32 protein-coding genes, 1 tRNA gene and 2 pseudogenes (2 of these 35 cut by a window edge) are annotated in these 57,671 nt (G+C 68.0%); 21 read left to right on the forward strand and 14 right to left on the reverse strand.

Annotation, left to right across the window (positions count from 1 at the left end; all coding sequences use genetic code 11):
- The 7 genes from ENSA5_RS38325 to ENSA5_RS26880 all read left to right on the forward strand — a co-directional run.
- Nucleotides 1-2,364, forward strand: the 3' portion of a protein-coding gene (locus ENSA5_RS38325) for an HTTM domain-containing protein (RefSeq protein WP_181198181.1). The gene continues 678 nt to the left of window position 1, outside the view; 2,364 of the gene's 3,042 nt are visible here — the last part of the coding sequence; its start codon lies beyond the left edge, outside the window; the stop codon is at nucleotides 2,362-2,364.
- Nucleotides 2,365-2,431: 67 nt separating this feature from the next.
- The gene (locus ENSA5_RS36430; protein ID WP_146156161.1) at nucleotides 2,432-4,387 is read left to right on the forward strand and encodes an HTTM domain-containing protein; all 1,956 of its coding nucleotides are present in this window, start codon (nucleotides 2,432-2,434) and stop codon (nucleotides 4,385-4,387) included.
- Between the two features lie 9 nt (nucleotides 4,388-4,396).
- A complete protein-coding gene (locus ENSA5_RS26860) occupies nucleotides 4,397-4,936 on the forward strand; it encodes a hypothetical protein (protein ID WP_106394542.1) in 540 nt (179 codons plus the stop codon).
- Entirely contained in the window at nucleotides 4,933-5,916 is a 984-nt protein-coding gene (locus tag ENSA5_RS26865) for an HTTM domain-containing protein (RefSeq protein ID WP_106394543.1), read from the forward strand. The genes ENSA5_RS26860 and ENSA5_RS26865 overlap by 4 nt, the downstream gene beginning before the upstream one ends.
- A gap of 103 nt (nucleotides 5,917-6,019) precedes the next feature.
- On the forward strand, nucleotides 6,020-6,532 hold the full coding sequence (locus ENSA5_RS26870) for an RNA-binding protein (RefSeq protein ID WP_106394544.1): 513 nt from the start codon (nucleotides 6,020-6,022) through the stop codon (nucleotides 6,530-6,532).
- Nucleotides 6,533-6,596: 64 nt separating this feature from the next.
- A complete protein-coding gene (locus tag ENSA5_RS26875) occupies nucleotides 6,597-9,032 on the forward strand; it encodes a serine/threonine-protein kinase (RefSeq protein WP_106394545.1) in 2,436 nt (811 codons plus the stop codon).
- A gap of 14 nt (nucleotides 9,033-9,046) precedes the next feature.
- Nucleotides 9,047-10,108 (forward strand): fibro-slime domain-containing protein, encoded by a 1,062-nt coding sequence (locus ENSA5_RS26880; RefSeq protein ID WP_146156162.1) that lies wholly within the window; start codon nucleotides 9,047-9,049, stop codon nucleotides 10,106-10,108.
- 236 nt (nucleotides 10,109-10,344) lie between these two features.
- Here ENSA5_RS26880 and ENSA5_RS26885 read toward each other — a convergent pair whose 3' ends face one another.
- The 8 genes from ENSA5_RS26885 to ENSA5_RS26920 form a co-directional block, all read right to left on the reverse strand.
- Entirely contained in the window at nucleotides 10,345-10,974 is a 630-nt protein-coding gene (locus tag ENSA5_RS26885; protein WP_181198182.1) for an RNA polymerase sigma factor, read from the reverse strand.
- A 55-nt stretch (nucleotides 10,975-11,029) separates the two neighbouring features.
- Nucleotides 11,030-12,520, reverse strand: a complete 1,491-nt coding sequence (omp85, locus tag ENSA5_RS26890) for an Omp85 family outer membrane protein (protein ID WP_106394548.1) — start codon at nucleotides 12,518-12,520, stop codon at nucleotides 11,030-11,032.
- A gap of 16 nt (nucleotides 12,521-12,536) precedes the next feature.
- A complete protein-coding gene (locus tag ENSA5_RS26895; protein ID WP_219906869.1) occupies nucleotides 12,537-14,006 on the reverse strand; it encodes a pyridoxal phosphate-dependent decarboxylase family protein in 1,470 nt (489 codons plus the stop codon).
- A 46-nt stretch (nucleotides 14,007-14,052) separates the two neighbouring features.
- The gene (locus ENSA5_RS26900; RefSeq protein WP_219906870.1) at nucleotides 14,053-14,751 is read right to left on the reverse strand and encodes a TetR family transcriptional regulator; all 699 of its coding nucleotides are present in this window, start codon (nucleotides 14,749-14,751) and stop codon (nucleotides 14,053-14,055) included.
- A gap of 246 nt (nucleotides 14,752-14,997) precedes the next feature.
- Complete coding sequence (locus tag ENSA5_RS26905; protein ID WP_258183035.1) at nucleotides 14,998-17,301, reverse strand: sodium-translocating pyrophosphatase; 2,304 nt, start codon at nucleotides 17,299-17,301, stop codon at nucleotides 14,998-15,000.
- Nucleotides 17,302-17,354: 53 nt separating this feature from the next.
- Nucleotides 17,355-17,975 (reverse strand): aminoacyl-tRNA hydrolase, encoded by a 621-nt coding sequence (gene pth / locus ENSA5_RS26910; RefSeq protein ID WP_106394551.1) that lies wholly within the window; start codon nucleotides 17,973-17,975, stop codon nucleotides 17,355-17,357.
- Nucleotides 17,976-18,030: 55 nt separating this feature from the next.
- Entirely contained in the window at nucleotides 18,031-18,642 is a 612-nt protein-coding gene (locus ENSA5_RS26915) for a 50S ribosomal protein L25 (RefSeq protein WP_106394552.1), read from the reverse strand.
- 235 nt (nucleotides 18,643-18,877) lie between these two features.
- Nucleotides 18,878-20,668 carry a cytochrome c family protein gene (locus ENSA5_RS26920; protein WP_106394553.1) on the reverse strand — a complete coding sequence of 597 codons (1,791 nt, stop codon included), beginning with the start codon at nucleotides 20,666-20,668 and terminating at the stop codon, nucleotides 18,878-18,880.
- 145 nt (nucleotides 20,669-20,813) lie between these two features.
- Between ENSA5_RS26920 and rpsP the strand changes: the two are divergent.
- The 5 genes and pseudogenes from rpsP to rplS all read left to right on the forward strand — a co-directional run.
- Nucleotides 20,814-21,035, forward strand: a pseudogene (gene rpsP / locus ENSA5_RS26925) (30S ribosomal protein S16); the annotation flags it as partial.
- Between the two features lie 294 nt (nucleotides 21,036-21,329).
- Entirely contained in the window at nucleotides 21,330-21,578 is a 249-nt protein-coding gene (locus ENSA5_RS26930; RefSeq protein WP_106394555.1) for a KH domain-containing protein, read from the forward strand.
- A gap of 3 nt (nucleotides 21,579-21,581) precedes the next feature.
- Nucleotides 21,582-22,190 (forward strand): ribosome maturation factor RimM, encoded by a 609-nt coding sequence (gene rimM, locus ENSA5_RS26935; RefSeq protein ID WP_106394556.1) that lies wholly within the window; start codon nucleotides 21,582-21,584, stop codon nucleotides 22,188-22,190.
- A gap of 6 nt (nucleotides 22,191-22,196) precedes the next feature.
- Nucleotides 22,197-23,465, forward strand: a complete 1,269-nt coding sequence (trmD, locus tag ENSA5_RS39935; protein WP_258183036.1) for a tRNA (guanosine(37)-N1)-methyltransferase TrmD — start codon at nucleotides 22,197-22,199, stop codon at nucleotides 23,463-23,465.
- 29 nt (nucleotides 23,466-23,494) lie between these two features.
- Nucleotides 23,495-23,956 (forward strand): 50S ribosomal protein L19, encoded by a 462-nt coding sequence (rplS, locus tag ENSA5_RS26945; protein ID WP_106394557.1) that lies wholly within the window; start codon nucleotides 23,495-23,497, stop codon nucleotides 23,954-23,956.
- A gap of 43 nt (nucleotides 23,957-23,999) precedes the next feature.
- Here rplS and ENSA5_RS26950 read toward each other — a convergent pair whose 3' ends face one another.
- Nucleotides 24,000-24,353: a YraN family protein gene (locus ENSA5_RS26950; protein WP_106394558.1), complete on the reverse strand. Its 354-nt coding sequence runs from the start codon at nucleotides 24,351-24,353 to the stop codon at nucleotides 24,000-24,002.
- Nucleotides 24,354-24,368: 15 nt separating this feature from the next.
- Nucleotides 24,369-24,980 (reverse strand): hypothetical protein, encoded by a 612-nt coding sequence (locus ENSA5_RS26955; protein ID WP_146156163.1) that lies wholly within the window; start codon nucleotides 24,978-24,980, stop codon nucleotides 24,369-24,371.
- Between the two features lie 768 nt (nucleotides 24,981-25,748).
- Here ENSA5_RS26955 and ENSA5_RS26960 point away from each other — a divergent pair.
- From ENSA5_RS26960 to ENSA5_RS26990, 7 genes are all read left to right on the forward strand, one after another.
- On the forward strand, nucleotides 25,749-27,326 hold the full coding sequence (locus ENSA5_RS26960) for a tetratricopeptide repeat protein (RefSeq protein ID WP_181198183.1): 1,578 nt from the start codon (nucleotides 25,749-25,751) through the stop codon (nucleotides 27,324-27,326).
- Between the two features lie 141 nt (nucleotides 27,327-27,467).
- A complete protein-coding gene (locus ENSA5_RS26965; protein ID WP_106394561.1) occupies nucleotides 27,468-31,292 on the forward strand; it encodes a tetratricopeptide repeat protein in 3,825 nt (1,274 codons plus the stop codon).
- Nucleotides 31,293-31,310: 18 nt separating this feature from the next.
- Entirely contained in the window at nucleotides 31,311-32,774 is a 1,464-nt protein-coding gene (locus ENSA5_RS26970; RefSeq protein ID WP_106394562.1) for a tetratricopeptide repeat protein, read from the forward strand.
- 355 nt (nucleotides 32,775-33,129) lie between these two features.
- Nucleotides 33,130-33,405: a hypothetical protein gene (locus tag ENSA5_RS26975; RefSeq protein ID WP_106394563.1), complete on the forward strand. Its 276-nt coding sequence runs from the start codon at nucleotides 33,130-33,132 to the stop codon at nucleotides 33,403-33,405.
- A 280-nt stretch (nucleotides 33,406-33,685) separates the two neighbouring features.
- Nucleotides 33,686-35,785 carry an AgmX/PglI C-terminal domain-containing protein gene (locus ENSA5_RS26980; protein ID WP_106394564.1) on the forward strand — a complete coding sequence of 700 codons (2,100 nt, stop codon included), beginning with the start codon at nucleotides 33,686-33,688 and terminating at the stop codon, nucleotides 35,783-35,785.
- A 292-nt stretch (nucleotides 35,786-36,077) separates the two neighbouring features.
- Nucleotides 36,078-36,977: a tetratricopeptide repeat protein gene (locus tag ENSA5_RS26985; protein WP_106394565.1), complete on the forward strand. Its 900-nt coding sequence runs from the start codon at nucleotides 36,078-36,080 to the stop codon at nucleotides 36,975-36,977.
- 399 nt (nucleotides 36,978-37,376) lie between these two features.
- Nucleotides 37,377-49,487, forward strand: a complete 12,111-nt coding sequence (locus ENSA5_RS26990) for a tetratricopeptide repeat protein (protein ID WP_106394566.1) — start codon at nucleotides 37,377-37,379, stop codon at nucleotides 49,485-49,487.
- Nucleotides 49,488-50,029: 542 nt separating this feature from the next.
- On the opposite strand, the gene ENSA5_RS26995 is transcribed toward ENSA5_RS26990, so the two are convergent.
- Both ENSA5_RS26995 and ENSA5_RS27000 read right to left on the reverse strand, forming a co-directional pair.
- Complete coding sequence (locus ENSA5_RS26995; RefSeq protein WP_106394567.1) at nucleotides 50,030-51,679, reverse strand: adenylate/guanylate cyclase domain-containing protein; 1,650 nt, start codon at nucleotides 51,677-51,679, stop codon at nucleotides 50,030-50,032.
- A 153-nt stretch (nucleotides 51,680-51,832) separates the two neighbouring features.
- The gene (locus ENSA5_RS27000) at nucleotides 51,833-52,321 is read right to left on the reverse strand and encodes a hypothetical protein (RefSeq protein ID WP_106394568.1); all 489 of its coding nucleotides are present in this window, start codon (nucleotides 52,319-52,321) and stop codon (nucleotides 51,833-51,835) included.
- Nucleotides 52,322-53,039: 718 nt separating this feature from the next.
- On the opposite strand from ENSA5_RS27000, the gene ENSA5_RS27005 reads away from it, so the two are divergent.
- Entirely contained in the window at nucleotides 53,040-56,375 is a 3,336-nt protein-coding gene (locus tag ENSA5_RS27005) for a methyltransferase domain-containing protein (RefSeq protein ID WP_146156164.1), read from the forward strand.
- Between the two features lie 57 nt (nucleotides 56,376-56,432).
- On the opposite strand, the gene ENSA5_RS27010 is transcribed toward ENSA5_RS27005, so the two are convergent.
- Nucleotides 56,433-56,515, reverse strand: a tRNA-Leu gene (locus tag ENSA5_RS27010).
- A 79-nt stretch (nucleotides 56,516-56,594) separates the two neighbouring features.
- On the reverse strand, nucleotides 56,595-56,807 hold the full coding sequence (locus ENSA5_RS27015; RefSeq protein ID WP_106394570.1) for a DUF5818 domain-containing protein: 213 nt from the start codon (nucleotides 56,805-56,807) through the stop codon (nucleotides 56,595-56,597).
- A 72-nt stretch (nucleotides 56,808-56,879) separates the two neighbouring features.
- Here ENSA5_RS27015 and ENSA5_RS27020 point away from each other — a divergent pair.
- Nucleotides 56,880-57,671: pseudogene (locus ENSA5_RS27020) on the forward strand (hypothetical protein); its annotated part runs 1,030 nt beyond the window's last position; the annotation flags it as partial.

Genomic DNA, 57,671 nt, shown 5'->3' on the forward strand with positions numbered 1-57,671 from the left:
GCCGCGGTGCCCTTCGACTGGCGCCACTTCTTCGACCGCGCGGGCCACTGGCTGTGGGGCGGGCTGTGGGCCTGGCTGTTTTGCGTCAAGGTCGAGTTCAACCCGCAGACCGTCTACATGGTCGTGATCGGCGGGATCTCGGTCTGCGCGATCGTCGGGCTCGTCGAGCGTGAGCGTCGCCGCGCCGCGGCCGGGCAGGGCAAGCTCACGCTCGAGCTCTCGCGCTTCCAGCTGGTCGCGGCCTGGCCCCGCTACCTCTACGTCGCCCAGCTGGTCTGCATCTACTCGGCCACGGGCCTGTACAAGACCGGCAGCGTGTGGAAGCGCGGCGACGCGCTCTACTACGCGCTCAACATGGATCATTTTTATCGCTTCGAGGTCGTGACCCAGTGGGTCAGCGTGTACCTGGCGACGAACATGTTCCGGCTCATGACCTGGGTCACGCTGTACTGGGAGAAGCTCTTCGCGCTCGTCGTGATCGGGCTGATCCTGCGCTGGCGTCACCTCCACCGCGACACCGACTGGTATCGGGCGATGGAGGCAAAGCGGTGGCGAGTCTGGCTCGGGCGCGCCGCGCTGCTCGGCGCCTACGCGGTCGTGTATCGGACGATCACGCTCGCCTACCCGTGGTGCCTCGCGCTGCAAAAGGACAAGTCGCCGACCCCCGCCGGGCCGGGGCTGGCCAACCTCAACCTCTTCTTTGCGGTCGTCATCCCGGTCCTCGTCGTCGCGTGGTTCGTGCTCGGGCGCTGGCCGATCCCGATCGGGAGGCTGCTCGCGCGGGTGTCTCGCGGGCGCTTTGCGAGCGCGAAGATCGACCAGGAGTTCGTGCGCAGCTGGGTGTTCGGCCGGCGGATCTGGCTCGGCCTCGGCTGTGTGTTCCACGGCATCCTGCTCGTGACCATGAACATCGGCATGTTCCCGGTGATCATGATGTGGATGTACGTGGTCTTCTTCGAGGCCAAGCCCTTCCTGATCGCGGGTCGCTGGCTCAAAGACAAGCTGCGCCAGCGCAAGTTCACGAGCCTGTTCGCGCCGAAGCTGCTCGACCGCGCCCTGAGCGAAGAGCCCGGCGTGCTCGAGACCACCGCGCAGTCGCTGCGCCGGGATCCGACCGGGCCGTGGTGGCTCGACCCCTGGCGCCTGGTCATGGGGCCGATCGAGCTCCTGCGCACGCGCAAGCGCGACGCGCTGGTCACCACGGTCGAGCGCGGCCGTGATCGCGGCGGGCGGATCCCAGACGCGCTCGTGCTCGGCCTCGGCCTCGCCGCGGTCGGGCTCGTGGTCCTGCGCGGGCTCGAAGCCAAGACCGACGACCCGGGCGAGGGCGCGACCAAGGCCGAGTTCGTCGCCGACGTGCGCGACCGCGACGGCGACCGTGACCAACAGCGGGCCGAGGTCGAGGCTCGCAAGGCCCGGATCGAGCGCCTCGGCGACGCCGGACACTGGTGGGTCTACGCCGGCCTGGCGATCGCCGCCGCCTCGCACTTTCGCCGCCGGCCGGCCTTCGATCGCCTGCCCGACGGCGCCGAGCCCGAGCCGACCGAAGCCGCGACGACCGAAGCCGCGACGACCGAGCCCGAGGCGACCAAGCCCGAGGCGGCCACGCCCGCCGTGACCCTGGCCGAGCCCCAGCTCATCGGCGGCACGCTCATGCGCACGATCGTGTTCGGCTTCATGCTCTATCACTGCGGCGCCGTCGGCACGACCTTCATCCCGCGCTTCTCGGTCACCCAGGCCTGGCGCAGCGAGGCCCGCAAGGTGTTCGGCGACTGGGTCCGCGGCACCAACCAGAGCCAGAGCTGGAAGATGTTCGCGCCCAACCCCCCGCGCGGCAACGGCTTCATGCGCACGGTCGTCATCGACGACGACGGCAAGCCCTACCAGGTCGGCAAGGACCACTACTCCGAGCGGCCCTACGTGTTTTGGTACAACGACCGCGAGCGCAAGATGCATCGCCGGATGATCGGCAAGAGCAAGTGGTACCTGCGCTATTGGGGCCAATATCACTGCCGCGACTGGGCTCTGAACAACGACGGGCACATGCCCAAGGAGGTCCGGGTCTTCAAGCTCAGGACCCCGATCCCCAAGCCCGACGACCTCGCCGCGGCTGGGGTCGCGTCGGACCCGCGCGAGCGCAAGCTGCGAACCGAGCTGATCGAGACCCACCGCTGCGACGAGCGCGTCGTGACCCCGATCATGAAGCAACGCCGGGGCTGGTCGCTGACCGAAGAAGATCAGCAGTGGTTCGAGGACGAGCTCGAGCGCATGCACCGCGACGCCGAGGGCACGCGGGCCAACTGGGCCAAGCGCGAGGACTTTGGCGGGGTTCCCCGCGAGCAGCGAAACGAGGCGGTCAAGTGACAGGTGCCGGGGGGGGCGGGGCGCAGCCCCGAGTCATGGGGACGATGGAGACAGTCTGGAGGAACGCATGAGTCCGCTGCTGTTGGCGCTAGCCAAGAAAAAAGAGGTCGATGTCTCGGCGCACATCGACATCGCCACGACCTACCTGTGGGTCGCGCTGGCCCTGCTGATCGCCTTCTTCGTGCTTCGGCCCGAGCTCTGGCGGCGGCTGTGGTTTCGGCGCATCGACGCGCGCGGGCCCGCGCTCGCGCGCATCGCCCTGGGCATCACCTTGATCTGGACCTTCCTCGACCTGCTCGTGTTGCAGGGCGAGTGGCTGTTCACCGACCAGGGCCTGCTGCTCACCGACATGGCGCGCAAGAACTACGGCGGCAAGCTGCGCACGCTGTGGGACCCGGAGCATGGCTTCGAGCACTGGTGGGACGTGCTGCTGGTGCTCACGGACCGCTGGTCGATCCTGTTCATCCGCAGCGATCCGCCCTTCGTCTACGCGATGTTCGGGCTGCTGTTCATGTTCGGCCTGATGATGACCGTCGGGCTGTTCACGCGGGTCTCGACGGTCATGAGCTGGCTGCTGATGCTGCAGCTCTACAACTACAACCCGATCTACTACACCGGCGGCGACACGGTGATGCGGGTGATGTTGTTCCTGGCCATGTTCGTCGACTGGGGCCAGGCCTACTCCGTCGACGCGTGGCGACGCCGACGTCGGGCGATCCTCGCTGGCGCGACCCAGGTCCCGGCGCTCCAGCGGATCCCCGCGTGGCCCGTCCACCTCTTGATGATCCAGCTCGCGTGCATCTACTGCGCCACGGGTCTGCTCAAGAGCGGCAACACCTGGGCCAACGGGACCGCGCTCTACTACGCCCTCAACCTCGATCACTTCTACCGGGTCCCGGCGTTCACGCTCTACGCCTGGGCCGACCAGCTCTACATCACGCGGGTGATGACGGTCGTGACCCACTGGTGGGAGGCGCTGTTTCCGCTGGTGTTCGTCGGGGAGATCCTGCGCGCCGTCGACAAGGACCAGGCCGCCAACACCTGGATCGGGCCGGTCCCGCGCTGGACCTTCTATTCGCTCGGTCTCGTCGCCTCGATCCTCGTGGTCTGGGCCGCGCCGACCTGGGCGCGGACCTTCCCGCTGTTCGTGCTCGCGGCGATGATCTACGTCGACCGCCGCTGGCTCCGCGAGCCCGACAAGTCGGGCGCGGGCGCGGTCGCGTGGTCGATTCGCGTGCTCAGCTGGCTGTGCCTGATCGGCTTTTTGGTCGTCGGGGCGGTGTTCGCCGATCTCGGCGTGCTCTACTACTTCAAGCCGCCGAAGAACGCGCCCGCTTGGGTCCAAAACAAGGACCTCCTGCGCAACCTGGCCTCGGCCGCGACCCTGGCGATCCCGCTGCTGCTGACCACGGTGATCCTGATCTTGCGCACCTGGGCGCCGCGCGCCTACCGGATCGTGCGTGACTGGCTCCTGGGCAAGCGCTTTTGGGTCACGATGGGCCTGTTCATGCACATCGGGATCGACCTGACCATGAACGTCGGGACCTTCGTCCAGGTCATGATCTCGGTCTACCCGCTGTGGCTCGGGGGCGAGGACGTCGACGCGATGTGGCGCTTCTTGCTGCGGCGCCCGGCCAAGCCCGGCGAGGGGACCCGGCCTGCGCTGCCCGAAGCCAAGCTGCGCCGGGTCGGTCGGCGGCTGATCGCGCCGCTCGAGCGCGTGCGCCACCGGGTGCCGCGCGCGCCCTGGGTCGTCATCCACGGGCCGGCCGAGGCCGCGGTCCGGCGGGTGGCGTTGCTGCGTTGCTGGGATCTCGGCGAGCGCCTCGAGTTCGAGCTCGACCCCGAGCGCACGAGCGAGGTCCTGCGCCTGCGCTCGCCCGACGGCCAGACCACCTTCGAGGCTGCGCGCGCCGGTCGCGAGCTGATCTCGCTGTTCCCGGGCCTGTGGTGGCTGTGGCCGATCGGCATGTTCCCCGGCGTCGGTCGGCTCGCAGCCATGATCTTGCGCCAGCGAGTGTAGAGTCGGTCGATGACGGCGTGGCGCCCGAGGGTCATCGACGTCGTCGCGTTGCTCGGGTTCGCGCTCGCGTGGCTGGTGCCGATGGCGTGGGTCGCCTACCTCGGCGAGGCGCCCGTCGACTGGCCGATCAACACGCGCGACGCCTACGCGGTCTCCTGCCTGTTCGGGCGCGGCAACGAGCGCGTGAGCATGTTCTACGTCCAGGTCCGCCACGCCGGGCAGCCCGGCTGGCACGACCTGCCCGAGCACGAGTACTTCGGGCTCGAGCCCTTCGGCCACCGGACCCGCTTCGACCGCTTCATGAGCCGCTTTGGCTATCGTGAGGGGGCCGGGGTCGCCCGCCGCGAGCTCGGCCTGTGGCTCGCGGCCGCCCACGCCGAGCGCCACCCCGAGCAGCCGCCGATCCTCGCCCTGCGCTTCGTGTGGGCCGACCGGAGGATCTCGGCCGACGATCCGCCCCAGGGGCGCTGGCGCAAGCCGCCGCGGGCCGAGGCCGGGCCGATCCACCGGCTGGGTGAGGTCGTGCTGATCGAGGAGGGCGCCCCGTGACGGCGCCCGAGCCCGAGCTCGAGACGGCGCCCGAGCCCGAGCCCGAGCCCGGGCGCGTGGACGCGGCCCTGCGCTGGGCCCTGGGTCCGGTGCCCGCGATCCGACTCGAGAGCTTCCGCTGGGCGCTGAGCCTGGCGCTGCTCGTCTATACCCTCGCCTGGGCCCTCGACGCGCGCGAGTGGCTGACCCCGGCCGGCTACCACATGAGCGGCGCGGCCTCCTACGGCCTCCAGCTCCCGGTCCCGCTCCTCGGCCCGCGCACGGTCATCTTGTTCCTGGTCGTCTACGTCGGCGCGATGGTCGGGATCTTGCTCGACCTGCGTCCGCGCTTGTGCTCCTTCGTGGTCTTCGCCGGGCTGCTCTACGTGACGACCGCCGACCGCCTCGCGGCGTTCTCGATGAACAAGCTGGCCCTCGTCGCGTGGTTGATCCTGCTCCTCGCCCCGTGGCCGTCCGCGGCCGAGCAGCGCGGCGGCGAGGGCGGCGAGGGCGAGGACGCGCTCGCCGAGCTGCGCTCGGCCTGGCCGCTGCGGATCCTCCAGGCCAGCTTGCTGATCCAGTACGTCGGGGCGGGGATCTGCAAGCTCCGGGGCGACTGGCTCAGCGGCGCCCCGGTCCTGTGGCTGCAAGTTCAGGGCATCTACATGACGCCGCTGTCGGCGTGGATGGTGCGCGAGCTCCCGGTCTGGGCGTGGGCTGGCTTGCAGCACGGGGCGCTGGCCTTCGAACTCCTGGCGCCGCTGCTGTTTTGTGTCGCTCGCCTCCGGCCGGTCGCGTTCGCCTGGGGCCTCGCCATGCACCTCGCGATCGGCCTGATGATGTACCGGGTCGGCTTCTTTTCGTTTTTCGTGGTCACCTACTACCTGCTCTTCGTCGACGAGCGGGTGCTGCGAACGTTGCTTCGTCGGGTCACGCCCGAGGTCTCGCGGCGAGCGGGCGTCGCTGGTCGTGACCAGATCGACCGAACAGCCGGGGGTTGACGGCAATTTCCGCCGCGGCTGCGAGGAATGGTTGCCGCTCACGCGGCGCCTCGGTACCCTGGTCAGACAGGGTAAAGGACCCCGGATCGAGAAGCTGAGAGAGATGTCGACAAAACTGTTCGTCGGCGGCCTACCGTGGGCAATGGATAACCAGCGCCTCAAGGAAGTGTTCGCCGAATTCGGTGACGTGGCAGATGCCCGCGTCATCCTGGATCGCGAGACGGGTCGTTCTCGTGGGTTTGGTTTCGTCACCTACGCCGACGCGGCGGGGGCCGAGAAGGGCCTCACGCTCGATGGTCAAGAGGTAGACGGACGCCGCATACGAGTCGATCGCGCCCAGGAAAAACAGCGGCCGGCCCGGGGTCGACCCCGCGGCGATGGGGGCGGGCGCTCCGCCGGGGGCGGCGGTCCACCCGGTCCGTCCGGGCGTGACGCCGGGGGCCCGCGCCGTGAATTCAAAGATGACTGGGGCGGCGGCGGCGACCGTGGCCGCGACCGCGACCGTGGCCGTGGCAAGGGCAAGGGCCGTGGGCGCCGGCGCGGAGGTCGTGGCGGCCGTGGCGGCGGTGAGGGCGACGGCCCGCCCGGTGGTTTCGGCGAATTCGACGAGTGGTAGCGACTGCCCGCCCGGGCGTCGCGCGGACCCCGGCTCGTGGTGGCATCGGGGGTAGCATCGGGCTGTGTCCGGGCCCAAAGCCGATCTCGATGCGCGTCTGCGCGCCTCGGCGCCGAAGGCCAGCCTCGAAGAGCGCCAGGCCCTCGCGAGCATCGAGAGCCGTCTGTTCGGGCACGCGCCCAAGACAATCTCGCTGTCGCGCTACGTCCTGCTCGACAGCCTCGGTCGCGGCGGCGTGGGCATGGTCTACCGGGCCTACGACCCCGAGCTCGATCGCAAGGTCGCGATCAAGCTGCTGCTCGCGCGCCGCGGCACGCGAGACCGCGAGACCGCGCTGTTGCGCGAGGCCCAGGCCATGGCCCGGCTGTCTCACCCCAACGTGATCGCGGTCTACGACGTCGGGACCTACGACGAGCACGAGCTCGGGCTCGAGTCTGCGGCCGACGCGAGCGGGCTCGAGATCCACGGGCGCGGGGTGTTCGTGGTCATGGAGCTCGTCGAGGGCCAGGATCTGCACGCCTGGCTCGCGGGCGGCGAGCGGTCGTGGCGCGAGGTCGTCGCCGCCTTCCTCGCCGCGGGTCGAGGCCTGGCCGCCGCCCACGAGGCGGGCCTCGTCCACCGGGACTTCAAGCCCAGCAACGTCCGGGTCGGCAGCGACGGCCGGGTCTGTGTGCTCGACTTCGGCCTCGCCCATCCCTTCGCCGCGCCCGGCGGCCCGCCGAGCGACTGCGACGGGTCGCGCTCGGCCTCCGAGCAGCTCGAGATCGCCGGGACACCGATCTACATGTCGCCGGAGCAACACGAGGGCGAGCGCGCCGACGCGCGCAGCGATCAGTTTAGCTTTGGGGTCGCGCTCTACGAGGCCTTGTGTGGCCGCCCGCCCTTCACCGGATCACTCGACGAGCTCCGCGCGGCCAAGCGACGCGACGAGCCCCCGCCGATGCGCGACGAGCTGCGGATGCCTGCGCGGGTGTGGACGATCGTCAAGCGGACCCTCGCGCGCGAGCCCGACGAGCGCTTCGCCTCGATGACCGAGGTCCTCGGCCAGCTCGAGGCCGTGCTCGCCCGCCCGCGTCGACGGCGTGTCGCGCTCGTCGGCGTGACCGCGGTGGCCTCGGCGATCGGCTTCTCCACGCTGACGCCGATCCCCAGCCCCAAGGATCCCTGCTCCGGCGCCGACGCCCGGATCGCCGAGGTCTGGAACGAGGCCAGCCGCGCGCGGATCGAGGCCCGCCTCCGGGCGACCGGCGCGTCCTACGTTCAGACGACCTGGCACGAGGTCCGCCGCGAGCTCGACGACTACACCCGCGCGTGGACCGAGCAACACAAGGCGGCGTGCGAGGCCACGCGGGTGCGCCACGAGCAGTCCGAGGCGGTGTTGGATCTGCGCATGGCCTGCCTCGATCGCCACCTCGCAGAGCTCGACGCCGTCGTCGACATGCTCGCCCACGCCGACGTCGGCGTCGTCGAGCACGCGGTCGGGGCCGTCAACGCCCTGGGCTGGCTCGGCAGCTGCGAGGATCTCGACGCGCTCCGATCCCGCGTCAAAAAACCCCGCGACCCCGAGCTGCGCCGCCGCGTCGTTTGGGGCTACGCCGAGCTCACCCGGGCCAAGGCCAACGACGCGGCCGGCCGCTACGACGAGGCCCTGGCGATCGCTCAGGCCACCGCCGAGGTCGCGCAGACCCTCGACTACCTGCCCCTGCTCGCGGCCGCCGACCTCCGCCGCGCGGCCGCGCTCGAGGGTCAAGGTGATTTCGCCGCGGCCGAGCACGCGCTGCTCGAGGCGATCTGGGCGGCCGAGGCCAGCCGCGACGAGCCCGTTGCGACCGACGCCTGGATTCGCCTGGTCTGGGTCGTCGGCGTCGAGCGCAATCACCACGAGCAGGGCGAGGTCTGGCTGCGCTTCGCCGAGGCCGCGCTCGAGCGCCTCGGCCATGACCAGCTCCGGGCCGCGACCCTCGACCACAACCGCGCGGGTCTCTACGCCGCGACCGGTCGGTTGGAGGAGGCGGTCGACGCGTACACGCGCGCGCTCGAGGTCCAGACCCGGCTGCTCGGTCCGAGCGACCCGACCGTCGCGCGGACTCTCAACCATATCGCCAACACCTTGATCAAGCTCCAGCGCTACGAAGAGGCCTTCTCCTACAGCACGCGCTCGCTCGAGATCCGGGTTGCGACCCTCGGCAAGGACCACCCGCTGATCGCCCCTTGTTACAACAACATGGCAGAGCTACGCCGACAGCAGGGCCGGGTCCTCGAGGCCGAGGAGCTGGTCCGAGCCGGCCTGCGGGTCAGTGGTGGGACTGGCACTCGCTTCGAGTATGTGTCGCGGGTCATCGCCAAGGAGCTCTACCTCGAGCTCGGTCAGCTCGAGCTCGCCCGGGAACAGCTCGAGCGTCTCACGCAGATCCCCGAGGACCGGCTGCCGGCGTTTGAGTCGCGGGCCGGGTTTGAGGACGAGCTCAGGTTGATCGATGTGCCAGCTCGTCAAAAATGAGTGACACTGGGCCCATGAGCTACGGACCACAGACCTACCGAGTGTTGAGTGCGGCGGTGATCGCTGCGTTGAGCGGGTTGGCGTGCGCCGACGATGGCATCGCGGAGGCCAACGACACCGGTGACGAGAGCGGCGAGACGGCGACCGGGGGGACGGCCGAAGGTGAGACTGGGACCGGGACCGCGACCGGCGATGGCGATGGTGATCCCGGCGACGGAGACGGCGATCCCGGCGACGGCGACGGCGACGGCGACGGCGACGGCGATGGCGACGGGGATGGAGATGGAGACGGCGACGGAGATGGAGATGGAGACGGCGATGGAGACGGGGACGGAGACGGGGACGGGGACGGCGACGGGGACGGGGACGGGGACGGAGACGGAGACGGGGACGGCGACGGCGACCTGTGCGGAACGACGATCTACCCGACCTACCGCGACTTTCAGCCGCTCCACGTCGACTTCGGCTGCCACATGTGGGGCAACGGCGCGCGCCCGGGTCTCGTGCTCGACAGCCTCGGCATGGACCAAAAGCCCCAGTACAACCCCAACCCGCCGCCGCCGCCGCCCGGCTGGAACGGCGCCGACCCGCAGATCACCGACGCCGCCAGCTTCGACGATTGGTACAACACCAAAGAGGGCGTCAACATCGAGATCGTCGGCGAGATCATGCTCGCGGAGACGATGCCGAACTCCGGCCTCTACAGCTTCGCCGACGACGAGTTCTACCCGCTGACCGACATGGGCTTCGGCAACAACGTCGACCCCAACTGGAACGGGGAGACCTATCCCAACTGGAACGGCGCGTTCACGACCGAGATCCACGTCCAGTTCCAGTACGAGGCCGGCCAAGAGTTCACCTACATCGGCGATGACGACGTGTGGGTGTTCATCGACGGGCAGCTGGTCCTCGACATCGGCGGCCTCCACGGGGCCGTGATGGACACCGTCAACCTCGACGAACTCAACCTCGACGAGGGGGTGTTCTACGACCTCGACGTGTTCCACGCCGAGCGCTGCGGCAGCGGCTCCAACTTCCGCATCGACACCTCAATCTCCTGCATCATGCCGCAGTAGGTACCCCCCGCAGGCGCGTTCACACCGTGCCACGACCGGCCGCGACGCGGCCGGTCGCTCGGTGGGCGGGTATGAGCGACGCGACGTGGGTGCGTGGCCTCCCAGAGGGCACGAGCGGCGCCTCGGCGACTCCTCGCTCGATGGGCCGGGGTGCCATGGCGACGGTCTCCAGGGCCGGCTGGCGAGGGGGTGAGGCGAAGGAGCGAGTCGGGGGACGACTCGAGGGGGGCTCGGGCTCAGGTTGGGGGGGTGAAGACGCCGCGGACCGAGGTCACCCATTGGTTGAGCTCATCGTCGGTCGGGGCGGCGGTGCCTCGTTGGCGGGCGAGGCCTTCGATGCGTCGCTCGAGCATGTCGCGGGCTCGGCTCAGGCGGCTCTTGACGGTGCCGGGGGCGACGTCCATGACCTCGGCGATCTCGGCGACCTTGAGCTGCTCCCAGTAGTACAGCTCGACGACGATCTGAAAGTCGAGGGGGATGCTGCGCAGGGCGGCGATCAGCAGTCGCTGCTCGCGGTGGGCGGCGACGAGGGAGGTCAGCGAGGCCTGGCTGTCGCCGCCGAACTCATGGATCGAGGTGTCGAGGGGCGAGAACACCTTGTTGGCTCGGTGGCGGCCACGCAGGTGCGTGATCAGCTGTCGCCGGGCGATCCCGAACAAGTACGCGCGGAAGTTGCTGTGCGCGCGCTGGTTGACCCGAGCCTCGAGCAGGGCGAGCAGCGCTTGCTGGGTCAGATCCTCGACCCCGTCGTCGAGCTTGCTGCGAAAGAAGCGGAACACGCTCGAGAAGTGGCGGCGAACCAGCGCGTTGCCAGCGATCTTGTCGCCTTCTCGCCAGGCCTCGAGCAGTTGCAGGTCGTCGTTCAACCCACCGGGAAGTCTCTCACACCTCGGGGCCCGCGCGCAGTGAGAGTCTCTCGAGTCAGAACATCTGGCCGATGTCGAGGTAGAAGCCGAAGTTCTGATCCGTCGGCGACCAGGCTGGATCGGCCCGGATCACGAGGGTCTCGCCCCAGGTGATCCGAAGGCCACCGCCGAGGCCGACTTTGATGTCGCCGAAGGGACCGTCGACGTTGGCCCCGGCCAGCTCGACGGGGCGGTAGTCGGTCCACACCCGCCCGGCGTCGACGAAGGCGAGGGCCCCGAGCCCGAAGCGCTGGCGGGCGATGTCGAAGCGCACGAACATCGAGCGCAGCTCGAGGTTGACGAGGGCCTTTTGCTTGCCGAAGTAGCGCTGGCGCGGGACCCCGCGGACCGACCAGCTGCCGCCGGGCCCGTCGCGCTGGACCAGGACCCCGAACTGGCCGAGCTCGTAAAAGGGCGGCTTGCCGACGAGGTAGTCGAGGGCCCCGCGGGTCGCGAGCACCAGGTACTCGCCGTAGAGCGGCACGAACACGGCGGTGCCGAGGAACAGGTGGCCGAAGACCAGGCCCTGATCGACGCCCGGTGAGAAGCGCCCGGACAGCTCGGTGAACGAGCCGCGCGTGGGCATGTACTCGTGGTCGCGGGTGTCGTAGAGCAGGCCGAGGTTGAGGGTCCACAGGGCGTGGTTTTGGGTCCCGTGCACGAGCCCGCGCAAGGTCTCGCCGTCCTCGCTGTCGGTCTCGCGCAGCTCGAGGTCCTCGGACAGCTTGGTGTCGGGGTAGGGGTTGATCACGTCGTAGGCGATCGAGGTCCCGATCAGCGCCTCGAGCCGCTGCTTGTGATCGACGCTGGCCCCGACGCCGCTGTAGGTGCTCGGCGGGCAGCGCTGGCTGCGTTTGGGCCCGCAGGCCCGCCGCGCGTCGTTGCCCGTGCGCGAGCGGTCCCACAAGATCAGCCGGGTGTTGAAGTCCAGCATCGGGTAGATGCGGTCGTACTGGTGGTAGCGCCGGGCGGCCGCGAAGGCGTCGGGGTCGACCTCGGGATCGATCGTCTCCCAGGGCTCGAGCGAGGGCGTCGCGTTGCCGATCCCAAACCAACCCTGGTTCGTGAACCGGCGGAAGCGAAGCTGGGTGTTGATGCGCAGGCGGCCGCCCCACAGGCCGGGGAAGTCGGCCTTGATGTAGTCGTCGTGGAAGGGCAGGCGCACGCCGACGCCGGGGGTGTTCTTGGCGGTGGCGTTGAGGACGATCTCGAGCCGCCAGCGGTAGGGCTGGTAGTCCGGGTGGAACCTGGCGAGGGTCATCAGGGCGCCGAAGCCGAACCCGAGATCGATGTCGTAGGAGATCGCCGGGAGCACGCCGACCTCGAGGCGATGGGGGTCGTCGGGGTCGCGCTTCTTCTTCTCCCGCTTCTTCTTCTTCCGCTTCTTCTTCTCCCGCTTCTTCTCCTCCCGCTGCTCGTGCTTGGCCTCGCTGGCCGGGGCCTCGACGGCCTCGGCCGGCGGTGCCCAGCTCAGCCACAGCCCGAGCGCGACAGATCCGATCAACATCGGCTTCAGTGTCCCGTCAACGGGCGCTGGTGAACAGCTCGTTCATGAACTCGGTCAGCAGGCGCGCGCGAAAGCTGGGTTCGAGCGCGTTGAGGATCTCGTTGACCTCGGCGCCGACCTTGGGCGACCCGCTGGACCCGACCCCAACCATGGCCATCAGCTGGCGCATGGTCTGGTCGTTCATGGTCGAGATGTCGACCTCGGACAGGGCCTGGAGCACGTTCTTGACCAGCGGGCTCGGCTCCGAGTCACGGACCTCTTCGACGCACGCGGCGATGTCCTCGAGGACCGGGTCGATCCACGGGAGGTTGGCGGGGTTGATGCACAGGTGGATGTTGGCCGGCGAGTTGCCGTAGCTGAGCTGGACCTGGAGGTACCAGCCGCGCTTGTTGACGGCCTCGGCGAGGCGGAAGATCGGGATCGTGTCGGACGCGAACGCGACGTGGCTCATGTCGCTGCGCCCGAGCAGGCGCAGGTCGGGGTGCGCGTCGATGAAGTCCATGACCTTTTGGGTCGCGGCGAGCACGTGGGTGGCGATGTCGAGGTAGCCGGACTCGCCGAAGAAATTGAGCACCGCCCAGGCCGCGGCCACGGGCCCGCCGGACTTGCTCGACTGCACGGTCGCGTTGGAGATCGTGTAGCCGGTCCAGTTGGCGCAGGTGAAGATCTGGTGCTTGCGCAGCTCCTTGTTGCGATAGAGCACGACCGACGCGCCCTTGGCCGCGAACGCGTACTTGTGCAGATCCATCGAGATCGAGCTGACGCCGGGCACGGTGAAGTCGAAATTGGGGAACTCACGGCCGAGCTGGCGAAAGTAGGGCAGCAAGAACCCGCCCATGCAGCCGTCGACGTGAAGCCACAGGTCGCGCTCACGGGCGAGCTCGGCCAGCTCCGGGATCGGATCGACGACGCAGTGGGCGTAGGACACGGCCGAGCCGACCAGCATGATCGTGTGCTCGTTGATCGCCTCGCGCATCGCGTCGACGTCGGCGCGGAAGCTGACCGGGTCGACCTCGACGGCGATGACCTCGAGGTCGAGGTAGTGGGCGGCCTTGTGGAACGCGGCGTGGGCGGTGACCGGGAGGACCACGTTGGGCCGGGTCGCCGATCGGGCCAGCTCGGGGCGGCGCGAGCGGGCCCAGTCTCGGGCCGACTTGACCGCGAGGATGATGCTCTCGGTCCCGCCGCTGGTGAAGTTGCCGACGACCTCCCGGTCGCCGCGCAGGTGAGCCGCGGCCATGTCCACGACCTCGTTCTCGAACTTGAGCAGGCTCGGGAAGGCGGTCGGGTCGAGGCCGTTCTCGCTCAGGTAGGCCATGTAGGCCCGCTTGATCACGGCCTCGGCCTCGGCGCCGGGGTCGAAGATGTAGGCCCAGACCTTGCCCGAGCGCCAGTCGAGGTCTGCCTCCCGGTGTTGTTCGAGATGCTCGATGATCTCGGTGGGGGGCAGACCGTTGGTGGGCAGGGACAGGCGTGCGTCGCTCATCGGCCCCGCAAGGGTCGATCATCGACGCCGCCCAAGTCCAGCGCACTCAATTCGTCGGCACAGCCGGGCGCGGGAGCTCCTGATCGAGGCCCCGGGGCCGAAACAGGTCGAGGGCCTCGCGCATGAGCCGGGGCAGGTCCGCGCGTCCGTCGAGCTCGTGCCACTCGGCCATCGTCGCCCGCATCGCGCCGAAGGTCGCCCCGGCCAGCATTCGCGCGCGACGCTCGGTGATCGGGGTGGGTTGCCGACGGACGGCCAGGAGCGCTGTAGCGATCGCCTGCTCCCAGAGCATGTCCTGCTGGCGCTCCTGCTTGCTGAGCACGGGCGACGACTCGATGATCCGCGCGCGGGCGAGGATCCGATCGCGATCACGCATGTACTCCTCGGCCAGGGCCAGGCACGCGCGGCGGACGTGGGAGAAGCCGTCATCGGTGGGCTCGCGCGCGGACAGAAGCTCGCGAAAGCGCTTGAGGTGGTCGCTGTTGTCGACGAACAGCAGCGCGTCCTTGGTCGCGTAGTAGCGGAAGAAGGTCCGGCGCGAGACGTCGGCTTCACGCGCGATCTCGGCGACCGTCGTACCTTCGTAGCCCTTTGTTTGGAACAGCGTGAACGCGGCCCGGGCGAGGGCTTCGCGGGTCTGATCTTTCTTGCGCTCACGCAGCGCGACGATCGAGAGCTTCTGCGCCGCCGGAGCCCGGTCGGCCAACTGCCGGTCGGCCAACTGGTGGGTCGACTCGCGGTTCACGTCGACATTGGGGGAGACTTGGTTGCTGCTAAAAGGCGCGTCGGGCATGGGTGACTCCTGTTCTTTAGGTGGTCGCGTCTTGGCGAGACGGTTCACGTTGTGTCAGATCGCCAAGCTAGACCCCCTTTGGAGCGCAATATCGCCCGTTTTTTAAATTGCGAAGACGGCGGACCAAGTGGTCCGCCGTCTTCTATTGACTGTCCCAAAGGCCGTTGAGTGGCCTTTTCTCCGTTTTGGAGATGGTGACTAGGACTCGTTCGCTTGCTCGGCCTTGGGCTGGTCGGCAGCCTTGGCGTCGCCCGCCTTGGCGCCGTCCGCTTGCTGGAGTTGCGCCTCGAGCTGACGCGCGGCCTCGGCGACCTGCTCCTTGTCGGGGTTGATGTGCGGCGCGATCACGACCGCGACGATCGTCATCAACTTGATGAGGATGTTGAGGCTCGGCCCGGCGGTGTCCTTGAAGGGATCGCCGACGGTGTCACCGATCACGGCGGCCTTGTGCCGCTCCGAGCCCTTGCCGGTGTTCTTCTCGAGGCTCTTCTTTTGCTCCTCGACCTGCTTCTTGGCGTTGTCCCACGCGCCGCCCGCGTTGGACATGAAGATCGCGAGCATCACGCCGGAGGTCAGGGTGCCCGCGAGGAGGCCGCCGAGCGCAAAGGGCGACCACCAGCCGATCACGAGCGGCGCTCCGATGGCGAGCACGCCGGGCATGACCATGCGCTTGAGCGAGGCCTGGGTCGAGATCGCCACGCACTTCTCGACCTCGGTCTTCTTGCCGGCCTCGAGCACCTGGGCGTCCTCTTCCTCGGTCAGCTCGCGCTCCTCTTCCTCGGCCCGGGCGACGAGCGTCAGGGCCTCGCGCAGGACGGGGATGTCTTTGAACTGCCGGCGGACCTCTTGGATCATGTCCATCGCGGCGTCACCGACGGCCTTCATGGCCATGGCCGAGAACAAGAAGGGCAGCATGCCGCCGACGAGGAGGCCGATCAGGACCTCGGGGTCGGTCAGGATGATGTCGGTCTCGCCGAGCGCGAGCTTGCGGTAGGCGGCGAACAGCGACAGGGCCGCGAGCGCGGCCGAGGCGATGGCGAAGCCCTTACCGATCGCCGCGGTCGTGTTGCCGACCGCGTCGAGGTTGTCGGTCCGCTCGCGGACCTTGCTCGGCAGGCCCGACATCTCGGCGATGCCGCCAGCGTTGTCGGAGATCGGCCCGTAGGCGTCGACCGCGAGCTGGATGCCGGTCGTCGACAGCATGCCGAGGGCCGCGAGCGCGATGCCGTAGAGGCCCGCGTAGAGGTTGGCGACGTAGATCGCGCCCGCGATCAAGATGATCGGGATCGCGGTCGACTGGAAGCCCACGCCGATCCCGGCGATGAGGTTGGTCGCCGCGCCGGTCTTCGACTGCTCGACGATGCCGTTGACCGGGCCCTTGTTCTTGGAGCAGTAGTGGCTGGTCACGAGGCCGATCGCGACGCCCGCGACGAGGCCGATGACCATCGGGTAGAACAGGTGCAGGGTCTGGAGCGGCCCGTCGAACTCGGCGAACTGGATGCCGCCGGGGCCGGCCATCTTCACGAAGTAGTCGATGATGAAGTAGCTCAGGCCGAGCATGACCGCGGCCGAGCCGAACGCGCCCGCGTCGAGGGCGTGCTGGGGGTTGCCGCCCTCTTTGGTCCGGACCACGACGGTGCCGATGATCGAGACCACGATCCCGACCGCGGCCAGGATCAGGGGCAAGAGCGCGGCCTCGAAGCCGCCGTGGACGGCGATCGCGCCGAGGATCATCGCGCCGATGATCGAGCCGACGTAGGACTCGAACAGGTCGGCGCCCATGCCGGCGACGTCGCCGACGTTGTCGCCGACGTTGTCGGCGATCGTCGCGGGGTTGAGGAAGTGGTCCTCGGGGATCCCGGCCTCGACCTTGCCGACGAGGTCGGCGCCGACGTCGGCGGCCTTGGTGTAGATGCCGCCACCGACCCGGGCGAACAGCGCGATCGACGACGCGCCCATCGAGAAGCCGGCGAGCACGTTGATGACCTTGCTGAAGCGGAAGCTGTTGATCGGCTGATCGAGCCCGGCCACGTCGACCTGGAACTGGCCGAGGTAGAACCAAAACAGCGAGCCGAGCCCGAGCAGCGCGAGGCCGACCACGCTCATGCCCATCACGGCGCCGCCGCGAAACGCGATCTGAAGGGCCGGTGGGAGCCCGGTCCGCGCGGCTGCGGCGGTCCGGACGTTGGCCTGGGTTGCGACGCGCATGCCGAAGAAGCCCGCGACGCCGGACGCGATGGCGCCGGCTACGAACGAGAGCGCGACCAAGGGGTCGGAGGTCGGCTCGGCGCGGTTGAGCATGTACAGCCCGAAGGCCACGAGCGCGACGAAGCCGAGCAGTACGGAGTACTCGGCCCGGAGAAAGGCCATCGCGCCACGCTGGATCTGCAGCGCGATGTTTTTCATGCGCTCATTGCCGGCGTCGCGCCCCTTGATCCAATACGAGGTCGCGGCGGCGTAGATCAACGCGAGCACGCCGGCCGCCGGAATGGCGAGGAGCATCTGTTGGATGGTCACGGTAGGGATTCCTTGCCTGGAGAGTGGGTCTCGCCCGCTCAGCCGCCGTCGGCTGCTGGCGCGGGCGATTCGGAGGTGTGAAAACGGTTCATGGCCGAGGTCAGGCCCTCGACCAGTAGACAGGTCAGGGCCTGTTCGGCCCGGTCGACGAGGTCATCCACGAACGCGGCGTCCTCGCCGGAGAAATTGGACAGTACCCAGTTGGAAACCTCGCCGTGGCGCGGCCGGCCGACGCCGACGCGCACGCGCAAAAAGCTTGGTTTCCCGAGGTGTTTGATGATGTCGCGGAGGCCGTTGTGGCCGCCGTGGCCACCCCCGCGCTTGAGCCCGACGCGACCGAACCCAAAGTCGATCTCGTCGTGGACGACGACGGTTCGGTCGAGCGGCACGTCGTGGTAGTCGGCGGCCGCGCGCACGCTCTCGCCGCTGCGGTTCATATAAGTCTGGGGCTCGAGGACCACGCAGCGCCCGAGCTGGGCGCCCGCGTGGATGCTGGCCACCCGGCCCTTGAACTGTGACTTCCACGCGACCCCGCCCGTGCCCGGCGTGACGTGACGCTCAGCGAAGCGCTCGACGGCCATGAAGCCGACGTTGTGCCGGTGCTTGGCGTACTCGGGCCCGGGGTTGCCGAGTCCGACGATCAGCCAGGGAGAGGTCATCGTCCAGGGGAGAGGCGGTGAGGGGCGGTGGGGAGGTCAGCCGGAGCCGCCGGGGTCAGGCCTTGTCGGCCTTCTTGTCGGCCTCGTCGGTCTTGGCCCGAGGCGGATCGACGTGGGCGACGACGACGTTGGGGTGGTCGAGGAGCCGGGCGTTCTCGATGCTAAGATCCTTCATGCGCAGGGTCTCGCCGGCCTGCAGGGGGCTGACGTCGACGCTGAGCTTGATCGGCACCTGGCCGGGCTTGGCCGCGACGCGGGTCGTCCGCTGGTAGGTCCGCAGCTTGCCGCCAGCGACCACGCCCGCGGCCCGGCCGCTGTACTCGACGGGGATCTTGGTCACGACCTCGGAGTCCGGGTCGACGCGCAAGAAGTCCACGTGGAGGAACTCGTCGCGGATCGGGTCGGCCTGGTAGTCGGTCAGCACGCACTGCTCGACGCTCGACTCGCCCTCGCCCTCGATCGTGACCGTGAAAAAGGTGTTGAGCTTGCGCTGGGGGTCCATCGCCCGCCGCAGCTCGCGGGGGCTGAGGGTCAACATCAAGTTGCCCTGGCCCTTGCCATAGATGACGCCCGGGATGAGGCCCTGGGCGCGGAGCTTTCGTGCGCCGCCCTTGCCGGTCGCGTGCCGGATCTTCGCGGTGAGCTTTCCGAAGTCTGTCGCGGTCATGGTTGTCTACCTGTCTTTCGCCTGTAGCGTGGGAGCCCGCGACGCTGATCACTGATCGTCGATCACCGCGGGCGAGTTGCGGGGCCGTCGGATAGGTGCCTGGTGGTCCAGCGCGGACCGGCTCGCCGCCGACGCACACCCATTGGAGTCGGCCGGTGTCTACTTGGCGCACGCGGCCAGTCCAAGCCCAGCGCCCCCTCAGGCATGTGAGGGTGCTCTCTGTCCGCTCCGCCCGCTACATCTTCGTGCAGCCGCCACCCGCGGCCTCGAGCGCGGCCGCTCGCAGCTCGCGGCCGCGCGGACCGTCACCGAGCTTGGCGCGGGCGTCGGCGCCGTGACCCTCGCCGAGGACGTCGCGCAGGTAGGGCTCGTAGTCGAAGGTGTCGGAGTGCTCGGGCGTGTGGCATTCGAGGCACACGCTCATTGGCGCCTCGAGCCGGATGTTGTCGGTCGACGGATCCTCGACGTGGAGGCTCCCGGGCCCGTGGCACTGCTCGCACTGAACCGACTGCAGACCATGGTTCTCGACCACCTCGCTGCCGCCGGGCGCACGAAAGCCGGTCACGTGGCAGCCCACGCACGAGAGGTCGTACTGCTTGTTGGCTGTGACCAGCGTGTCGTAGGCCCGGCCGTGGATGGTGGTCTTCCACATCTGCACGGCCTCCTCGTGGCAGTCCGCGCAGGCGTCGATGCCTGCGTAGCTGGGCTGACCCTTCGCGGGCGCCGGCGGGGTGACCCCCGCGAAGAGCTCACGATTGCGCTCGGCGACGGCGGCGTCGTAGCCGGTCAGGGCGTCCTTGGCGGCCGGGTCACCGGGGAGGTGGCAGGTGACCTTGGTCTGCTCGGGGATCACCGCGACCTTCACGCCGTCGGGGATCGCGGGGCTGGCGAGCTCGGCGCGGAGGCGATCCCGCTCACCCTCGAGTTGCTCGACGAAGCGCGAATCAGCCGCCGGATCGTCGGCAAATTTGGCGAGCTTGGCCTCGACCCGGGCCAGCTCGGCCTCGCGCTGGGCCTTGGTCGGGATCAGCGTCCACGTCGGGGGCAGCTCGCCCTCTGGCAAGGCCGGGTCGATCGACAGCGTCAGGTGGGCGATCGTCTGGGCGCGATCGCCGGGCTCGAGCACCCAGGTCGAGCCGAGCTGGACCGCCGAGCTGCCGAGGCGAGCCTGATCGGGGTTCGAGAATTCTCCCCCGATCACCACGACGTCGACGCCCTCGACCTCCCGCGCGATCGTCTCGGCCAGGGCGCGCGGCCCGTGGACCATCACGATCTGCAGCTCGGACTTGGCCAGCGTCGGGCCGAGCTGCTTCAGCGCGGCGAGCGGCTCAGTCAGGGCAGGAAAGTCCTTGCCCCAGTCCTTGGCCCGGGCCGCGGAGCCGAGCTCGGGATCGACGACCTGCGTGACCGCGGCCGACAGCCCGCGGCCGAGCTCGACCACCCGGTGGCTCGCGACGCCCGCTGGCCTCGCCTCGTCCGCGAGGTTGGCGATCACGCGGGGCAGCGGCAGCTCGCTCAGCGCCGCCGCGGACTTGCCCGACGCGAAGTCCGTCGGGCCCAGCCCAGACACGAGGCCGTCGAGCTCGGCGAAGCGACCGTGGAGCAGCTCGGCGCGGAGCTGGGCCTGGGTCCAGCCGGCCTCGTCCTTCGGGCCCTCGGGCCCGTCGGGATCCGGGAACAGGAACGACCCTGGCTCCAAGATCAGCCGCTGACCGGGCTCGGACTCGGCCTCGATGTAGCCGAAGGCGTACTGCAGCCCGCCGAGGGGCTCGGTCGTGCATCCACACGGCGCGATCGTGCCCAGCTGCCGCCCAAACGCGAACAGATCGATCTCGTAGCGCTGAGTCCGCTGGTCTGCCTGGGGCTCGGCGCCGGACTCTGCGCTCGGCCTCGTGTCGCCGGTCTGGCCCGGGTGATTGCGGCCCTTGCACGCCAACCCCACGACAGCTGCAAGAGTGAGGGCCAGCGCGCATGCGCGCGCGGTCACACGGTTGAGATCTTGGGAGACTGGCATGCGATCACTCATGAATGAGCACGTCGTTCGTGCTGTGCGGGTCGGCGCAGCCCCTCGGGTTGACGCTCCGACGGCTGTTGACGGGGCTCGACCCCGAGGCTAGCCTCTCGCACCCTTCAGGCCCAACCCGGGCCGAGGCATCTTCCGAGACACAAAAATGGCCGTCAAGATCAGGCTCGCCCGCGGCGGCGCAAAGAAGCGCCCCTTTTACCGAATCGTCGCATCCGACGCCCGCTCTCCCCGAGACGGGCGCTTCCTCGAGAAGCTCGGTACCTACAACCCCATGACCAAGGACGGCACCCTCGTCCTCAACCGCGCGCGCGTCGACTACTGGCTCGGCGTCGGGGCGCAGCCCACGGACGCGGTTCGCCGACTCCTGCGCAAGACCCCCGAGACCCCCGCGAGCTAGCCGCTTGCTAGAGCCGCGGCCGAAGCGGCCCCGGATCTGAGATCTCGAGCGGCGCGCCCCGCAAACCCGGGCTCGTGGGCTCGGGTTCGCTCGTGGATCTGCCCGTGGATCTGGCCGTAGCTCTGGCCGTGGATCCGACCCGACGCGAACTAACTGCCGAGATGCAGTTGTGTTTTGCCGGGCCGCCCATGCTGTGGGATGCTCCAAACGGCTCTCCTGCCCGCGCCCGCTCCATCACTTCTCGCTCTCGGAGGCCTCTTCGACATGTCCGCCAACGTCTCGCTCAAAGAGCTCATCGAGTTCATCGCCAAGGCCCTCGTCGACAACCCCGATGAGGTCGACGTGTCACAGATCTCCGGCGAGCAGACCATCGTGCTCGAGCTTCGCGTCGCCAAAGAAGATCTCGGCAAGGTCATCGGCAAGCAGGGCCGCACGGTCAAGGCCATGCGCGCGATCCTCAACGCCGCGTCGTCGAAGGTCCGCAAGCGCGCCGACCTCGAGATCCTCGAGTAGTCGATGTCGACGACCGAAGCCGGCGGCGCGAGCCCCGACAGCTTCGCCGCGCGCCATGTCCAGCTCGGCTATGTCGCGGGCGCCCACGGACTCCACGGGGCCCTTCGCGTCAAGCTCTTCAACGCCGAGTCGACCGCGCTCCAGCCCGGAGTCGCGGTCGCGCTCGTCGAGCGTGGCGGCTCGACGCCCGCGAGCATGCAGGTCACTCGCGTCGCGCCCAAGCCCGGCAGTGACACGATCCGTCTGTGGCTCCAGGGCGTCGACGGGCGCGACGCCGCCGAGGCGCTCCGGGGTCACGAGCTGTGGCTCGAGCGCGCGAGCCTGCCCGCGCTCGAGGACGACGAGTACTACCTCGCGGATCTGATCGGGCTCGAGGTCGTCCGCGAGCTCGACGGCGAGCCGCAGTCCCTCGGCGAGATCACTGGCGTGATCACCAACGCCGCCCAGCCGCTGGTGAGCGTGCGCCTGCGCGGCCGCGAGTGGCTGCTGCCTGCGCTGCCGCCCTTCATCGTCGCGGTCGAGACCGAGCGGGTGCTCGTCGACGTTCACGACGACATGGTCCCGGGTCTGTCCGACGGCGGCGACGAGCCACGCCCGAAAGACGGAGCCTAGCGAGCCGTGGAAGTCGTGGACGACACCCTCGAGTTCGAGGTCTTCACGATCTTCCCCGCCGTGATCGAGGCCTTCGTCGCGGCCGGGATCATGGCCAGGGCGATCGAGCGAGGCCTGGTCGCGGTCCACTCGACCGACCTGCGCGAGTTCACTGACGACCGCCACCGGACCGTCGACGACGCGCCCTTTGGAGGCGGCGCCGGGATGGTCATCAAGCCCGAGCCCGTGGCCGCGGCCCTCGAATCCGCGACCGCTGCCCGCGGGCCGATGCACACGATCTTGTTGACGCCCTCGGGCCCGCGCTTTGATCAGCGCGCGGCCGAGCGGCTCGCGGGCGAGCCTCGCATCGCGCTGCTGTGCGGTCGCTACGAGGGCATCGACGATCGGATCCGCGAGCACTTCGTCGACGAGTGCCTGTCGATCGGCGACTTCGTGCTCAACGGGGGTGAGGTCGCGGCCGCGGTGATCATCGAAGCCGTCGCGCGGCTCCGCGAGGGTGTGCTCGGCAACCCCGAGTCGATCGAGGGCGAGAGCTTCGCCGCCGGTCTCGGCGACGACAGCTGGCGTCCGGGCACCGTGCTCGAGCACCCTCACTACACCCGCCCGGCCGAGTTTCGTGGCCACGCCGTCCCGCCCGTGTTGCTCGGGGGCGACCACGGGGCCGTCGAGCGCTGGCGTCGTCGCAGCGCCTGCCTCCGGACCTGGGCGCTGCGTCCCGAGCTGCGCCCGCGCTGGCAGCTGCCGCCCAAGCACCCGATCTACCTCGCGGTCTCGACCCAAAGCGTGGCCGACGACGAGGCTGGCCAACTCACGCAGGTCGCCGCCGACGCCGGCTTCGAGCTGGCCGCGGTCGGCGCTCGGCGCCTTCCAGGCGCGCCGCTCCACATGAGAGATCTCAAACAGCTGTGTCGGCACCTTCGAAAGCGCCACGGTCGCGCGCCCTGGCTGCTCGGCGTCGGGACCGTCGGGCCGGACGAGCCCGAGCGCGGACCGAGGCTGATCCTCGATGTCCTGGCCTTCGAAGCCGGCGAGCCGCCGCCCCCGCTGATCTTTTGGGTCGGGTGCTCGGGGCTCGACGATCCCGCCGCCGCCAAGCGATCTCCGCAGGCGTGGCTGGCGCTCGATCCGGGCCGGCCACGCGGCCACGATCCTCGACTTGCACTCGCGTCCGCTTTGATCGACATTTCGCAGCCCCAACCGGCGCGCCTTCCGGTCGCGCCCCTCGCCCGCGCCGTGGGCCTTGCCCTGCGGGCCGAAGGCCTGCTCCAACCCTAGAGCGCACGAGCGACCCCGAGATCTTCGCCATGAGCCACGCCAGCCCCATCATTCACGACCTCGAGCAGGAGCTCTCCCGCACGGACATCCCCGAGTTTCGCCCGGGCGATCGCATCGCCGTCCACGCGAGGATCTCCGAGGGTGGCAAAGACCGTATCCAGGTGTTCGAGGGTGTCTGCATCCACCGCAAGAGCCGGGGCCTCCGCGGCTCCTTCACCGTCCGCAAGGTCACCGACAACGTCGGCGTCGAGCGGGTCTGGTCGCTCGCTTCGCCGCGCGTGACCAAGGTCGAGCTCGTCAGCCGTGGCCGCGTCCGCCGGGCCAAGCTCTACTACCTTCGTGATCGTCGCGGGAACGCGGCCCGGATCAAGCGCAAGGTCGGCGACTACAAGTCGGCCGTCGCCGCGATCGCTGCCGAGAAGGCCGAGAAGGCCGAGGCCAAGAAGGCCAAGAAGGGCAAGAAGCGCAAGAACAAGAAGAAGGCCGAGTAGCCGCGCTCCCGCGCTGAGCTCTCGTGTGGGGGCCACGGCCCTCCTACCAAAACGCGTTCTTTAGCCATTCGATGTCGTCGCCAACCAAGGCGACGACATCGAAGCGTATGGCGACCCGGTTCCAGAGGTCGCGCTCGATCAGCCAGCCCGTCGCGCCGCGGCGGACTCGGCCTTGCTTGCGAGCGTTGATGGTCTCGAAGGGGTGACCTCGAAGATCGTCGCTGCGTCCGCGGACCTCGACGAACACGATCGTCTCATCGTCGCGGGCGATGATGTCGAGCTCGGCCCCGGCGCAGGTGACGTTGCGTTCGAGGAGCTCGAGCCCCCGCTCCAACAAAAACGCGGCCGCTCGGTCCTCGCCGGCGCGGCCGCGTTCGCGTGTGCTTGGATCAGCCAACGCAGGGCGGGCAACTCAGGGCATGGGGGCGCCGGTGGTGGTGCCCATCATGCCGTCGCCCTCGTTGCAGTCTTTCCAGGCCTCGCCGGTCAGGGGCGTGCAGTCCGCCTCGAGCTCGTCGAGGGCCGGGAGGTCGTCCTGGCAGACGCAGAGCTTGTCGCAGCAGAACTGGCCGAGGCGCTGGAGGACGGTGCACTTGAACCCGGTCGCGCACGCGGTCTCGTCGTCGTCGACGACGGGCCGGTTGCTGAGCGTGGTGTTGTTGCAGTCGTCGTCGCTGACGCAGGTCTTCGAGCACATCGAGCGCTCGAGCACGTACTGGAGGCTCAGCTGGCACGAGTTCTTCTCGCACTCGAAGATGTTCGAGCCGTTGCCACCGCTGGCGTTGTTGCAGTCGGCGTCGATCTCGCAGGGCGTGCCCGGGACGGTCTGCTCCTCGCCGTAGACGCACAGCAGATCGCTGCACGAGAGCGCGGGGAAGGTGACGAGCTTGCTCGACGGCGCCTCGACCGTGCCGTGGTTGCACGGCGCCCCGACGTCGCCCTGGGGGCACCCGGTCAACAGCAGGCCACCAGTCAACAGGAGAAGGGACGCGAACAGGGTGGACTGGATGCGTGAGCTGGGCATCGAAAGGTCTCTGTTGGAGCGGCTTGCGCCTTGACTTACGGGGGGTTCGGACACCGTTGTCGGCCGACAATCTGACGCGCCAACCGACCTTTGTGCGCACGTCCAAACCGGGCGAGCGCGCTGCGAGCATCCTACACGGCGTGATTCTAGGGTCAAGTCTGCTCTGTCGCTGGATACGCTGTTTGCGCGGCGCCCCGAGACTGAACGGATCTGCTCCAAGCCCACGCGTGACTGACACCACACGATCCCGGGACCGAAAAGCTCGAACATTCTAGATCGGCTCGGGAATATCCCCGTTGGTTGGCGGCCGTGCGCAGCAGTTCCAGCTCGCCGACCTCACCCGGTGCCGGCGTGGGGGCCGCTAGCATCGTGGCCGAGGGCCCGAGGGCCGAGCGCTGTCACGGGCACGGCGAAACCGTATCGCAGACCACAGACCCCACACTCAGGGGCCACTGGATCCGATTTTGGCCCCGAATTTGGCATGCTGGCTTTGCTTGCGATCGCCGACGGGCCGCTGGTAAGGTCCCGTCGCCCTTACATGGGTCCAACGCGCAAGCGATCGCGATGAAAAAGCTCAGCCTGCTCAAGTCACTCCCGCTCCTTGTTGGCCTCGCATTCGGAGCCGCGTCGGTCGCCGCGTACGCCAGTCCGCCGCCGCCGCCTCCGTCCGACGGTGCTCCGCCGCCGCCTCCCGGTGACGGTGGTGGGCCCCCGCTGCCGCCCGGAGAGGGTGGTCCGCCGCTGCCTCCCGGACAGGGTGGTCCGCCGGTGGCCCCCGGCGCCGCCGGTCAGCCCAGCGCCGAGCAAAACCAGGCCGAAGAGGCCTACAAGGCCGAGAACTACGAGGCCGCGGCGCTGGTCTTTTATAAGATCGCGTACGAGGGTGCGGGCGGCGACGCCACCCGTGGCCAGTTTTGGCTGGGCAAGTCGTTGTTCCAGCTCGGGTTCTTCGCCGGGTCGCTGGCCGTGTTCGACGAGATCGTCCAGGTCGGGCCGAGCCACCCCTATCACCAGCTGACGCTGCCGTGGCTCGCGTCGTTGAGCCGCAAGCTGCCCGAGGGCGCAGGCGTGCTCGAGAAGGTCGGCACCTACCGGCCGCAGGACCTCGAGAACGAGGCCTTCGACTCGGTCCGCGACGAGCTCTACTTCCTGCTCGGCCGCTACCACTACGGCAACGGTGATCTCGGTCAGGCGATCGCGCTCCTGTCTCAGGTCCCGCGCGAGAGCGACTACTTCATCCCGGCCCAGTACTTCCTCGGCGTGGCCGAGACCCGCGAGTTCCACGGCCCCGAGGCCGTCGAAGCGTTCAAGAACGTCCTGCGCAAGAACGCCGAGCTGCGTCAGATGCAGGGCAAGAAGAAGAACCGCGAGACTCGCAAGCTCGCGCGCATGTCCGACAAGAAGAAGCGGCGCCTCGGTATCTCGACCGCGGAGCTCGACTTCGCCGATCAGAACCAGCGCTTCGAAGAGCTCGCCAACATCGCGCTTGGCTACATCTTCTATCAGGTCGGCAAGTTCGACACCTCGCTCAAGTACTTCAACAAGATCAGCATTCAGTCGCCGTACTGGCTCGACGCCGTGTTCGCGGCCTCGTGGTCCGAGTTCCGCCTCGTCGAGGTCGAGCCCGACAACGCCAACCGCCACTACCAAAAGACGCTCGGGTACATCCACACCCTCAACGCGCCTTTCTTCTTCGACTACCTCTACCCCGAGGGGCTGATCCTCAAGGCGGTCACCTACTACTTCAACTGCCGCTACGCCTCGGCCAAGGCCTCGATCGACGAGTTCAACTCGCGCTACGTCCAGACCAAGCAGGACCTCAGCGCGCTGCTCAACCAGGCGCCCGAGGACTACCAGCTGTTCGAGCTCTCGGTGAAGATCCGCGAGGGGACCTCGGACCTCGAGCCCTTCGTCGAGATGGTCGCCCGCAAGTCGCTCCAGGATAAGACCCTCGAGAAGTACTACGACTACGTCAACCGCCTCGTGTACGAGCAAGAGACCCGCTTCAAAGAGATGAGCGGTGAGTTCCAAGGCGGCGGCCTCGGCGAGCTACTGCTCGAGAACCTCGATCTGTCGCTGTCGATCGCCAAGGAGCGCACGGGCGCCCAGGCCCGCCAGCGCATCAGCGCTCAGATCGCCGAGATCAAGAACCTCGAAAAAGAGGCGATCAAGGTCGAGTACGAGATCGTCGAGAAGCTCAAGAAGCTCGGCGACGAGAGCGCCGGCGACGAAGAGAAGATCAAGCCGGGCCCCGAAGAAGAGCGTTACAACTACAACGGCGAATATTGGCAGGACGAACTCGGCTATTACTACTACCGCGTCACTAGCGTGTGCGCCGGTGGTTAGCCTGTCCTGAACGAAAGTTCGAATACACGTTTCACATGAGGTGAGGGCGGCCCTAGCCGCTCTCACCTCCGACGGAGAAGGTCCATCATGAGGTCGCACAATCGCTCCAACAGGTATCGCACACTACTGACCGCCGGCAGCGTGACTGCGCTGCTGTTGACCGCCGACGTCGGTCAGGCGCAGGAGCCCGACAAGAGCAACGTCCGCTACGACCGCAAGTCGAAGAAGACGAAGGCGCAGTCGGACCTCCTCGACACCAAGTTCAAGAAGCAAAAAGAGCAGGTCGAGAAGGAGCGCGAGCGCGGCGTCCAGATGATGGACGGCCAGCAGTTCGCGACCAAGCGCAAGGCCGTCGAGCAGGAGATGGCCGACAAGCAGATCGAGTTCCTCAAGCGCTTGATCAAGACCTCCGACGAGAGCGACCCCGAGTACCCGGACTACCTGTTCCGCCTCGCCGATCACTACCTCGAGAAGAAGGCCTTCTTCGATCTTCAGGCTGGCTCGCTGTACCAGAAGATCTACGACGCCGAGGACAACAAGAAGAAGGACCTCGCCAAGCAGCTCAAGGAGCAGCAAAAGCGTCACATGCGTGACGCCAAAGACTCGAGTCAGAAGGCCGCGCGGATCTACGCGGCGCTGACCGACAACCCGAAGTTCGCCTCGTACAAGCGCATGGACGAGGCGCTGTACTACTACGCCTTCGAGCTCGGCGAGCTCGGCGAAGAGGCCAAGATGCAGGCCGCCTACCAGCGCCTGATCAACGACTTCCCCAACAGCCCGTACATCGCCAACGCGTACCTCGCGTTCGCTGACTACTATTACGGCAAGGGGCAGATCGGCAACGCGGTCCGCCTCTACGAGCGCGTCACCCAGTTCAAGGACAGCCCGGTCTACGCCTACGCGCTCTACAAGCTCGCGTGGTGTCACCTCAACCCGATCGGTGAGTTCGACGCGCGCTTCGACAAGAGCCTCAACTACTTCGTCGCGACGATCACCGCGACCAAGGAGGGCCGGGCCGGGTCCGAGGCCAACGGCAAGCAGCTGCGCCGTGACGCCCGCCGCGACCTCGTCCGCGCCTACGTCCACGCGTCGAAGCCCTCGAAGGCCTGGGACTTCTTCCAGAAGGTCGGTAACGGCCCCGGCCAGGACGAGCAGGACGCCCGCAAGATGATGGAGCTGCTGGCCAACCAGTACTTCGGCGACGGTCAGTACACCGAGTCAACCTTCATCTACAAGAAGCTCCAGGACCTGTTCCCCGACGATCCGATGGCCTGCGACTGGCAGGGCAAGATCGTGGTCAACACCCTCGCTACTGACAACAAAGAGGTGCAGTGGCAGGAGACCGAGAACCTCGGCAAGTACTACACGAAGTTCAACACGGGCGACTACAAGAAGGCCGCCAAGAAGAAGTGCAAGGACAACGCCCTCGCGACCATGAAGCAGATGGCGACGGTCTGGCACGACGAGGCCGAGAAGACCAAGCTCGATCGGACCTACGAGCTCGCCGAGAACGCCTACCAGGTCTTCCTGACCACCTTCCCCGGTGACAAGGACGGCTACGAGCTGCAGTACTACTACGCCGAGCTGCTCTGGGCCCTCGCGGAGAACAACTACAACGCCAAGGACAAGAGCTCGCGCGAGAAGGGCCTCGAGTACTTCAAGAAGGCCCACGACCAGTTCGTCAAGACGCTCGAGCTCGACCCCGAGGGCAAGTACACCGCCGACGCTGCCTACGCGCAGATGCTGGCGATGAAGAACTACCTCGAGTACGACGAGACCGGCGGCAAGAAGAAGACCTGCAAGCTCAACCAAGAGGGCGTCTGCGTCTACAAGACCGACAAGAAGAAGAAGCCCAAGAACAAGGACCAAGAGGTCGACGCCGAGCTCGACTTCCCCGAATCCGACTACACGGATGAGGAGAAGCAGATGCTCAGCTCGTACGACATCTACGTCAAGTACGTCAAAAAGAAGGACGACAAAGAGCTGCCCAAGATCATGTATCACCGGGCAAAGCTCATGATGATCCACAACAAGTTCGAGGAGGCCAAGCCTCTGCTCCAGGAGATCGTCGTCAAGTTCGACGACGTCAAAGAGGCGCAGATCTACGCGGCTTGGTGCTCGGCGATGCTCGTGGATCTGCTGACGATCCGGTGGCTCGACAAGGACAACACGCCGCCGCAGGTCATCGAGACCAGCGACGAGCTGGAGGAGTGGGCGACCAAGCTTCAGGGCATGAAGATCTGGAACCACCCGGAGAACGCCGACGTGCGTGAGGCCGTCCCGACCTTGCTCGCCGGCATCGGCTGGAAGAAGGGCATGGCCTACCGCGACGCGGGCGCCGCCTACGTCAACGGCGAGGAGCACGGCGACCCGCAGGGCTTCGAGAAGTGCGCCACGCAGTTCATCGACGTGTTCAACAACTTCGAGGAGCACGAGAAGGCCTCAACCTTGCTGTGGAACGCGGCGGACTGCTCCGACGCGTCCTACCAGGTCGGCCAGGCCATCCAGATCCGGACCGCGCTGCTCGATCGCTTCCCCGACAGCGAGCACGCTCAGGACACGCTCCACTACCTCGCCGAGTCGTATCAGGCCGTCGCCTACTACAACGAATCGGCCGATCGCTACGAGCAGTTCGCCGACGAGCACTCCAAGGACAAGCGGGCCTCCGACGCGCTCCAAAACGCCTACCTGTTCCGCCTCGGCCTCGGCCAGGAGAGCAAGGCCAAGGAGAACCTCGCCAAGTACGAGAGCCTCTACAAGAAGAAGGACGTCAAGAAGGCGGCCAAGATCTTCTGGTCGCAGCACGACCTGCTCAAGTCGACCGGGGCCAAGCGCAAGCACGCCGAGGACTACCTCAAGACCTACAGCACGCGTGGTGGCCTCGACCGCGCGGTCGTGGCCGAGGCTGTGATCGGCCAGATCGACTGGCGCAGGTCCTGCGACGAGCCGCTGCTCTACGACTCGTGCATCACCGTCGAGCGCAAGCGCGCGCTGTCGGGCGTGGCCGCGATCGAGAAGCGCAAGAAGATGGAGGCCAAGCAGAAGAAGGCCGCGGAGAAGGCGGAGAAGGAAGGCACCAAGAAGCCTCGGTTCCGTCCGCCCAAGCGCTGCGGCTCCCCGACTCAGGGGGTCATCACCGTCCACCGCCGCGGCTCGAAGCGCGGCGACGCGGCCCAGGCGAGGTTCAAGAAGATCCTCAAGATGGTCGGCAAGGGCAAGATCGACATCCCCGAGGAGGACAAGAAGCGCGCCGAGGACTTCAAGAATGCCTGGGCCATGGCGATGGTCTATCAGGCGGACAAGAAGTACGAGGAGTACCTCCGCATCAAGATGCCCACCGAGCTCGACTTCGTGGTCGAGGACTGGCGCAAGGACTCGGGCGTCGCTAGCTGGGAGAAGATGTACAAGGAGCAGGTCAAGAAGGCCGAGGACTCCAAGAAGCGCGTCGGCGAATTCTTCGAGTCGAAGACCAAGATCGGCGTCGAGCTGCAAGAGCGCTACGCCGCGGTCAAGAGCACTGGCAGCCCCTACTGGGTCCTCGCCGCGTCGGCGCGGACGGCCTCGGTGCTCCAGAACTTCGCCGACCAGCTCTACCGCGCGGACGTCCCCAGCGACTTCCGCAGCCAGGAGCAGGTCTGGGCCTACTGCGACACCTTGGCCGATCAGGCCGCGCCGGTTCAGCAGCAGGCGCTCGCCGCCTACGAGTACTGCATCGATCGCTCGACGGAGTTCCAGTTCTTCAACGAGTTCTCGCGTCTGTGCGAGGAGGAGATGCAGCAGCGCGACGCCGACAAGTACCCGGCGACCAACGAGCTGTTCGGTGTGTCCATCTACACCGCGAGCCGGATCGAGGACGTCAAGGTCCTCGAGGATCCGCTCGGCGGCCGCGTCAACCCGGTCAAGCGCAAGAAGGAGGCCGCCAAGGCGGCCGGTGACTCCCCGGCGTCCGACAAGGACGAGGACTGATCTGAAAGGGCCAAAACCATGAAGACGATCAGCAAAATCTCCGTCATCGCGCTCTCGCTCGGCCTCGTCGTCGGCCTGACCGGCTGCAAGAACAAGGGCGAGGACAGCAAGAGCCCCGACAACAAGGAGCTGGCCGACGCGTCCAACGCCGAGGTCCCCGACGAGGAGGCCAAGGCCCAGTTCGCCGAGGTCTACGCCAACTACGAGGCCGCCAAGTCGGACGGCTCGCTGTCCGAGGGCGAGTGCTCCAGCATCGCCAAGGGCTTCGACGAGGTCTACAAGAGCAACAAGCGCTCGATGCTCGTCGCCCGCTTCAACGTCGGCGCGCTCTGGGAGGAGTGCGGCAACATGGAGCAGGCCATCAAGGTCTACGAGGAGCTGGGCGACAAGAACTTCCACCTCGCGCTCAACAACCTCGGCGTCCTCGAGTGGAACAAGGGCAACACCAAAAAGGCCCTCGACCTGTTCAAGAAGTCGGTCGACGCCGACAAGAAGCAGGCCTTCGCGGCTCGCAACAACCTCGCCGCTGCGCACCGTGACCGCTACGCGGACAAGCTCAGCCAAGAGGACTTCGACACCGCCGAGAAGCAGATCCAAAACGTCCTCGCGGTCGACACCAGCAACAAGGCCGCCTACGAGAACCTCGCGCGGCTCTACTACGACCGCGGGCGGCTCAAAGATCAGTCCTACCTCGTGCTCTCCAACCTGGTCGTGACCCAGGCCCTGCGCGTGCTCGAGAAGGAGCAGCAGCAAAGCGCCGACATCTGGAACCTCAAGGGCCTGCTGTTCATGCAGGACGACAACCAGATCGACGCGCTCAAGGCGTTCAAGAAGGCCGTCGAGATCGAGCCCAACCACCCCGACGCCAACCGCAACATCGGCTTCATCGCCATCCGCTTCCGCGACTACCCCGCGGCCGAGAAGGCCTTCGACACCGCGCTCAAGGCCGCCTCGGTCAAGCGTGACCTCGAGGTTCACATCGCGATGGGTGTGGCCAAGCGCGGGCTCAAGAAGTTCAAGGAAGCCGAGGAGTGGTACCGCAAGGCCATGGAGCTCGATAAGAAGGACCCGCGGCCTTGGTACAACCTCGCGGTCCTCAACCAGGACCACCTGATCGGCCAGGACGACGTCGGCCAGGCCCAGATCGAGGAGTTCTACAACATCGCCAAGGAGCACTGCGGCAAGTTCAACAAGATGGCCGAGGGCAACAAGAAGTACGCTGAGGTCGTCAGCGACTGCCTCGACCGGATCGCGATCATTGACGACGCGATCCAGACCTTCCGCGTGATGGAGGAGCTCGAGAAGAAGGCCGCCGAGCTGGCCGAGCTCGAGCGCAAGCAGGAAGAGGAGCGGCGCAAGCGGCTGCTCGAGATGGAGCAGAAGGCCGCCGCCGCCGGTCAGCCGAGCCCCGAGGCCGAGGCCAACGCCAAGGCCGACGCCGAGGCTGCAGCCGAGAAGGCCGCCGCCGAGAAGGACAACTAGGTCCGCTCGACCTCTTGCGAGGGCGGCCCGGGCAACCGGCGCCGCCCTTTTGTTTGGACCCCCAACAGACGCCAGTAAACTCGCCACGCACGCGCGCGAGCGCCCGGTCACTCCAAGCGATCGAGCGGCGCAGGCGCCCTGCGCCCAGGGCCCGCCGCCGGGGATCGCAACGGGCTCGCGCTCGTTCAGGGGCTCGGGTCGGCCGCGAGGAAGCCGCGAGCTCGCGGAAAATTTCGGCACCCTGCCACAAAAGCACCCCCAACCACGGCCTCGCTGCGGTTTACACACATTCCTCTCACCGCTAAGATGTCAAACAGACGGAGCTTCTGAGGTTCCGCGTTCCAAGGAGTTCATCATGAAACTCATCAAGCCCACGCTCGCCTTCACTGCCGCCTTTTTGCTCTCGGCCACCGCCTGGGCCGCCCCGGCCGACGCCGACGCCTCGGCGATGGCTGGAACCAACGGCGAAGGCGTGACCGTCTACGATTTCGAAGACGACGATGTCGACGGCGAGGTGCTGTCGCCCGAAGGCGCGAACCTCAGCTCGCGTGGCCGCAGCAAGCACGCCAGCATGATCACCATTCGCCCGCACTTCATCACCGAGCTGGTCAAGATGGCGAACGACATCTGAGCGACGAGCGCGGGATCTCGCCGAGTCTCTGCCTCGGAGGCTGGCGAGATCGCTGTCCGAGATCGCTGTCCGAGCTGCCAGAGCTCAAGGCAGTGCGTCAACGCACTTAGTATCTGACCAAGTCCTGGAAGAAACTTTCCACCGCGGGGAACCCAACTCGCAAGCTGCTGTCTAGGGCGCCCGAACCCAACACCCCCCCGACGAAACGTGCCTCGCGATGCTCCGGTCTAGTCCGTGAGCGCAGGGCCGAGCCCCGCCCCAGGGCGAAGATTGAATACCGATGTCCAGCAAGACGCTCACGCTGAAAATCTTTCGCGCCGACGAGCTCGTCGACACCAAGACGCTCTCCCAAGACGTCATCAAGATCGGCAAGCTCAAGAGCAGCCATCTGTGTCTCGACGATGACGCCGTCGCTCGCATGCACGCCGTCATCGAGGTGTCGGGCAACGACGTGCGTGTCATCGACCTCGGCAGCGCGAGCGGGACGGTGCTCAACGGCGCCGCGATCGACAAGAACGCGTCCGTCAACCAGGGCGACACGCTGACCTTCGGGCCCTACCGGGTCGAGATCGCCGAGATCGCTGACCCGCTCGCAGCCGCGCCCGCCGCCGCCGCGCCCGCCGCCGCGCCGGTCGCTGCCGCCGCCGCGCCGATCGCCGCCTCGGCTCCGATCGCCGCAGCCGCGACCGCGCCGCCTGTCCAGATCGACGTCGGCGCCGTCGAGGTCCAAGACGGGCGCCAAGTCGCCGAGGTCGTTGCGATGTACGGTCGCACCGCCCTCGACGTCGCGCACGTCGGCCAGACCAAGAGCCGCAAGGCCACCGCGCCGTTCTTCATGTTGGCTGGGGGCCTGATGGTCATCGGTGGCCTCGCCCTGTTCGGCTACGAGGTCAACCAGCCCTGGGAGCAGTACTCGGTCGAGCTTCGCGAGGCCAAGCAAGCCAAGAAGCCCGAGCCGGTCAAGCCCGGCGCCGGAACCGGCGCCCTCGGCCTCGGCCTCGCGCTCTTCGGCCTCGTCCCCTTCGTCGCCGGCGCGATGCGCCTGAGCGAGAAGGTCGTCACCGACTACACGATCGGCGAGGGGCACGACGCGGTCTTCCACGTCCCGCCCCACGGTCTGCCCGACGCGGTCGCGTTCCCGCTGGTCCGCAGCAGCGGCGGCGAGTTCACGCTCAACTTCACCAAGGACATGACCGGCGAGGTCACCCTCGACGGCCAGACCCTCAACCTCCAGGAGCTGGTCTCCTCGGGCCGCGCTGGCGGTGCCGGGGCGTACCACACCTTCCCGCTCCCGCGCGGAGTCCAGGGCAAGGTCAACTACGAGGACGTCACCTTCCACATCAACACGGTCAACCCGGGCGCGATCGTTGCCGGGCGCGGTGATGTGGACTGGCCGTTTTGGGCCTACGTCGGCGGCACGGCCGTCATCGCCGTGACCTTCTACCTGTTGATGCGCAGCATCCCCGACGATCTGCTCGCGATCACGATGGACGACGGCGAGGGCGAGCCGGCCTACGCCCGCTACATGCATCAGCCCGACGAGACCAAGGAGGAGGAGCCGCCCCCCGAAGAGGAGAACGTCTCCGACGACGAGGCCGGCGGCACCGGCCAGCGTCACAAGGGCGAAGAGGGCAAGATGGGCAAGCCCTCGAGCAAGTCGAAGTCGGGCCTCTACGCGATGAAGGGCCCGAAGAACGCGGTCCCGCAGATGGCTCGCAACTTCGACCCCGACATGGCTGCCCGCAGCGCCGGTATCCTCGGCGTCATGCAGCAGCAGGGCGGTCACTTCCTGGCCTCGCCCTACGGCGGCGCGTTCGCGGTCGGCAACGACGACGAAGATGTCTGGGGTGGGCTGACCGGGAGCGAGGTCGGCGAGGCCTACGGCGTCGGCGGTCTCGGACTCGTCGGCACGGGTCGCGGCGGTGGTGGTACCGGTGAAGGTACGATCGGCCTCGGCAACACCGGCCTGATCGGCAAGGGCGGCGGCGGCGGCTCGGGCTCGGGCTACGGTCGTGGCTCGGGCGCCGGCTTCGGCGGCCGCGGCAAGCGGGTCCCCCGGGTTCGCCAGGCCAAGGCCGCGGTCCAAGGTGCGCTCGACCGCGACATCATCCGTCGTATCGTTCGCGCCCACATCAACGAGGTCCGGTCCTGCTACAACTCGGGCCTGACCAAGAACCCGAACCTCGAGGGTCGCGTCGCGGTCAACTTCGTCATCACCGGTACCGGCAAGGTCGGCTCGTCGGTGGTCCAGGAGTCGACGATCAAGGACAGCTCGGTGTCCAACTGCATCGCCAAGGCGGTCAAGCGCTGGAAGTTCCCCAAGCCGCGCGGCGGTGGCAACGTCATCGTCACCTACCCCTTCAACCTGAGCCCGGGCTGAGCTGACGCGCTGCACGGCGCCCATGGGCGAGACACGAGGCGAGCCGGTCGACGACCGGCTCGCCTTCGTTCATCCAGGCCCCGCCGGCCCTCGGGCCGGGTGATCGGTGAGCCACTCAGAATCCGCTGCGTCTGTCGGTGCTGTTCCTCACGCCGAGGTCAGATATCCTTCACCCATTTTCTGTTGTCTCCAGGCTCCGACTCAGCTCACATCAACCCGGGCGACCGCCGCGCCACCCGCTTGTCACCAGGTGGGGCCGTCGGTATGATTTCGCCCCCCAAAGGTCCTTCTGATGCGTCGCGCACTGACTGCCGCCCTCCTCACTTCAATCTTCCTCCTGCCTGCCTGCAACCTCACGAGTCAGGCCCGGGTGGACTCGATCAAGATGATGAACGAGGGGATCCAGCAGCTCAACAAGAACAACATGTCGGGCGCCGAGCGTGCGATGACCGAGGCGATCAAGGCGGACCCGACCCACGCCGAGGCCTACCTCAACCTCGGTAAGCTCTACCGCAAGCAGCAAAAGTGGGTCGACGCCGAGAAGTCTTTCCGCGGCGCGATCGAGAACATGGGCGACAACCCGCGCGGTGACTACTACTTCGAGCTCGGCTCGGTCCAGGTCGCCCAGTCGATGGAGCCGGGCACCAGCCGCGCCGAGCAAGAGGCCAAGTGGCGCGAGGCGATCAAGTCCTTCTCGGAGGCGATCGGGCTCAACCCCAACCTCTACAAGGCCCACTTCCAGATGGGCACCCTGCACGAGAAGCTCGACGAGCCCGAGCAGGCCGACCAGGCCTACCGCAAGTGCATCACGCTCAACGGCAAGTACAGCCCCTGCTTCGTGTCGCTGGGCAACATGTACATCGACTACGGGTTCTCGAACGTGGCGATGTCCGTGCTCACGACCGGGACCGAGGTCAACGACACCGACGCGGACATGTGGAACGGCATGGGTCGCGCGCTGCTCAACCTCAACCGGCCCAAAGAGGCGGTCGACGCCTACAAAAAAGCCACGCGCATCGATCCCGACAAGCCTGACGTGCTGTTCGGCCTCGGCATGGCCTACGCCGAGATCCCGATGCGCAAAGAGTCCGAGGAAACCCTCAACGAGTTCATCTCCAAGGCCGGCAATTCGCCCGAGCACGTCAAGAAGGCTGCCCAAGACACCATCATGCGCATGCAGGGCCCGATCTAGTCCTCACGCAGGACAGGCTTCGGTCCCGGCCGGCCATCTTCAAGGCCTGGGTTCGGGGCTTGGCCTCAGGGCTTGGGCTCGAGGCTTGGGCTCAGGGCCTGGGCGCCTGACGAGCTGCCGCTGGCAGGAGTTGTCAGCTGGATTCAGCGTGGGCGCGACGCGACCCGGACCGGTCTTTGGCGAGACCCGTGGTCGGGGGGCTGTCGCCAGCCAGGGACGTAGCCAGATCCGAGCGCTCGCGCTCGGGCGAGCATGATCGCGCGCGAAGGCGTGGCGTCGCTTCGGCGAGGCCACGGGACAGTCGCGATCGCGGCAGCTTTGAGTGGGTTTGAGGCCCCGTGTTATATCGACGCCCCAGCCAGTGAATTTCCTCAGTGATGCTGGCAGGATAGGGGCCAGATGGAAGTCACCCAGCGGATCAAGGCGCGGCTCAAGGAAGTCCAGGACTGGAACTCGGTCATCGACGAGATCGAGCAAGAGGCCGGCAGTCTCCCGGAAGCTTCACAGCAGTCGGCGGCGCTCTACGAGTTGGCGCGTGCGTGCGAGGACGTGCTCCTCGACAAAGCGCGAGCGATGCAGTGTTACCAGCGAGCGTTCAAGCTCGATCAAACCAACTTGTTCGCGCTCGAGTGCGCCCGCGAAATCTATCGCGAGATGGCGCACCTCGAGATGGTCACGCGCTTGATGGGTCTCGAGCTGCGCGCGAACAAAGATCCCGATCGTGCGCCGAAGCTCAACTACGCCTACGGCACGGCGATGTTGAACCAGCGGCAGATCGACTCGGCGAAAGACTTCCTCGCCGCGGCGTCGAACGCCGAGCCCGACAACCCGCAGTATCAGGCGCGCTTCCAAGAGACGCTCTACGATCGCAACAACTGGGAGTTCGGCCTCAACAACGTCGTCACCCAGCTGCAGGCGCTGACCGGCAGCGACGATCCCTTCGAGGCCGACGTCGCCGGTCGCGGTCCGCAGGTCGCTTCGCTCTACCTGCGTGGCGCTCGGATCCTCCAGCAAGAGGCGCCGGACGACGCTCGCCTCCTGCCGATGTTGTTCAAGGCCCTCGACGCTGATCCGACCGACGTCGAGGCGGCGTTCGTGGCCGAGACGATCCTCGCGGACGGCGGGCACCTTCAGCACATCCAGCAACTCCAAGATCGCCGCGCGAGTCTGATCGCCGACCCCGGCGAGCGCACGCGGATGCTGACCGACTTCGGCAACGTCTGGCAGGTCCGGCTGCAGAACCCGGACATGGCGGCCTACTTCTATCGTCAGGCGCTCGAGATCGCCTACGAAGATCCATCGGCGGCCTTCGCCGGACACATCGCGGCGTTCCGCACCGTGGCCATGACTGCGGCTGAGAGCGGACAGGTCGAGGGCATCATCCCGCTCGCGGACCGAGCGCTCGGGATGCTCGAAGATGTCGAGGACGCGACCGTGATCGCGCTGCTCGCTGGCGAGCTCGCGTGGCGTACGGCCGAAGACATCGACGCCGCGCGCCGCTTGTTGAGCTTCGCCGCGCAGCGGGCTCCCCAGCATCCGGTCGTCACCGAGTTCGAGGCGAGCGTCGGTGGCCTCGCGGCTGGTGACCCCGCCGGGGCGGAGCCCGAGGCGGCTGCCGCAGAGGCGGCGGAGGCTGAGGCAGCGGCGGCGGCAGAGGCCGAGGCAGCGGCGGCGGCCGAGGCAGAGGTCGCGGCAGCGGCGGAGGCCGAGGCAGCAGCGGCGGCGGAGGCCGAGGCAGCAGCGGCGGCGGAGGCAGAGGCAGCAGCGGCGGCCGAGGCAGAGGTCGCGGCAGCGGCGGAGGCAGAGGCAGCAGCGGCGGCGGAGGCCGAGGCAGCAGCGGCGGCCGAGGCCGAGGCAGCGGCGGCGGCGGAGGCCGAGGCAGCGGCGGCAGCCGAGGCCCAAGAGGACGCGGCGGCGGCGGAGGCCGAAGCCGAGGCAGCGGCCGCATCCGAAGCGGCGGCGGCGGAGGCCGAAGCGGCGGCGGCAGAGGCCGAAGCGGCGGCGGAGGCCGAGACCGCAGCGGCGGCGCAAGAAGACGCCAGCGCCGAGGCCGAGGCCGAGGCCGCGGAAGAAGAGCAAGAGCAGGCGACCGTCGAGCTCGGCGACGAGGCCTTCACCGAAGAGGAGATGGCGCTGATCGAGAAGGCCAAGGCCGGCGAGGCCAAGGGCGGCAAGCGGGCGATCGATGGCTGGCGCAGCGCCGTCTCGGCGATGCCGACCAAGTCCTACCCACGCGAGCGACTCAAGCAGCTCTACATCGAGAAGAACAAGTGGAGCAACGTCGCCGATCTCTACAAGGATCAGATCAAGCACACCGACGACGACGAGGCCAAGATCCCCTTGTACTGGGAGCTGCTCAGCCTCTACCGCGAGCGCCTCAAGCAGCCCGGTCTGGTCGTGACCACGCTGTCTCAGCTCGAGAAGCTGGTCGAGGCGACCGGCGACACGGAGAAGCTGCTCGAGGTCGTCGAGGCCCAGCAGACCCAGTTCGAGCAGATGAAGCGGTGGCCCGACTTGATCAGTCGGATCCGCCGTCGGGCCGAGCTCCACGAGGACCCGGCCGAGAAGACCGAGCTCAACCTCCAGGCCGCGCGCCTGTTCCTCGACAAGTTCAACAACCAGGCCGAGGCGATCAAGAGCTACGAGGCGGTGCTCGAGACTGACGAGTTCAACTCCGAGGCGCTCGCCAAGCTCAAGGAGCTGTACCAGCGCCGCCGCGACTGGGAGAAGATGATCGCGGTCCAGCAAAAGGAGCTGCAGCTGATCGAGGACCCGGACGAGCGCATGACTCAGCTGCTCGAGGTCGCGCGCACGGCCGGCAAGAAGATCAAGAAGCCCGCGATAGCGATCTCGCTGTGGAGCGCGGTGCTCGAGGGCGATCCGACCAACGTCGAGGCCCTCGAGGTCCTCGAGCAGATGCAGGAGCGCGAGAAAGACTGGGACGCGCTCGCCAAGACCCTCGAGACCCTGACCGAGGTCACCGAGGACGAGAAGAAGAAGAGCCAGTACCTGGTCAAGCTCGGCCTGCTCTACGCCGACAAGCTCAACGACAACAAGTCGGCGATCCGGACCTGGGAGACCCTCCACGGGATCGACGGCGACAACCGCCGGGCCCAGGACGCGCTCAAGAAGCTCTACGTCGCCGAGGGTGACATGGAGTCGCTCGAGGCCTTCTACGCCAAGCAAGACAAGTGGGCGGAGTTCATCCGCGTGCTCGAGCGCGAGGCCGACAGCACCGACGACGAGGGCCGCCGCATCACCTTGACCCTGAAGGTCGCCGAGCTCTACAAGGCCCGGCTCGACAAGCCCGATCGCGCCGTCCGTTCACTCGAGAAGGCGCTCGGCAAGGACGAGAACAACCTGACCCTCGCCGAGGCCCTGATCGAGCTCTACGAGGAGGCGGGCGACGAGCGCCACATCTCGAACCCGCTCCAGATCAAGCTCGGACACACCGAGGACCCCGACGATCGCCAGGCCCTGTTCGCGCGCCTCGCCGACCTCGCCGAGCGCGTCCACGACGATCAGAGCCAGGCCTTCCAGTACTGGAAGCAGTCGCTCGACGAGGATCACACCCAGGCCGACTCGGCCGAGCACATGCGTCGCCTCGCCGAGGACACCAACCTCTGGGGCGATCTCGTCGGCTCCTTCGAGGCCGCCTACGGCAAGTATGGCCCCGACCCCGACAGCCTCAGCCTCCGCCTGACGGTCGCCGAGGTCTACGAGAAGCGGCTCGCCGATCTCGAGAAGGCGCTCGCGGTCAACCAGGAGATCCTCGAGATCGACGCCGAGCAAGAGACCGCGCTGGCCTCGCTCGAGAACCTCTACCTCGCGCTCGGTCGCGAGGAGGACCTGCTCAAGGTCCTCGGGACCAAGCTCGAGCTCGCCAACGACGACGACGATCGTCGCCAGATCCAGATCCGGATCGGCTCGATCCACGAGCAGCTCGATCATCCCGACCAGGCCGTCGAGGCCTACAACGCCGTGCTCGACATGGGCGTCGAGGCCCCGAGCGCGCTCGCGGCCCTCGATCGGCTCTACGTCCGGCTCGAGAAGTGGACCGAGCTCGCCGACATCCTCCGCCGCGAGCTCGCGGTCGTCGAGGAGCAGGGCGAAGAGAGCGAGGCCGGGATGGCGCTCCCGGATCGCGCGACCCTCCACCATCGCCTCGGCGTGGCCCTGCAAGAGCACCTCGACGACGCGACCGAGGCCGTCGAGCTGTTCCGCCAGGTCCTCGAGTACGACCCCGACCACGAGGACGCCCGCCAGCGGCTCGAGAGCTGGCTCGACGACGACGAGCTCAAGGTCCGGGTCGCGACCATCTTGCGCGAGGTCTACCAGCGCCGCGAGGGCTGGCCGGAGCTGGTCCGCGTGCTCGAGATCCTCGCCGCCGCCGAAGAGGTCACGCCCGAGCGCGTCGCCTTGCTGCTCAAGATCGGTGAGATCCAGGCCCAGGCGCTCGGCGACAGCCAGGCGGCGTTCGGCGCCTACGCCCGCGCGTTCAAGGAGGACGCCGAGGACGAGACCGCCCAGCAGGCGCTCGAGAGCATCGCCGGGATCGATGATCGCTGGTCCGACTTCGCCGAGCTCTACGAGGGCGCGGTCGCCAAGGACCTGCCGAGCGAGCTGATGAAGCAGCTGCTCCACAAGCTCGCCGCGGTCTACGACACCCAGCTCGGCAACCCCGAGCAGGCCATCAACTGCTACACGCGCGCGGTCGACATCGACCCCGAGAACCGCGAGGCGCTCGACGCCCTCGAGGAGCTCTACCAGCGCGCCGAGGCCTGGGCCGAGCTGCTCGGCGTCTACCGCAGCAAGGTCGAATTCGAAGACGACCCCGAGCTGCGCCAGAGCCTGCGCTTCAAGATCGCCTACTTGCAGGAGGAGATGCTCCAGCAAAACGACGAGGCGATCATGACCTACAACGAGATCCTCGCCGACGACGACACCAACATGAAGGCGATCGTCGCGCTCGATCGCCTCTACCAGATCCAGGAGAACTGGTCCGATCTCGCCGAGATCCTCGACCGCCAGCTCGCGCTCGCCGGCGATCCCGACGACATGATCCAGCTGAGCCTCCGGCTCGGCGCGGTCCGGCTCGAGAAGCTTCAGCAAGCCGGGCTCGCCGTCGAGATCTACCGCCGGGTGTTCGACTACGACCCCGCCAACGAGGCGGCGCTCGCGGCCCTCGAGACCCTGCTCGACAACGAAGATCAGCAGCTCACGGTCGCCAAGATCCTCGAGCCGATCTACCGCACGACCAACGAGTGGGCCAAGCTGATCCAGGCCTACGAGATCATGGTCGCGCGCTCTCTCGACCCGACCGAGCGCATCAGCCTGCTCCACCAGATCGGCGAGCTCTACGAGATCGCTGGCGAGCAGCCCGACCAGGCCTTCGAGGCGATCGGCCGCGCGCTCAAGGAGGATCCGGCCAACGAGGACACCCAGCGGCGGCTCGACAGCCTCGCCAACCAGATGGGCAGCTACGCCGAGCTCGTCGGGCTCTACGAGGCGGCGATCGAGGACATCGTCGACGATCAGCTCAGCGTCCAGATCCTCGACAAGGTCGCGAAGATCTACGAGACCACCCTCGACGACGCGGCCAAGGCCTCGGCCAGCTACAACAAGATCCTCGAGATCGATCCCGGCAACTTCGCGGCGATCGACGCGCTGATCGAGGTCCATCGCCGGACCAACAACTTCGAGGCCCTCGTCGGCGCGGTCACCCGCAAGGCCGAGATGGTCGACGAGCCCGAGGACCGCAAGGCCCTGCTGCTCTACGCCGCCGACATCCGCGAGACGATGATGGAGGACGCCGAGGGCGCGATCGAGCTGTTCCAGCAGGTCCTCAGCATCGACGACGCCGACGCCCGGGCCCTCGACGCGCTCGAGAAGCTCTACCTCGGGCTCGAGAACTGGGAGGCGCTGCGTGACGTCTACCAGCGCAAGACCGAGCTGGCCGAGACCGCCGAGGACCGCCGCCAGGCCCTCCACGTCCTCGGTCAGGTCCACGACCGCGAGCTCGGCGACGTCGAGCGGGCGATCGACACCTACCAGGCGATCCTCGACATCGACCCGACCGACTACGACGCGATCCAGGCCCTCGATCGCCTCTACGGCCAGGCCGAGCGCTGGCACGACCAGCTCCAGATCTTGGAGCAGGCCGTCGAGGTCGCCGATCGTCACGAGGCTCAAACGGCGCTTCGCCACCGGGTCGGCGCGCTGTGGGAGAACCAGCTGGCCGATCCGATCCGCGCGGTCGAGTCCTACCGCGAGGTCCTCGACCACGACCCCGGCCACGAGCCGACGATCGAGGCCCTCGGGCGGATCGCCCACGGCGACACCCAGCCGATGATGGCGGCCGAGGTCCTCGAGCCCTTCTACGAGCAGCTCGCCGAGTGGGAGAAGCTCATCGATCTCTACGAGGTCATGGTCGAGCACACCGACGACCCGCTGGCCAAGATCGAGCGGCTCCACAAGATCGCCGACACCTACGAGCGGCACCTGCAGGAGTTCGACAAGGCCTTCGACACCTACGCCCGGGCCCTCGGCATCGACCAGGAGGACGAGACCACCGTCGAGCAGATGACCCGCCTCGCCGAGGTCACCGGCGACTGGGAGAAGTACGCCCGGATCCTCGACGAGCAGGCCGTGAACATCATGGACCCGCTGGTCAAGGCCAAGATGCTCAAGCGCGTCGCCTCGGTCCGGCTCAACCAGCTCTCGGACGTCGAGAGCGCGATCGACCGCTACCAGAAGGTCCTGGTCGAGGACCCCGAGGACCGTGAGGCGATCGAGGCCCTCGACGCGATCTTCAGCCACCTCGAGCGCTGGGAGGAGCTGGTCGAGAACCTCGAGCGGCAGATCCGGATCACCGTGGACGAGGTCGAGTCGATCGACCTCCAGTTCCGCATGGGCCAGACCTACCAGCTGTCGATGAACGACCTGCCCAACGCGATCGAGGCCTACCAGAACATCCTCAACATCCAGCCCGACCACTCGCCCAGCCAGCAGGCCCTCGAGTTCATCTTCTACGAGGGCGAGCATCAGCACGAGATCGCCGAGATCCTCGAGCCGATCTACTTCGCCGCCGAGCGCTGGGAGCCGCTGGTCAAGCTCGGTGAGGCCCGGCTCGGGACCATCGACGACGCCGGCGACCGCTTCGTCGTGATCCAAAACGTCGCCGAGATCTGCGAGCGTCGCCTCGGCGACATCGGCCAGGCCTTCTTGTGGTGGCTGCGCGCCTACATCGACGACCCGACCAGCGTCCAGATCACCGAGGAGATCGAGCGCCTCGCCGAGGCGACCCAGGAGTGGGGCGCGATCGTCGACGTCGGCGATCAGATCCTCGAGGGCGAGTCGGTCTCGCCCGAGATCAAGCAGCAGGTCCTGTCGCGCAGCGCTCGGGTCCTCGACGCCAAGCTCCAGGACTACGGCCGGGCGATCGAATACTACCGCGCCGTGCTCGAGCTCGACGCCGAGAACATCGACGCGCTCGCGGCCCTCGACCGCATCTACACCCAGGCGGCGATGTACGTCGAGCTGGCCGAGATCCTTCAGCGCCGGATCGCCGTCGAGATGGACGCCGACCTGCTCGTCGAGCTCGAGCTGCGCCTCGCCCAGACCTTCGAGGGCTACCTCGGCAACGTCAACGAGGCGATCGCCGCGTACACGCGGGTGCTCGACAACGCGCCCGACAACACGACGGCGCTCGAGCGGCTCGAGGCCCTGTACCTCAGCCAGCACCGGTTCTCGGACCTGTTCGACAACTATCAAAAGATGGTCGACGTCGCGAACACTGACGACGACATGGCCGGCTGCTACCAGCGCATGGCCAAGCTCGCGTCCGACGCCCTCGACCGTGAGGTCGACGCCGTCGACCTGTGGAACCGGGTCCTCGATCTGCGCGGCGAAGATCCGCTCGCGCTGACCGAGCTCGCCGGGCTCCACGAGCGCGCCGAGCGGTGGGACGAGCTCGTCGAGATCCTCGAGCGCCTCGTCTACGTGGTCGAAGATCCCTCCGATCGCGTCGACGCCTACCAGCGCCTCGGCCGGACCTACGGTGAGAAGCTCGAGCGCGATCGTCAGGCGCTCGACTCGTGGATCAACGCCCTCGACATCGATCCGAGCAACCTCGAGACCCTCGAGACCCTCAAGCGGCTCTACGAAGAGAGCCAGGCCTGGGTCGAGCTGATCGACGTCCTCCAGCGCATGGTTCAGCTCCCCGCGGGCGTGCTCGAGGGCGAGCGCCTCCGCGACCTCTGGGCCCAGATCGGCAGCATTCAGGGCGAGTACCTGATGGCGACCGACGACGCGATCACGGCCTGGCTGCAGGTCCTCGCCATCGTCGCGGGCGACATGGAGGCCCTCGCGGCCCTCGAGGAGCTCTACACCGCCGAGGCGCGGTGGGCCGAGGCCATCCAGATCCTCGAGCGCAAGGTCGCCGCGGTCGACGAAGAGGACAGCAAGATCGACGTGCTCATGCAGATCGCCGGGATCTGGGAGGAGAACCTCGAGAACAAGGACCAGGCCGCGGGCGCCTACCTCGAGATCCTCGATCTGCGGCCTGGCCACTCGCCGGCCGCCGACGCCCTCGACGCGATCTACCGCGAGACCGAGCAGTGGGAGGCGCTGACCGAGCTGCTGATCACCCGGGCCGAGGTCACCGAGGACGGCGAGGTCGAGGACAAGGTCCGCTTCCTCCAGCAAGGCGCCAAGGTGTTCGAGGAGCGCCTCGGCGATCTCGACAGCGCCTTCGCGGTCCTCCAGGCCGCGTTCAACGTCGACTACTCCAACGAAGACACCTCGCGCGAGCTCGAGCGCATCGCGACCGTGGCCAACAAGTGGGGTGACCTGCTCAACGAGTACAACTCGGTCGTCAACGAGATCGAGGACCCGCTCGAGCGCTGTGAGCTCTGGGTCAAGATCGGCCGCTGGTACGGCGAGCACCTCGACCGGCCCGACTACGGGGTCCAGTCGCTGCACAAGGCGCTCGAGCTCAACTCCGAGAGCGTCAACGCCCTGCGCGAGCTGTCCAACTTCTACCGCCGGGCCGGCCAGTCCCACGAGCTGTCCGAGACCCTCGCGCGGATCGTTCCGCTCGAGCAGGAGCCCGAGGTCCAGGCCGCGACCTTGCTCGACCTCGCCCAGGTCCAGGAGACCGGCCTCGTCGAGCTCCCGGCCGCGGTCGAGAGCTACCGCCGCGTGCTGGAGATCGACAGCGAGAGCGTGACCGCGATGGACTCGCTCGCGCGCCTCCACGAGGCCCAGCAGCAGTGGAACGAGCTGGTTGCGATCTTGGATCGCCGCTCGCAGATCATGGATGACCCGGACGAGATCCTGGTCATCAAGAAGCGCATCGGCGGCGTCCAGGAGTTCAGCCTCCAGGAGGCGGCCGCCGCGATCGAGACCTTCAAGGACATCATCGCGAGCGAGCCGACCGACCGCGACGCGCTCCAAGCCCTCGAGCGCCTGTACATGGGCCAGGGCAACATCGAGGAGTACCTCGAGACCCTCGAGGCCGAGCTCGACGCGACCGCCGACATCAACGAGCAGATCGAGATCCACGAGAAGATGGCCTTCGCGCTCGTCGAGCACGCGGGCGACAAGGAGCGCGCGACCGAGGTCCTCGAGAAGATCTTGATGCTCGATCCGGCTCGGGATCAGACCTATCGCCAGGCCGAGCACCTCTACTACGAGCTCGAGCGCTGGACCGAGCTGGTCGAGACCTACCGCAACCACGTCGAGGCGATCGGCGACGTCGGGGCCAAGATCCAGCTGCTCCAGGCCATGGGCGAGACCTTCGAGCGCCAGATCGAGGACGTCGATCGGGCGATCGACTGCTACCGCGAGATCCTCGAGCTCGACCCCAACCACTTCGACGCCGCCAACACCCTCAGCCGCCTCCAGGAGGCGATCGAGGACTGGCCGTCGGCGGTCGAGACCATGGATCGCCTCGTCGGCTTGATCGAGGATCCCCAGGCTCGGCTCGAGCTCCTGACCCGCATGGGTCGGGTCCACTTCCAGAAGCTCGAGGATCAAGAGGAGGCCGAGCGCCGACTCAACGACGCCCTGACGATCGACCCGGGCCACGTCCCGGCGCTGATCATCCTCGCCGAGCTCTACCGGGCCCGGCTCGACTGGCTCAAGGCCGCGCGCACGCTCCAGACCGCGTCGGAGTGCTCGACCAACAACTACGAGAAGACCCAGCTCGCGGCTGACGCCGGGTTCATCTTCCTCGACGAGCTCGAGGACGAGGGCAGCGCGACCACGATGTTCCGCACGGCGATCGGCATCGATCCCGAGCACGTCAAGGTCGGCAAGGTCCTGTCACGGATCTTCTACGAGACCGAGCAGTTCCAGGACGCCGATCCGATCTACGACATGCTCGCGCGCAAGTCGGATCAGCTCGAGCTCGACGACGATGAGCTGCGCGAGCTCTACCTGCGCGCGGCCAAGATCGCGCGCAAGCTCGGCGACGGCGACAAGGCGCTCAAGCGCTACAAGTCGGCCTACGACATCGACTCGACCAACCACGAGGTCCTGACCGGGATGGCCGACCTGCTGTTCGAGCAGGAGAACTGGGAGCGGGCCTTCAAGCTCTACCAGACCATCCTCGTCCAGCATCGCGACAGCCAAAGCGATGACGACACCGTCTTGGTCTACTACCGCCTCGGGACGATCAAGCGGCGTCAGAACGAGCCCCGCAAGGCGCTCAACTACATGGAGAAGGCCCTCGAGGTTCAGCCCTTCAACAAGGGCGTGCTCGAGGCGGTCATCGAGCTGCAGTCTGCGGCCAACGACTGGGAGGGCGTGATCCAGGCCAAGCGCGCGCTGGTCGACGTCGTCGAGACCGACGACGAGCGCTTCGATCTCTACAAGGAGATCGGCGAGCTCTACGTCGAGAAGCTCGAGAACCGGACCAAGGCCGCCGAGGCCTACAGCTCGGCCCTCGACCTGCGCCCGCAGGACTTCCCGATGCTCCACACCCTCTTGGCCCTGTACCAGGAGAACAAGCAGTGGGACGAGCTGATCTCGATCATCGACCGGATCGTCGAGATCGAGGAGAACGCCCTGCGTCGCAGCCGCTACAACTACTCGGCCGCGGTCGTGTTGCGCGACAACCTCCAGGCCCAGGACGAGGCGATCGATCGCCTCAACACCGTCCTCGACGACGATCCGACCTACCTCAAGGCCTTCCAGGCGATCGACGCCCTGGTCACCAAGACCAAGGACTGGAAGAGCCTCGAGCGCTCGTATCGCAAGATGATCAAGCGGCTCCCGGCCACCGGCCAGGAGGAGCTCGCCCTCGCCCTGTGGAGCAACCTCGGCGAGATCTATCGGACCCGGCTCAACAACTTCCAGTCGGCGGCCGAGGTGTTCACGATCGTCGCGTCGCAGTTCGATCCGGGCAACCCGAAGTGGCAGATCATCCTCGCCGAGCTCTACGAGCGCCTGCTCGAGCAAAACCCCAACGAGTTCGCGCCCAAGGCGGTCGCGGCTCACCAGGCCCTGATCGCTCACGAGCCCTACCGGATCGAGAGCTACCACGCGCTCTACAACATCTATCGGCAGAGCAATCAGGTCGACAAGGCCTGGTGCGTGGCTCAGGCCCTGACCTTCCTCAAGAAGGCCAACGACGATCAGCAGGCGCTGTACGAGCGCCATCGCCAGGACGGCTTCGTCCGCGCGCGCCAGCGGCTCAGCGAGACCACGATGCGCAAGCACGTGTTCCACCCCGATCAGGACGCGTACCTGACCGGCATCCTCGGCCTCGTCGCGCAGCCGCTCGCGGCCTGGCGGGCCAAGGAGCTGCCGCCGACGATCAAGTCCGACAGCCGGACCGACATCACCCTCGATCCCTCGCCCTTCGCTCAGATCGCCAAGTACACCAAGGACGTGCTCAACGTCGGCGCCCCCGACGTGTACCTGCGGCCCAACGAGCCCGGCGACATCACGGTGATCAACGTCAAGCGCGACGGCGCCGTGCACCCCTCGATGGTCGTGTACTCGAACGTCCTGCGCGGCAAGAAGGAGCACCACCTCGTGTTCGCCCTCGGCAAACACATGATGGATCTCTACCCGCCGCACTACGCCTACGTGACGATCGATCGCTCGCCCCAGAGCCTCAAGCAGGTGTTCATGGCCTGCATGCGGATCTGCGGCATGCCGGTCCAAGGTGACACCGCCGCGCTCGACTCGATCGCGCGCGAGATCCAGGGGCGGATGAGCGCCGGTCACGTCGACCAGCTCAACAGCCTGATGAAGAAGTTCATCCAGGCTGGCGGCTCGACCGACGTCAAGCGCTGGGCCGCCGCCGTCGAGCTGACCGGCTACCGCGTCGGCTTGCTGATGTGCGGCGACCTCCAGACCGCCGCGCTGATGGTCTCGCAAGAGCAGAGCGTGCTCGGCTCGACCATGACGCCGAAGGACAAGATCAAGGAGCTCGTGCTCTACTCGATCTCCGAGGACTACTTCGACGCCCGCCGAGGCATCGGCATCCAAGTGGGGTAGTTTAGCCCCCCCCGGCCACCTCAGACTTTGCCACGCACGGCCGGTTCCCGGCCGGTCGCGGGCTCGCTCCGCTCCCCCGCTCGGTGGGCTGGTATGGGCTTGGCAGTGGCCTACGTGGCCCCCCAGAGGGGGGCTCGTTCGTGCCTGCACGTCCGCGATGAGCGTTTGGTTTGAGTGCTGCTCACACGCGCTTGGGCGGAGGCACGACGCGACCAACGCCGACGTTTGCGGGCGCGTGCGTCGGCCGCTTCGCGGCCGGTCGCGGACTCGCTTCGCTCGCCCGCTCGGTGGGCTGGTTATGGGCTTGGCAGCGGTCTGGGTGGCCCCCCAGAGGGGGGCTCGTGCTCGCATGCACACGTCGGCGCGAGTCGGGGCCTGGCTCCGCCCAACCGCCGCGTGCCAACAACGGTGGGCAGCACGGCAACCAACGGCGCGACCAAGGGTCCCGCGACGGGTCCCCCGGCGGGGGGGAGGGACCGGCTACGGTCCCTCCATCAAAAGAAGAGTTTCGGACAACGCAAGAGACCTAGTCCCGTTCGGGACTAGGTCTCTTGCGTCGTCCGAAACGGCGCGGTCGGATGGCGCTGGGCGATCGAGGGGACGGCGACCTCTTGGGAGCCGGTCACGTTCCAGATCTGGATGGGGTCGGTCTTGCCCTTGACCTGGACCGGCTCGCGCTGCTCGGCGATCACGTAGACCTCGCACTGGCTCATCGTCGAGGGCGAGATGATGACCTCGTTGGCCTTGGCCACGCTGCACAGGCGGGCGGCGACGTTCACGGCGTCGCCGATGACGGTGTACTGCAGCGTGCGCGACGAGCCGATCGCGCCCGCGATGACCGGGCCGGAGTTGATGCCGATGCCGATCCGGATCTCTTCTTTGCCCTCGCTCGCGCGGGTGCGGTTGAACTCCTCGAGGGCCTTGAGCATGTCGAGGGCGCAGCGGACGGCGCGGACCGGGGCGTCGGGAAGCTCGACGGGGGCGCCGAACAGGCCGATGAGCTCGTCGCCGACGTACTTGTCGAGGGTCCCGCCGTGCTTGAACAGCACGTCGACCATGAACTCGAAGTAGTCGTTGAGGGTCTCGACCATCTCCTCGGGCGTGTGCCGCTCGCTCATCGAGGTGAAGCCGCGGATGTCGGCGAAGAGCATCGTGACCTCGCGGTTGGCACCGGCCTGGTCGAGGGTCAGGGCGCCCGAGACGATCTCGTCGACGAGGTTGGGCGAGAGCAGGCGCTGGAACTCGGCCCGGGTCGCGGCCTCGTGCTCGATCTTCTTGGCCAGGCGAAAGTTCTGAATCGCTATCGCGGCCTGAGTTGCGATGCCCGAGAAGAGCAGCAGATCTTTGTCGGCGAAGGCCCCGCTGGCGAGCATCGAGTCGACGTGGAAGGCGCCGACGAGCTGGTCGGCCACGAGCAAGGGCACGGCCATCGTCGAGCGGATGCCCTGCATGATGATGCTCTTGGCCGCCTTGAAGCGCTCGTCGACCATCGCGTCCGACGACAGGACCGCGGCCTTGTTGCGCTTGACCTCGTCGAGGATCGTGTTCGAGAGCTTGATCTCCTCGTCGGTCCGCTTCTGGCGCACGTAGGCGGGCTTGAGCGTGTCGGTGTCGGGATCGTAGAGCAGGATCACCGCTCGGTCGGCGCGGATGATCTGGAAGGTCTCGTCGACGATCTGCTGCAGCAACTGGTCGAGGTCGGTGCCGATCGCTAGCTTCTGTGAGAGCTCGTGGGCGACGCGAAGCTTCTCGTAGTCGGCCTTGAGCGTGTCGATGTCGGAGATGTCGGCGACCGGCAAGAAGCGCTTGCTGGCGTCGATGCGGTTGCGGACCTCGCTCTGGACCTGGCCCGGCATCATCGTCACGCGACCGCGATGGGCCTGCTCGACTGCGTGCTGCGCGGCCGGGTTGTCCTCGGCGAACGCGAAGGTCGTGTTGCCGAGCTGGATGCGGTCGCCGTCGTTGAGCACGGCCTCGCCGACCCGCTCGCCGTTGACCATGGTCCCGTTGAGGCTGCCCGCGTCGCGCAGGACCCAGCGACCGTTGGGCGCGAGCGTGACCCGGCAGTGCTCCTTCGACACGATGCGATCGAGCACCTGGATGCTGTTGTCAGGGTGACGACCGAGCGTGTTGAACGCGGTCAGGGGGTACTCGATGGTCTTTTCCCCCAGCAGGATGAGCTTGCCGGACATCGCCTCTCGGACGGCCTCGAGCCGCGATCGTAGGTCACCGGGGCGCAGTAGATCAACCGCAGTCCGCGGATGGCGGCCAGGGGCGCTCGAGCGACGGCATCCGCGCGCTACGGACTGTCGAGACCGTCGGCGGTGAGGTCTCCAGGGCTCGGCTCACGGCGCGTTCGGATCGACCGGGAGCTCGTCGCCGAGGGTCGCGGAGTCCAGCTCACGCCCCTCGCAGGTCCAGCCCGCGCCGCGTCCCGGTCGCGTGCACAGCATCTCGAGCTCGTTGACGACCTCTTTTGCGTCAGTGAAGGGCAGCTCGAGCCAGTCTGAGTACAAGACCCCAAACCGGATCTGATTGTCGTCGTCGATCTCGATCCAGTACTCGGCCCCGGGGTCACTGACGCCGAGCTCTTGGATCTGGTTGCGCATGTCGGACAGCATCTTGTCGACGAGCTTGTCGTCGGCCAGCATCCGTGACGCCTTGCCCGTGAAATCCGACGAGGTCTCGTCGAGTACCCGCATGACCTCGGACTTGCGGAAGTAGGCCGGCAGATAGATCCACAGCGCGTAGCCGCCGCTGATCAACGCCACGAGGATCGCGATCACGACGATGTTCAGTTTGCGCGGCTTCTTGTACTCGACGCTCTCGTTCATGGTCTCCTGAGCCCCCCTGCCCACCTTAGACTCTGCCACGTGTGTTTTGGACCCCCCACAGCGACCTTGGGCTCCGCACTCTTGGCGCGCTCAGCCCCGAAGTCCCGCGTCCGGTCCGGCAGAGTCGCTGACGCCCGCGCGAAAATAGCCCCCTCCCACGTCGGGGGCCCCCGCCGCCCATTGCGAGCCGAATTACCAGCCCACCGAGCGAGCGAGGGGGCGACCGGCCGTGCGTGGCAGAGAGGAAGGAGGCCGCGGGGGTATAAAGGAGCCCCCTTCTAGGGGGCCACACCGCCCGTTGCGAGGCGAATAACCAGCCCACCGAGCGAGCGAGCGGAGCGAGGGAGCGACCGGCCGCGCAGCGGCCGTGCGTGGCAGAGTCGAAGGTGGCTGGGGGGGGTACAAAGGAGCCCCCTTCTAGGGGGCCACGGAGCCCGTTGCGAGGCGAATAACCAGCCCACCGAGCGAGCGCAGCGAGGGAGCGACCGGCCGCGCAGCGGCCGTGCGTGGCAGAGAGGAAGGAGGCCGCGGGGGTATAAAGGAGCCCCCTTCTAGGGGGCCACGCAGCCCGTTGCGAGGCGAATAACCAGCCCACCGAGCGAGCGAGCGGAGCGAGGGAGCGACCGGCCGCGCAGCGGCCGTGCGTGGCAGAGTCGAAGGTGGCTGCGGGGGTCTAAAAAAACCCCTATGATCCGGGCCGAAGCGCGCTGTGTTCCACTTGCCCGCATACCTCGCGCTCGAGCGCTGGGTACACGCCCGAACGGTCGTCGTGGTCCAACCCAGCGGGCCGGAGGGGCCCCGTCGCCTGTTGGCGGCCGGCGCCCGTCGGGTGCTGGTGATCGGGGGCGACTTCCCCCCGGAGCCGGACATGGAGGTGCGGCCGGCGAGCGGGGCTCGGCTCCCGCTGCGCGACGGGAGCATCGACGTCGTCTTGTGCATCGAGGCCTTCGGCGGGCTGCGCTCGACCGATCGGCGCGAGCTGCTGCGCGAGAGCCACCGGATCTTGCGCACCGAAGGCCTGTTTTGCGCGTGGATCGAGCAGCGCGAGGTGGAGGCCTTCGGGCGCACGCTGCTCGGCTCGTCCCAGGTCGACTTTTGGGCTCTCGAAGATCAGATCAACGCGATCTTCCCCCGCGTCGACATGCTGGCGCAGATGCCCTGGCAGGGCTTCTCGCTCGCGCCGATCCTCGACGAGGACACGGCCTTCGAGGGCGAGGAGCCGCAGCTTGCGCTGCGCGAGGAGCTGCTCGAGGAGGCGCCGGAGGCGTCGCACTTCCTCGCGATCGCGAGCAAGAGCCGGATCCCGGCGGAGTTGGGCCGGGAGTGCCTGCTGATCCCGCTCCCGCGCGACGAGGTGTTCGGCTTCAACCCCCAGGCCGAGCGCGACGGGGCCGAGATCGAGGAGCTGCGCGACGAGCTCGACCGCCTGCGAGAGGAGCTCAGCCTCCGCGCGGCCAAGGTCGCCGCGACCCACGGGCGGGTCCGCGAGCTGGAGTCGCAGCTCGAGAGCTTGCGCGCGCGCTCGACCGAGGTCGAGGCCGCCGAGGTCGAGCGCCTGCGTGACGCGCTGACCGAGGCCGAGACCCAGCTCAGTATCTTTCGCGCCCGCGAGCAGGAGCAGGGCGTGCAGATCGCTCGACTCGAGGACGAGCGCAGCGAGCTGCTCGCCAACCTCGAGCTCGCGCGGACCGAGCAGACCTCGGTTGGGGTCAGCGTGGCGAGCACCGAGGCCGAGCTGCGCCGGGAGCTCGAAGAGGCGCAGGCGCGCGCGCGCGAGGCCGAGGACAGCCTCCGCGGGGCCGACGAGCGCCTGCGCAGCCACGAGACGGATCTGCAGATCCTCACGCGGACCTCGGGTGAGCAGGACAAGGCCGTCGAGCGCCTGACCGCGCAGCTCGACACCGAGCGCCAGGCCCTCGAGGCCGCTCGCGCCGAGGAGCGCCAGCTGCGTGAGCGGCTCGAGTCCCTCGACTCCGAGCGCGAGGAGCTCCGCCGCCAAAACGACGTCTACGTGGCCGAGCGCGAGGGCGCGCGCAAGCTCGCCCAGCGCATGGAGGCCGAGCTCGAGGTCGTCAATCGCCGGGCCAAGGACCAAGACCTGGCGCTGTCGGCCAAGGTCGAGGAGTCTTCGCGGCTCGCGGGCGAGCTCGAGGCCATGCGCCGACGCCTCGCCGAGGCCGAGAGCGCGCTGACCCAGACCCGGACCCGGGCCGAGGAGCTGTCGGCGACGGCGGCCCAGGGCGCCGAGCAGGGGCGGATGCTGGCCGACGTCGCCGTCGACCGCGACCGCCTCCGCGACGAGCTGAGCCAGCGCAACCGTCAGCTCGAGGAGCTCGAGGCGCGGATGTGGGAGACCCGCGAGGCGCTGCAAAAAGAGCGGCTCGAGGGCGTGCGCGCGAGCGGGGAGGTCGAGCGCCTGCGCGAGCAGGTCGAGCGGGCCCGGGCCGAGGAGCAAAAGCGCGGCCGCGAGGTCGAGGAGCTCGGTCGTGAGCTGCGCGCGCTCGAGGTCGCGAAGGCCGAGGCCAGCGCGTTGCTGCGCGCGCGCGACGAGCAGATCGCTCGCCTCCAGGGCGAGGCCGAGGCCCTCGCCGGCCAGTCCGCCGATGTCGACGAGCTGCGCGCGCAGCTGCGTGAGCGCAACGAGAAGCTCGCTAGCCTCGCCGAGCAGGTCGCGGCCGTCGAGGCTCGCGACGAGCGGATCGGCGTCGAGTCCAAGCAAACCCAAGACGCGCTCGATCAGGCCAACGCGCGCCTCGCCGAGCTCGAGGCCCAGCTCGACGAGCACAGCGGGGCCGCGGCCGCGGCCGCGGCCGAGCTCGAGGTCAAGCGGGTCGAGGTCGAGCAGCTGAGCGGGACCGTCGCCGGGCTCCAGGCTCAGCTCGAGGAGGCCCGCGAGCACACCAAGCAGCGCGAGACCGAGAAGGCCGTGCTTCAGCGCCAGCTCGAGGAGGCCGCGGCGATCCGCGACAGCCTCCGTCGGCAGCTGCGCGAGCGCGAGCGCGACGTCGATCGCCTGTCGAACGACCAAGACACCCACTCGCTCGAGCTCCTGCAGCTGCGTCGCGAGCTCGAGGTCGCGACCGAGGCCGCCGACCAGCTCGAGCGCGGCGAGAGCGAGGGCCCCAGCGCCGAGGAGATCGAGACCTGGCCCGAGGCCGCGCGGCGAGAGCTCGAGCGCCTCCGCGCCGCGATGGCGGTCCAGGCCCGCGATCACGGCCGCCGGCTCACGGAGGCCCGAGCCGAGACCGTGGCCGCGGCGCCCGGGGCCGACGGCGATCGCCTCCATCGCCTCCGCCTCGAGGTCCAGGTCCGGACGGCCGAGCAGGAGTACATGCTCGCGTCGCTCGATTCGGCCGAGCAGAAGATCTGGGAGATGACCGACGCCTCGGACCGCAACGCGGCCCGGTTCGCGGCGAGCCTCGCCCAGCTCGAGAAGCACAAGGAGACGGTCGACTCGCTGCTCGACGAGCTCGAGGTCACGCGCAACTTGCTCGCGGCCGAGCAGGCCCGGGCGCTCGAGCAAGAGCGGATGCTAGCGAGCGAGCGGGCCAAGATGGCCCGGGCCGGGATCGGCGTCGATGGCTTCCCCGCCACCGACGCGAGCGAGGATGATCCCTTCGCAAACTTCGACGGGGAGGACCTGCTCGATCTCGGCGAGGATCCCGCCCCAGGGCGCGCGCCGCAGCCCAAGCCGAGCAAGGCCAGCGTGGCCTCGGCCAAGAAGCCAGCGCGTCCGCCCGGGCGGGGCGTCGGCGAGGCCCGCCCGACCGCGCAGGAGCTCGATCAGGCCCTCGCGAGCTTGACCGACGACGACGCCGACGACGAGGCCAGCTTCGGCGGTGCCGCGCAGACCCCCGAGCCCGACGCGCCAGCTGCCCGAAGCCGGGCGCGCTCGTCGTCGAGCGCGCGGGTGGCGGCCGGTTCGGGCCCCTCGCGCGCGGCGGGGGTCGCGGGCGAGGTCACGGTCTCGCGGACCCGCAAGATCGAGCGCCCGTCCACGCGGGCGCGGATGACCGTCGAGGCCGTCGACGACGACGAGTGGCCCGAGGACTGAGGCCCCCGAGGCCCGAGACGACAAAGCCCCGGGTCCGAAGACCCGGGGCTGTGTCGTTGCGAGGAAAGGGACTTGAACCCCCACGGCTGAAAGCCACACGGACCTGAACCGTGCGCGTCTACCAATTCCGCCACCCTCGCGGGCAGTTACCCTTGTTGAAGGGGCGAGGAACCTAATCCGGGCCTCGGCGGGCGTCAACACCCCAAAGCCCGCTTTGTCTCACAGAACCTCGAGCGACTCGACCTCCAGAGCCGGCCCGCTCATGTGGATCCCGAAACCCCCGCGCTCCACGCGTCCTGTCACTCGGACGCGCTGCCCGATCTCGGCCGAGGCCCCGCTGAGACGGTAGACGTCGCCGCCCTCGGTGACGAGCTCGAGAAACCCGCCCTCGAGGTCGTTCTTGCGCACGGTCCCGGTGAACTGCTTGGACATGAGGGGCAGTGTACCGGTCGCTGGCCGCTGCGCTACTGTCGTGAGGTCTTGCGGCGTCTTCGAGCAGCGGCGGTGTCGGTCGTGTGGGGTCTGGCTGTGGCCGCGGGCTGCCGTGGGTCCGGGAGCTCGGGCACGGCGCGCGAGTACGAGGTCCCCGAACCGGCTCAGGAGCTGGTCGAGGACGGCCCGGGTCGTCCGAGCTGGGGACCGTCGGTGCCCGAGCTCTCGCCGATCGAGGCGCTGACGGCCGAGCTGGCGCGGAGGCCGACCGACCCCGAGCTGCGCGCGCTGACCGACGGACCCAACGCCGGGGCTCAGGCCTTGGCCCTGCGCGAGCGCGGGCTGTGGTCGCTGGCCCGGATCGGTGGGGCCGACGCGCGCGATCGCCTGCTGAGCGAGCTCGACGGCGGGGCCGAGGAGATTCGCTCGGCGGATGGGGGCCGTCCGAGTCAGGCGCTGGCGGCCGCGGCCTTGCTGGAGGTCCCCCGGATCGAGCCGGGCAGCCCGCCCGAGCCCGTCGAGGGGGGGCCCTGGGCCGCGCTCGAGGACGCCTTGTGGACCCGCTACGCCGTCACGGATCCGGCCGCGCTCGGCCGGCAGCGCAGCTTGTTGCTGGCGATCGCCCGCGTCGGCGGCAGCCGCTCGATCGCCCGGCTCGGGGTCGATCTCGCCGAGCTGCCCGGGCCGGACCACGGGCCCGAGGTCGTCGCGCGCTGGTCGGCGTCGATGCGCGCGCTGGGTCTGTCGTGCGCCCGCGGGCTGGCGCTGGAGCCGAGCGCGGCCGAGGCCATGACCCGGGGGCTCGAGCGTCGCGCGGGCGTCGACCCCAACATCTCGCTGGCGGCGATCTACGCCCTGACTCGC

This window comes from Enhygromyxa salina (genome assembly GCF_002994615.1).
In the GTDB taxonomy this organism is placed as follows: domain Bacteria; phylum Myxococcota_A; class Polyangia; order Nannocystales; family Nannocystaceae; genus Plesiocystis; species Plesiocystis salina_A.

Bases quoted from the DNA above. Each gene is read 5' to 3' on its own strand.
- ENSA5_RS26930 (WP_106394555.1), top strand. From the start codon at position 21,330: ATGTCCGCCAACGTCTCGCTCAAAGAGCTCATCGAGTTCATCGCCAAG.
- ENSA5_RS26895 (WP_219906869.1), bottom strand. From the start codon at position 14,006: ATGAGCGACGCACGCCTGTCCCTGCCCACCAACGGTCTGCCCCCCACC.
- ENSA5_RS26985 (WP_106394565.1), top strand. From the start codon at position 36,078: ATGCGTCGCGCACTGACTGCCGCCCTCCTCACTTCAATCTTCCTCCTG.
- ENSA5_RS26980 (WP_106394564.1), top strand. From the start codon at position 33,686: ATGTCCAGCAAGACGCTCACGCTGAAAATCTTTCGCGCCGACGAGCTC.
- ENSA5_RS27015 (WP_106394570.1), bottom strand. From the start codon at position 56,807: ATGTCCAAGCAGTTCACCGGGACCGTGCGCAAGAACGACCTCGAGGGC.
- ENSA5_RS26995 (WP_106394567.1), bottom strand. From the start codon at position 51,679: ATGTCCGGCAAGCTCATCCTGCTGGGGGAAAAGACCATCGAGTACCCC.
- ENSA5_RS26955 (WP_146156163.1), bottom strand. From the start codon at position 24,980: ATGCCCAGCTCACGCATCCAGTCCACCCTGTTCGCGTCCCTTCTCCTG.
- rimM (WP_106394556.1), top strand. From the start codon at position 21,582: ATGTCGACGACCGAAGCCGGCGGCGCGAGCCCCGACAGCTTCGCCGCG.
- ENSA5_RS26975 (WP_106394563.1), top strand. From the start codon at position 33,130: ATGAAACTCATCAAGCCCACGCTCGCCTTCACTGCCGCCTTTTTGCTC.
- ENSA5_RS26860 (WP_106394542.1), top strand. From the start codon at position 4,397: ATGACGGCGTGGCGCCCGAGGGTCATCGACGTCGTCGCGTTGCTCGGG.
- pth (WP_106394551.1), bottom strand. From the start codon at position 17,975: ATGACCTCTCCCTGGCTGATCGTCGGACTCGGCAACCCCGGGCCCGAG.
- ENSA5_RS26880 (WP_146156162.1), top strand. From the start codon at position 9,047: ATGAGCTACGGACCACAGACCTACCGAGTGTTGAGTGCGGCGGTGATC.
- omp85 (WP_106394548.1), bottom strand. From the start codon at position 12,520: ATGTTGATCGGATCTGTCGCGCTCGGGCTGTGGCTGAGCTGGGCACCG.
- ENSA5_RS26905 (WP_258183035.1), bottom strand. From the start codon at position 17,301: ATGCTCCTCGCCATTCCGGCGGCCGGCGTGCTCGCGTTGATCTACGCC.
- ENSA5_RS36430 (WP_146156161.1), top strand. From the start codon at position 2,432: ATGAGTCCGCTGCTGTTGGCGCTAGCCAAGAAAAAAGAGGTCGATGTC.
- rplS (WP_106394557.1), top strand. From the start codon at position 23,495: ATGAGCCACGCCAGCCCCATCATTCACGACCTCGAGCAGGAGCTCTCC.
- ENSA5_RS26915 (WP_106394552.1), bottom strand. From the start codon at position 18,642: ATGACCGCGACAGACTTCGGAAAGCTCACCGCGAAGATCCGGCACGCG.
- ENSA5_RS26920 (WP_106394553.1), bottom strand. From the start codon at position 20,668: ATGAGTGATCGCATGCCAGTCTCCCAAGATCTCAACCGTGTGACCGCG.
- ENSA5_RS27000 (WP_106394568.1), bottom strand. From the start codon at position 52,321: ATGAACGAGAGCGTCGAGTACAAGAAGCCGCGCAAACTGAACATCGTC.
- ENSA5_RS26970 (WP_106394562.1), top strand. From the start codon at position 31,311: ATGAAGACGATCAGCAAAATCTCCGTCATCGCGCTCTCGCTCGGCCTC.
- ENSA5_RS26870 (WP_106394544.1), top strand. From the start codon at position 6,020: ATGTCGACAAAACTGTTCGTCGGCGGCCTACCGTGGGCAATGGATAAC.
- ENSA5_RS26990 (WP_106394566.1), top strand. From the start codon at position 37,377: ATGGAAGTCACCCAGCGGATCAAGGCGCGGCTCAAGGAAGTCCAGGAC.